The following is a 56866-nucleotide window of genomic DNA, read 5'->3' as shown; positions in this document are numbered from 1 at the left end:
GCTCACGCATGTAGAAGGCCGGCGAGCCCATGTCGTCGAGGTGGATGCGGTCGAGGATCGGCTGCAGTACGTCGGCGGAGCCGCCGTCCGCCGTCGCCATCGGGTCGGTGAAGATGAGGTGGCCGCCGGGGCGCAGCACGCGGGCGATCTCCTCGAGGACCTGGACGCGGTTGCCGCTGTGCAGGAAGGCGTCCTGGGACCAGACGACGTCGACCTGGCCGTCCGGATACGGGATGTCCTCGAAGGACCCGTCCACGACCTCGATCCGGTCGCTGAGCGCGCGGGCCGCGTTCAGCTCCTTGTGGCGCTGGTTCTCTACCTCGCTGAGGTTGAGGGCGATGACCCGGCAGTCGTACGTCCCGGCCAGGCAGCGTGCCGAGCCGCCGTACCCCGAGCCGAGGTCGAGCACCACGGAGTCCCGGGTCAGCTCCAGCTTCGACGCCATCCGCTCTACGGTGCGCCGGCTGGCGTCCGCGATGGGTTCCGCGGGGCTTTCGTAGAGGCCGATGTGGATGTCCTCGCCGCCCCACACCGTGGCGTAGAAGGTGTCGGCGTCGGGTGAGTTGTAGTAGCTGCGGGCGGTGCTGACCGCGCCCTTGTACCGGCCCTCCTTCTCCTGCGGGTCGTCCATCCGGTACTCCTTCTCCGCCACATGCACGAAGAAGTCCGGTTGTTCGCCCCGGTAGGTGTGCTGGAAGTCGCCGTAGGTCTGGACGCGCTGGAAACCCACCTCGGACATCAGGCGGCGGGTGTAGTCCTTGCGCAGCGGGAACATGTTGAGGTGGTACACGGAGTCGTCGGGGAAGTGGTACCGCATGCGGCACAGGCCCTCGTCGACGTACTCCGGCTCGACGGTGACGTCTTCGCCGCAGTAGTAGTACGTGTGCTTGCTGGTGTATCCGTCGTCCAGGATCGCGTCGTAATTGCGCTGGTCGAGGACGAGAATTCCGTCGTGTTTGAGCATCGCGTAGAACTCGGCGAGCGCCTTGCGCCGGTCGCGTTCCGAGAAGAGATGCGTGAAGGAGTTGCCGAGGCAGACGATGGCGTCGTACTCGCCGTGGACGTCTCTGTTGAGCCAGCGCCAGTCGGCCTGGACGACGCGCAGGATGTGTCCGCCCTGCTTGGTGCCGTTCTCGAAGGCCATCGCCAGCATGTCCGCGCTGCCGTCCGCGCTCACGGTGTCGAATCCGGCCGCCAGCAGCCGTACGGAGTGGAATCCGGTGCCCGTCGCGACGTCGAGCACGCTCTTCACTCCCCACTTGCGCAGCAGGTCGATGAAGAAGTTTCCTTCGCTGTCCGCCCGTTTTTCCCAGTCGATGAGCGAGTCCCATTTCTCGACAAAGCTGGGAACGTATTCCTCTGTGTAGTGACCGGTTTCGCGTACTTCGACAGGGTTGTCGCCGAACTCTTGAGCCGGTTGCACGATGATGGGAACTCCTTCAGTCATCGGGAGTCATGCTCTGCAGATCGCTATCCGATGTCGTGGAGCTCATGCCTCCAAAGTTCGTATACAGCCGCGTAGTTGATGCTGAAAGCGGCTTTGGCCAGCATCTTTGTCACTTCAAGATTCTTTGGGCGGCAGGGGTCGCGGATACGCCTCGTTGTACGCGCCTGCAACCCGTGGTGAACGTGAATCCAACCGTCCCCTTCAGGGGGTTTGCCCCAGCCCTGAGGTCCACCGATCGGTGGACGGCAAGTTCCACCGAGTACCTCTGTCTGCCAACTGCCCTGCTCAGCAACGCTTCTGGGCATGAACTCATTAACTGTGCGCATGGCTCGCTGGAGTGCCCTGCACCCATGGCGGGCGATCATCGGTTGGCTGGTGTTCGTGGTGTTGTGTCTGGGCATCGGCAGTGCTGTCGGGCTCAACAGCGCGAAGACCGCGGATTATCGGGTGGGTGAGGCCGGCCGGGCCGAAGCGATTGCGGCCGAGGGGCAGTTGGAGCGCAGGTCCACCGAGCAGGTGATGATCTCCGACCGGTCCGGCGCCGGTCTCGACGAGGGCGCCGCCGAAGCCTCTGCGAAGGCCGCCGCTGCGGATCTCACCGCCCGGATGGAGCGGCTGCCCGAGGTCGAGAGCGTGGCCGATCCGCTGCTGTCGAAGGACGGCCGGATCCTCATGGTCGAAGTGGCCGTGAAGGGCGAGGAGCGCGATGCGAAGGACAAGGTCGACGCGCTGGTCGCGCAGACCGAGGCCGTACAGAAGGTCAACCCGGCGCTGCTCCTGGAGGAGACCGGAAGTCCCTCCATCAGCAAGGGAGTCGACAAGCAGCGCGGCGAGGATCTGGCGCTCTCTGAGGCGATCACGCTGCCGGTCACGCTGATCACGCTGCTGATCGTGTTCGGTTCGGTGACGATGGCCGGGGTGCCGCTGCTGCTCGCGCTGTCGTCGATCGCGGCGGCCGTCGGCCTGTCGATGGTGGTCTCGCACCTCTCCCCCGACACCGGCGTCGGGACCAACATCATCCTGATGATCGGGCTCGCGGTCGGCGTCGACTACACGCTCTTCTACCTCAAGCGCGAGCGGGAGGAACGGGCCCGGTCCGGCGGGCGGTTGAGTTCCGAGGCGCTGGTGGAGCTGGCCGCGGCGACCTCGGGCCGGGCGGTCGTGGTGTCGGGGCTGGCGGTGGTGGTGTCCACGGCGACGCTGTTCCTGGCCGCCGACGTGATCTTCACCTCGTTGGCCACCGGCACCATCGTGGTCGTTCTGGTGGCGGTGCTCAGCTCCCTGACCGTACTCCCGGCGCTGCTGGTCAAACTCGGCAAGCGGGCCGAGCGCAGGGCGCTGCGCCGTGCCGAACGCGGCAAGCCCGCGCGGCGGATGCGGGGCGAGGGCGGCGGCCGGGTGTGGGCCGCGCTGCTGCGGCCCGCGACCCGGCATCCGGTGGCCACCCTGTGCGTCTCGGTGTTCGCCATGCTCGCGCTCGCCGCACCGCTGGGCGGGCTGAAGATCACCGAGATGAGCCGGGACACCCACTCGCGGGAGATCCCCGCCATGCAGGTGTACGACCGCCTCAACGAGGCCTTCCCCGAGCAGCGTGTGACCCACGACATCGTCGTACGCGCCGATGCCGCACGCTCCGGCGAGGTCACCGCGGCCCTGGAGAAACTGGCCCAACTCGCCGACGGGGACCCGCTGTTCACCGGCGAGTCCCGGGTACGTACCTCTGAGGACCGGCGGATCAGTGTGCTGGAGCTGAACGTTCCGCATCTCGGCAACTCGGACGAGGCGTACGACTCCCTCGACCATCTGCGGGACGAGTACGTGCCCACGACGGTCGGCCGGATCGCGGGCGCCGAGTACGGTGTGAGCGGCGACGTCGCCCGTTACGCCGACTATCCCGCGCATCAGAACAGCAAACTGCCCCTGGTTCTCGGCGCGTTGCTCCTGGTGACCTTCGCGATGACCTTGTACGCGTTCCGTTCGGTGGTGCTCGGCGTGCTCGGAGTCGTACTCAACCTGCTGTCCGCGGCGGCGGCGCTCGGGCTGCTCGTCCTGGTCTTCCAGGGCAGTTGGGCCGAGGGGCTGCTGAACTTCGACTCCACCGGGTCGATCGGCTCGCGCGTGCCGCTGTTCCTGTTCGTGATCCTCTTCGGGCTGTCCATGGACTACCAGGTGTTCGTGGTGAGCCGGATCAGGGAGGCCGTGCTGGCCGGCGTACCGACGCGGCAGGCGGTCCTCGACGGGATCCGCAGCTCGGCGGGGGTCGTGACCAGTGCGGCGGCGGTCATGATGACGGTCTTCGTGAGCTTCGTCTTCCTGCACATCATCGAGATGAAGCAGATCGGCTTCGTCCTCGCGGCGGCCGTACTGCTGGACGCTTTCATCATCCGGATCCTGATCCTGCCGGCGGCGATGCTGCTGCTCGGCGAGGCGAGCTGGTGGCCTTCGCGCGGGGTGCGGCGGCAGGCGGTGTCCGAGCGGCAAGAGGCCGCCAAGTCGGCGGTGGCAGACTTACGTTGACTGTTATGACCACCCCAGCTTCTCCCGCCGGGAGTCCCGCCGAGCAGGTCACCGACCCGTTCTGGGCCGCCACGCTGCGCCGCTGGAACGCGGTGTCCTGGCTGCTGTTCGTGGCCCTGGCAATCGGGCTCGCCGCCCTCGACCAGCCCGGCGGGAGCAAGTACTGGGCGCTCGGGCTGCTCGGGTTCCTGATGCTCTGCTACGCGGTGGTCGACCGGTTCCCGGGCAATCCCGTACTGCGCCCGCACACCTATCTCCTGGTGCTGGTCGCCACGCTGGGTGTGTTCGCGTATCTGCGCGGCTCCTTCGGGTCGCTGTTCATGGTGACGCTGCCGCACTACTGGATGTTCGGGCGTACGCCGCGGGCCTCGGTCGGGTTTCTGGGGCTGGCCACCGGGGCGACCCTGGTGGGCAGTTGGTTCCGGCTCGGCCCGTCGGCGAAGTTCTTCGGCGAGACGCTCGTACCCGTCGTGATCGTGGTGGCCGTCGGGATGCTGGTCGGGCTGTGGGTGCACTCGGTGGTCGCCCAGAGTCATGAACGGGCCCGGCTGATCACGGAGTTGGAACAGGCACAGTCCGAGCTGTCCGAGGCGCATCAGCGTCAGGGGGCGGCCGATGAGAGGGAACGGATGGCACGCGACATCCATGACACGCTCGCCCAGGGCTTCGCCTCGATCATCGCGCTCGCGGAGGCGGCGCGAGCCGGGCTCGACAGCGATCCGGCGCGCAGCGCACAGCAGTTGCGGTCGATCGAGTCCACCGCGCGCGAGAACCTCGCCGAGGCGCGGGAGCTGGTCGGCTCCGCGCAGCGCGGCGGGCAGGTGGCGGCGGGTTCGGTGGCCCACACGCTGCGCCGGACACTGGACCGTTTCGCGGAGGACACCGGGCTCACGGTGGACGCGGAGCTGGCGGACATCGACTGCGACCAGCCGACCCGGATCGCGCTGTTGCGCTGTACGCAGGAGTCACTGGCCAATGTGCGCAAGCATGCGCGGGCGTCCACGGTCGGGGTCGTACTGGCTCGGCAGCCGTATGGGGTGGAGCTGGAGATCACGGATGACGGGGCGGGTTTCGTGGTGGGGGAATCGTCGGGGTTCGGGCTCGACGGGATGCGTAAACGGCTCGCGGAGCTGGGCGGGGAGCTCAGGGTGACGAGTTCGGTGGGGGACGGTACGCGCGTACTGGCGACGATTCCGATGGACGGCGAGCCCGGTCCCGGGGAAGACGAGGAGATGGCATGACGGCGGGCGGTGGAAAGCTGCGGATCATCGTTGTGGACGATCACACGGTGATGCGGGCCGGTGTGGTGGCCCTGCTGGCCGCCGAGCCCAGTATCGAGATCGTCGGCGAGGCGGGCGACGGCCGGGCGGCGCTCGAACTCGTCGCCGCGTACGAGCCCGATGTGGCCCTGGTGGATCTGCGGATGCCCGTACTGGACGGGGTCGCGACGACCACGGAGATCGTGGCCGCGCATCCCCGCACCCGGGTGCTGATCCTCACCACCTATGACACCGACGCGGAGATCGAGCGCGGTGTCGAGGCGGGAGCCATCGGCTACCTCCTGAAGGACGCCACCCGCGAGCAGCTCGTCGACGCCATCCACGCGGCGTCGCGCGGCGAAACGGTCCTCGCCCCTCGGGTCGCGGAAAAACTGGTCGCCCGTATGCGCCGCCCCGCCCACGCTCCGCTCACCGCCCGCGAGCGAGACGTCCTCAACGCCGTCGCCGACGGCCTCACCAACGCCGAGATCGGCTCGCGCCTTGTCATCGGCGAGGCCACGGTCAAGACCCATCTCCTGCGCCTGTTCGCGAAGCTGGACGTGAACGACCGGACTCGGGCGGTGGTGGTGGCGATGGAGAGGGGTCTGTTGCGGCGGCCGTCGTAAAACGAACGCTGGATACGGGCGACCCCCGCGAGGACGTGACTCGCGGGGGTCGCCCTAGTGAGCGCTCCGAGGTTGCCTCAGAGGTTGCTGAAGTCCGGCCCCTTGGTGCGCGTGCGCTTGATCTCGTAGAAGCCGGGGACCGAGGCGACGGCAAGGGTGCCGTCCCAGAGGCGGGCGGCCTCCTCGCCCTTGGGGGCGGGGGTGACGACCGGGCCGAAGAAGGCGATCTGCTCGCCGTCGGCGCCGGGGACGGCGATGACCGGGGTGCCGACCTCCTGGCCGACCTTGTCGATGCCCTCCTTGTGGGAGGCGCGCAGCTCGGCGTCGAACTCGAAGTCCTCCTGGTCGGCGTAGTCGATGAGGTGGGCGGGCAGACCGACGTCGGCGAGAGCGCCGGCGATCGCCTCGACGGTCGGGCCCTCGTCGTTGTTGTGGATGCGGGTGCCGAGGGCGGTGTAGAGGGGGCCGAGGATGTCGGCGCCGTGCTTCTGCCAGGCCGCGGTCACCACGCGCACCGGCTTCCACGCCTTGGTCGCGAGCATCTCCCGGTACTCCTCGGGCAGCTCGTCGATCTTGTCCTCGTTCAGCACCGCGAGGCTCATGATGTGCCAGCGGACCTCGATGTCGCGGACTTTCTCCACCTCAAGGACCCAGCGCGAGGTCATCCACGCCCAGGGACACAGTGGGTCGAACCAGAAGTCGACGGGGGTCTTGGCGGAGCGCGTTGCGGCCTCGGACATGGCTCTCCTCGAAAACGCGGTCATGACGGGTGACAAGTACAGGGGACGGCTGAGCCTGTTCTTGAACCTGCAACCACCCCCTTCCCCGTCCTATTCCCTGATGCCCGTTGTCAGTGCCCCATGCGAGGATCAATGCAGTTCGAAGGAGTCATGCCGCCAGTCATGCAGTGACAAGGGAGTGCCGCCTGTGCCCGGTGAGAATCTGTCCCGCGACGAGGCCCGCGAGCGGGCCGCCCTGCTGTCCGTCGACGGGTACGAGGTGTCGCTCGACCTGCGCTCCGCCGTGGGCGGCACGGACGCCGGGCCGCGGACGTTCCGTTCGGTGACGACCATCCGGTTCCGCTGCGCCGAGCCGGGCGCCACGAGCTTCGCGGACCTGATCGCGCCGAGCGTCACCGCGGTTTCCCTCAACGGCAAGGATCTCGACCCGGGCGCCGTCTTCGACGGCTCCCGCATCCTCCTGGAAGACCTCGGCGACGACAACGAACTCGTGGTCGACGCCCAGTGCGCCTACAGCCGCACAGGTGAGGGCCTGCACCGCTTCGTCGACCCCGAGGACGGCGAGGTCTACCTCTACACGCAGTACGAACCGGCCGACTCCCGCCGCGTCTTCGCCAACTTCGAGCAGCCGGACCTCAAGGCCCCCTTCCGGTTCGAGGTCCGGGCCCCCGAGGACTGGGTCGCGTGGAGCAACGGCGTGGGTGAACTGCACGACGGGGTATGGCGGTTCGCCGAGACGAGGCCCATCTCGACGTACATCACGGCGATCGTCGCGGGCCCGTACCACTATGTGACGGACCACTACTCCCGCACCTTCGACGACGGTACGACGCTGGAGATCCCCCTCGGCGCCCTGTGCCGCAAGGGCCTCGCCCGGTACTTCGACACCGACGACGTGTTCCTGGTGACCAAGCAGGGCCTTGACTTCTTCCACGACCACTTCGACTACCCGTACCCGTTCGGGAAGTACGACCAGGCGTTCGTGCCGGAGTACAACCTGGGCGCGATGGAGAACCCGGGCTGTGTGACGTTCCGCGAGGAGTTCATCTTCCGCGGCAAGGTGACACAGGCGTCGTACGAGCGGCGGGCGAACGTCATCCTGCACGAGATGGCGCACATGTGGTTCGGCGACCTCGTCACCATGGAGTGGTGGGACGACCTGTGGCTCAAGGAGTCCTTCGCGGACTTCATGGGCTCCTTCTCCATGGTCGAGGCGACCCGCTTCACCAACGGCTGGATCACCTTCGCCAACAACCGCAAGTCCTGGGCGTACCGCGCCGACCAACTGCCCTCCACGCATCCGATCACGGCCGACATCCGTGACCTGGAGGACGCGAAGCTGAACTTCGACGGGATCACGTACGCCAAGGGGGCGTCGGTTCTCAAGCAGTTGGTGGCGTACGTCGGGCGGGACGCCTTCCTGGAGGGCGCGCGCCGCTACTTCAAGCGGAACGCGTACGGGAACACGCGGCTCGGGGATCTGTTGTCGGTCCTGGAGGAGACGAGCGGGCGTGACATGGCCGCCTGGTCGCGGGCCTGGCTGCAAACCGCCGGGGTCAACTCCCTTACACCGCAGGTGCTGTTGAGCTCCGAGGGGCGGATCGACGAGCTCTCGATCCTCCAGGAGGCCGCCGAGTCGCACCCTGAACTGCGGCCGCACCGGGTGGCGGTGGGCCTGTACCGGCGGACTTCCGAGGGTGCGCTGGAGCGGTACGCGCGCGCGGAGGTGGACGTCGACGGGCCGCGTACGGTCGTGGCGGAACTGGCCGGGGCCGAGGCTCCCGAGCTGGTGCTGGTGAACGACGACGACCTGACGTACTGCAAGATCCGTTTCGACGAGGGCTCGCTGGCGACGCTGCGGGAGCGGCTCGGTGAGATCAGCGACCCGCTGGCCCGGGCGCTGTGCTGGTCGGCGTTGTGGAACCTGACGCGGGACGCCCTGATGCCGGCCCGGGACTTCATCGACCTCGTACTGCGTTTCGCGGGCCGCGAGTCCGACATCGGCGTGCTCCAGATGCTGCACGCGTGGGCGAACTCCGCGCTCACGCACTACGCGGCGCCCGAGTGGCGGGACACCGGCGGGAAGTTGCTCGCGGAGGGTGCGCTGCGGGAGCTGCGGGCGGCCGAACCGGGGAGCCAGCATCAGCTGACCTGGGCGCGGTTCTTCGCGGCGGTCGCCTCTAGTGAGGCTGAACTGGGGCTGTTGCGGGACCTGTTGGAGGGGACGGCCAAGATCGACGGGCTGGAGGTGGACCAGGAGCTGCGCTGGGCGTTCCTGGAGCCGCTGGCCTCGCATGGGGTCGCCGACGAGGGTGTGCTTGCCGCCGAGCTCGCCCGTGACGACACGGCTTCGGGGAAGCGGCATCAGGTTCGGTGCCTTGCGGCTCGGCCCTCCGCCGCGGTGAAGGCCCAGGCTTGGGCGGCCGTTGTCGAGTCGGACAAGCTGTCCAACGCGCTGGTGGAGGCGACGATCGCGGGGTTTGCGCAGCCGTCGCAGCGGGGGCTTGGGGCGCCTTATGTCGCCAAGTACTTCGATGCGATTGAGCGCGTCTGGGAAGAGCGGTCCATCCAGATCGCGATGGATGTGGTGAAGGGGTTGTTCCCGTCCTTGCAGGACTCGGAGGCAACGCTGGCCGCGACGGATACGTGGCTCTCCGAGCATGGGGCGGCGGCTCCGGCGCTGCGGCGGCTTGTGCTTGAGGCTCGGGATGACTTGGCGCGGGCGTTGCGTGCGCAGGCTTGTGACTTGGCCGCCGCCGGGTAGGGGTTCACCTTCGGGGCGCCGGGAGCCGTCAACAGGTGTTGACGGGCATAACAGTTACGGAATGCTGGTATTCGGGGCCGTAACCCCCATACGGACCAGGGGGTTTCGGTCGTCGAACGCTTGCACTTTAGGGCTGGGGTGTCCGGGTTATTCGACGGGGATGTAACAGCGGTTAATGGGCCGGGCGGGTGCGGGAGATTCGGGGGCATGAACCACAACACCCCTCTTTCCCCCCGTCCCTTGAGCCACCTGTCCGACGCCCGGCGGCGCGTACTGACCAACGCACAGCTGCGGGCGCACGGCGTGACCAACGCCGAGATCAACGAGCAGTGCCGGCCGGGTGGCGCCTGGCAGCAGTTCCTCCCCGGTGTGTGCCTGCTGCACCCCGGCCCGCCCACCGGCGAGGAGCGGCTGCACGCGGTCCTGATGTACGCGACCCGCTCAGCGTTCCGCGAGCCGCCCCTGAGAGCACAGGGCATCCCGACTCAACCGGCCGCCGCCGGGCCCGGCACGCAAGAACCGCCCGCACCGCAGCGTTACCCCGACGCGATGATCACCGGCCTCGCGGCCCTCACGCTGTACGGCTTCTCCTCCGCACCCTCGCTGCTGTCGCTGGACCGCATCGACGTCCTCGTACCGCGTCTGCGCCGGCTCCGCTCGACGGGCTGCGCGCGCATCGTTCGGGCGCCCGCGCTGCCGAAGCCCGAGGAGGTCACCGGTCTCCCGGTGGCGCCTGTTCCGCGCGCGCTGGCCGACGCCGTCGCCGAGCTCTCGGAGGCGGCCACCGTACGGCGTCTGCTGACCGAGGCAGTACGCGGCGGACACTGCGAACCGGGCGCCGTCGTACGGGAGTTGAGCCAGGCCCGGCTGCTGAACCGGCCGCACGTCGTGGACGCCGTCGACACCCTGCTCGCCGAGGGCCGGGCCATCGCCGAGGACCACCTGTATCGCATGGTCCGCGAACACGGCCTGCCCGACCCCGTCTGGAACGTGGACCTGTGCCTGCCCGGCGGCCCTCACCTGGGCGGCCTCGACGCGTACTGGCCCGAACAGGCCGTGGCCCTCGAACTGGACACCCGGGCTCCCCGCCAGGACGACGACGCGCTGTGGTCGGAGTACGCCCGTAAACGCGAACACCTGGAACGGCTCGGGATCACCGTCGTCCACGTCACCCCGCGGAAGCTGCGCGACGCGATGGATCAGCAGGCGGCCGTCGTACGGACCGCGCTGATGGCGGCGTGCGATCGTGAGCCGTCGGCGTATGTGGTGGTGCTGCCCCGGTGAGCTGTGGGGGCCACCGGCCACAGCCACTGGCCACGGCCATCGGCCACCCACTGGGCATCTGGTGGCCCCCACGTCACGGTCGGCCGGTCACTCAGTCAACTGCCGGCCGGTCACTCGGTCATCATCACCGCCGACCGGTCACACTCAGTCCGGTCGCCCAGCCCCATCACTGAGTCCGCTCGCTCAGGCCCATCACTCAGTCCGCCCGCTCAGTCGACGATGGCCCCGCAGGAGATGTTCACGTCCGTCGCGGTGAGCGTGCGCGCCCGGTCGGAGGCGACGAAGGCGGCCACGTCGCCCACGTCCGTGAGAGTCGCGGCACGGCCGAGCTGGGTCTCCTTGACGAGGCTCTCGGTGATCTCCTCCTTGCCGGGGAACCCGTCGGGGATGCTCTCCGGCACACCGCCCGACTTCAGCGTGACCACACGAATACCGTGCGGACCCAGCTCGATGGCCCACTGACGGCGCAGCCCCTCGAGCGCGTCCAGGGCGATCTTGAAGCCGCCGAGGCCGGGCAGCGTCTGCGTCCCGCCGCCACCGAAGGCGAGGATGACCCCTGAGCCGCGGGCGGTCATGTGCCGGGCCGCCGCCCGGGTCGTCAGGAACTGCGAGCGCATCGCGTACGTGATCGGCTGCAGAAAGTCCGCCACCGAGATCTCCATCAGCGGTTGCTGGACATCCCCGACACCGATGGTGTTGAACGAGACATCGATCCGCCCGGCCCGCGCGGCCACGCCGTCGACGAAGTCGTCCACGGCCGCCTCGTCCAGGGCATCGACCACAGCGGTCTCCGCAGTACCGCCGGCACCGCGGATGTCCCCGGCGACCGCCTCGAGCGACGCCGCCGTACGCCCGGCGAGGAAAACCCGTGCCCCCTCCCGGGCAAAGGCCCTGGCAGCCGCCCCACCGATGGACCCGCCGGCCCCGTACACCACGGCGACCTTCTCCTCCAGCAACATGATCCAACTCCGTCCCTCTCCTGATCGACTACCGGCTGCCGACCGAAGCCGACAGCTCCAGCCCACACCGGGTACGTCGGAGCCGCTCGCCGGATCTCGACACGTACAGGCAAGGCGGTTTTCGGTCACCGGTCCGCGTCGGAGCGGAGCTGGGGAAGCCTCCGGTGGCGGGAGCGCGGGGCGCGCCCTGTGGGATCGGCGGCTGGGCGAGACGTCGGCGGTGGGCGGTGGCAGCATGCGGAGGCGACGGAGCAGGGGCGGGGGTGGGTGCGCCGTGAAGCGGGTGTTCGTGGGGCGGGGCGAGGAGCTCGCCGTGCTGGAGGGGGCGAGGGAGCGGGCCCGCGCCGGGCAGCCGCAGCGGGTGCTGGTGGAGGGGCCGGAGGGCATCGGCAAGACCGCGCTCGTACGGCGTTCTCTCGCGGGAGTGCCGCATGTCCTGTACGCGGAGGGCGAGGACGCCGGGACCTGGCCGGCCTTCGGTGTGCTGGAGCAGCTCATCGGGCCCGGGCGGTGGACGGATCCGGGTTCCGCCGGTGCCGCGCTGGTGGAGGCGCTCCAGACGACGCTCCGGAAGGGTGGGGGTGTTGGCGAGGACGCGGTGACCGTCGTGGTGGACGACGCCCAGTGGGCCGGGTCCGCCTCGCTGCGTGCGCTCGGTTTCGCAGTGCGCAGACTGCGTGCCGTACGGGTCCTGGTCGTCGTAGTGACCAGGGACATCGCCGACCCTCGGATCCCGGAGGGCCTGGGCCGTCTCTTCACGGCGGACGCCGCCGTCCGGATCCGGCTCGAAGGGCTGGAACCCGCCGCGCTTCGCGCTCTCGGCGACACCCTGGGCCCCGTCCGACTCACCGTCCGCGCCGCTGGCAGGCTGTACGAGCACACCGGCGGCAACCCGCTGTACGCGCGGGCCCTGCTGGAGCAGGAGGGGCCAGGTCTGGTCGAGGCCCTGGAACGTACCGACATCACCCCGCCCGCCCCCAAGTCGTGCGTCGAACTCGCCCTGGCCCGGCTCGCCTCCTGCACCGCTCAGGCGGAGGCGCTGGTGGCCGCGGCAAGCGCCCTCGGCCGGAGCTGCACTCTCGCCGAAGCGGCTCTCCTGGCCGACCTCGCCGATCCGCTGCCCGCGCTCGAACAGGCCGTACGTACCGGGCTGTTGACCGAGCGGCAGGGCGACCCGGTGGTCCGCTTCCCGCACCCGATCGTGCAGGCCGCCGTCTACCACGGGCTCGGCCCCGCACGCCGCCGCGCCCTGCACCGCCGGGCCGCCTCACTCACCGATGACGAGGAGACCGCCCTGCACCACCGGGCCTGCGCCGCGACCGGCCCCGCCCCGCAGCTCGCCGCCGAACTCGCGGCGCACGGACGCCGGTCGGCCGCCGGGGAGCGGTGGGAGAAGGCCGCGCGTCAGCTGTCCACGGCGGCCAGGCTGGCGCCCGACCGGGCGGCGTACGAGCAGTACACGCTGGAGGCGGTCGAGTGTCGGCTGCTCGCGGGGGACGTACCGGACCGCGCCGAACTCACCGCGCGCATCGGGGAGTTCGCCGAGAGCGGCTGGCGCAGCTATCTGCTGGGGCGGCTCAGTCCGGCCGACCCGGACCGTGCCGAGGTGCTGCTGCGGGACGCCTGGCGGCGCTGCGATCCGGATGCCGACCGGGGCGACCGGGTGCTGGCCGCCCGGATCGCGGGCCGGTTCGCGGCCCTGTACGAAAGCGTCGCGCGCGGCACGGAAGCCGCCAACTGGGCGCGCCTGGCCCTCCGCCTCGCACCGGAGGCGACCGCCACCGACACCGTCCGCTACCTGGCGCTCGCCGGTATGGCGACGAGCGGCGGAGCGGCCCGCGCCCTCGGCGAACTGGGCCCGCTGCCCGACCCCGCCGTGGCGTCACCCGCACAGCTCCAGGAACTCATGGGCCGCGGCACCCTGCGGGTGTTCACCGGCGATCTCACCGGTGCCCTGCGGGACCTGACCGGCGTGCTCGCGGCGACGCACGAACGGAAGCCGGTGCAGGCGTCGGCCGCCCCGACGACACCGGCGAGGATGCCGCCCGGCGACGGCCGGACGTACTCGGCGTCCTTCCGTATCACCGCCGCGGGCGCACTTGCCGCCGCCGAGTACCTGGCGGGCCACTGGGACGACGCGCTCACCCATTGCGAACTGGCCCTCTCGCTCGCCGATGACAGCGGCCGTCCCCATTCCGCGCCGTACTGCCGGATGCTCGCGGCCCTCACCCACGCCGCCCGTGGCTCCTTCGCCGAGGCACACGCCCAGGTGCGCGGGATGCGCGAGGACATCGGCCCGGGCGGTGCCGGCCCGTTCGTGTGGACGGCGCTCGCCGAGGCTCACCTGGCGCGGACGCTCGGCCGCCCCGAGGACGTCGTCACTGCCCTGGCCCCGCTGCTCCCGCCGAGCGAACAGGACACCTCCGGCTCCTTCGACGAACCGGGCGCCGTGCCCTGGCCGGACCTCCTCGCCGACGCGTGGACCGAACTCGGGGACCAACGGCGGGCGGCTCAACTCCTCGGCCAGTACGAGGCTTTGGCCGTACGACGCGACCACCCGGCCGCGCTGATGCGGGCGGCCCGGAGCCGGGGCACCCTGGCGGCGGCCCGCGGAGATCCGGCCGCCGCCGAGAGCGCCTTCCGCTCGGCGCTGCGGCACGCCCACCGCGCCCAGGAGCCGTTCGGTCGTGCGCTGGTGCACCTCGCGTACGGGCAGTTCCTGCGCCGGGTGGCCAAGCGAACTCCGGCCGCGGAGCAGTTGCGTACGGCCCGGGGCCTGCTCGTACGCCTCGACGCCCGGCCCGATCTGGAGCGCTGCGAACGGGAGTTGGCGGCCTGCGGCCTGGACACCCCCGCGCGCGGCACGGACGTCGCTCCCGGCAAGGCGGCTGTCGCACCGCTCACCGCCCAGGAGCTGGTGGTCGCCCGCAGGGTGGCGGCCGGACTGACCAATCGCCAGGTGGCCCGGGAACTGGTGATCAGCCCCAAGACCGTCGAGTTCCATCTGGGCCGCATCTACGCCAAGCTCGGCGTCGCCTCACGCACCCGGCTGGCCGTGCTGCTGGCGGCGGGGAACGAGGCGGGGCTGCCGGGGCGTAACTGAGGTTGACCTGGGCGGAACTGACGCTTCCGCGGGAGGACTGGGGATTCTCCCGGGTCCTTCCCCAGGTCCGCTCCCCGGCACCGGCGGCCTAGCGTCTGGCCTCGTGGCCATCACAGACCATCGAAGGCCATACCGGACCGGTCCCATCGGGGCCGGCCGGCCACATGGGGGAAGGAATCTCATGGCCGAAAACAAGGAACTGGTCGTCACCGACATACCCAGCGCCAAGGTCAAAGCCATCGCCGAACGCGTCGCGCTGGAATTCCAGCTCGCCGCCGACAAGGTGGCCGCGCACCACGCGGAGCCCGGCAAGTACCCGATGCCGTCCGACGCCAAGAGCACCGAGCAGATACTGGCCCGCCGTTTCCGTACGCTGCCCGAAGCCCAGCAGAAGCAGGCGGCGGACCGGATCGCTGTGGAGCTGCGGGGCGGAGCGGCGCGTACCAAGCGGCTCGGCGAGCTCGCCAAGGTCGACCTCAAGTCGTCGGCCGGCGTCGATGAGCAGGTCCGTAAGACTCCGCTCCCGGCGCGGATGAAGTTCCCGGTCGAGGAACTGCAGCGGATGTCCGACGCACTGGTCGGCCCGATGACAGCCCAGGAGGTGGCGTCCGCGGCGGCCTTCCCGGCACTGCGCAACCTGGAGCTGCGCATCCACCGGGTGAAGTGCGTGGACGAGACGAGCGAGATCGGCAAGGACGAGATCGACCTGGGCGGCACGTCCGTGGACGAGGACGGCGACACCAAGAAGGTTTCGGCGTTCCGGGTACGAAGCTTCAGCACCGGGACCGTGCAGACGTACTCTCCGCCGAGGCGCTTCACCCACTTCAGCCTCACCGAGCAGAGCAAGGTCACGTTCCCCAAGACGTACTTCGTCACGCTGGTCCCCGCGGAGGTCGACTGGGGCGGCCTCGCCGACTTCCTCGACGAACTCCTCGACAAGGTGAAGGCCAAGGTCGCCGCGGCCCTCGCGGCCGCCATCGGAGGAGCGATCGGCGCCCCCGGCGGGCCTCTCGGCATCGCCATCGGCGTCGCGGTGGGCTTCGTGGTCGGCCTGGTCTTCGACTACCTCAAGGGCCTGTGGGGCGACGAGGTCTTCAAGCCCATCACGGTCAGCGCCACCATCTCGTCGCTGACCAGCCGCTTCCCCGGCGGCCAGGACAACAGCACGGACCGCACCCTCGACTTCAAGGGCCACGGCGGTCACTACCAGCTGACGTACGACTGGCGAAAGTACAACTGACCACCCGAGGACGGGGGCAGAAAGAGGGCCGTCACCCGGCTTGTCCCGCCGGGTGACGGCCCTCCGCGAGTTGCATCAGCCCCGCTCGGTGAGCGACGTCAGCCCCACTCGGTGAGCAACATCAGACCGGCTCGGTGAGCGACATCAGACCCGCTCTGAGCGACGTCAGACCCGCTCCAGGGGCCGGTGCGGTCCGCTGGGAAGCTCCGCCGCGATCGTGTCCCCCGGGCGCACCACGCCGCCCACCTTCACGATGCTCATGATCCCCGACTTGCGCACGACGTTCCCGGCCTCATCACGGCCGACGACCTGCTTCAGCAGCCCGCCCTGAAAGTTGTCGATCTGCAGACAGGGATTGCGCAGCCCGGTCACCTCCAGCACCGCGTCATCCCCGATACGCAGCAACGTGCCGACCGGCAGCCCTAGCAGATCAATGCCGCGGGTGGTGATGTTCTCACCGAGCTCACCGGGCGCCACGTTGAATCCCTCCGCACCAACCTCGGCGAAGAGCTCTTCATGAATGAGATGAACCTGCCGCAGATTCGGCTGAGTCGGATCCTGCGCCACCCGCGAACGATGCTTGACCGTCACCCCAGCATGCACATCACCCTCCACCCCAAGCCCGGCAAGCAACGTGATGCTGTCCCGATTCGGCTTGGTGAACGAGTACTCCCCATTGCTACTGACCGCCGTAACCATCCCGCTCAACATCCCTGGAGCCCCCATTCTTCAGCGACTTGATCAGCTACGACCCTAACTCTTACGTCCCCTTACCTCGCGCCGGGTCATTCACTGAGCCCTACCCGCCAGCAGCCAGCGCCGCACGGGAACTTCGAGCAGTACGCGGTCCACGCCCGGTGTGTACGGGGCGGAGACATCCCAACCTCCGTACTTCACCGTGAAGGCATCCCTGATCTCCGCCGGGAACAGTCCACGATGCAGCACCGCCTCTCCCTCGGCGACGACGGGAAGCCGGCCGTCCTCCAACGCCAGGGAGACCCGCGAGAACCTCTCGATATTGCGGACCTTGACCGCACCCGCATCCGTACCGATCCACCAACTGCCCCGCAAGAAGACGAACCAGACCGGCGTCACATGGGGAGACCCGTCCGCCCGCACGGTACACAGCCAGACGTTCTTCTCCTGAACCAGGCGATCGCGAACACCCACAGGCAAAGCCTCGGAATCACTCATCCACCCATCTCACCCGCACGCCCGCGAGAACGCCTCGGTCCGACGGCCCAGACGCCTCGGACTTCCGCCCTACTCCCCCGGGGTCAGGCCATGTCCGGTCGACATGAGCGAGTCGGATCCGATACCTCCGTAGCTCATGGAGCCACGGGAGCCCGGAATCGCCCGGACGGCCACGCCGCCGGGTGCCACGCACGCCGCGAGCACGGCAGTGGCAGTGGCAGTGGCACGGAAATGTCTCGCCCTCCGGATGCAGCGGACCGTACCGTCGTCCCCATGAAGCTGCTCTCCGTCAATGTCGGCAGGCCCCGCCCCAACCCTTGGAAGGGTCTCAGCGCGACAGGCATCGACAAGCGGCCCGTCGACGGCCCGGTCGCCGTCATCGCCCCCGGCCCCAAGGGCACCGGCGAGGTCGGTCTAGTGGGCGACCGGGTCTACGACGTGAAGCACCACGGCGGTTCCGACCAGGCCGTCTACGCCTATGCCCGCGAGGACCTCGACGGATGGGAGGCTGAGTTGGGCAGGCCGCTTGCGAACGGCGCCTTCGGGGAGAACCTCACGACCGCTGGCCTCGACGTCAACGGAGCCCTGATCGGTGAGCGTTGGCGTATCGGGCCGGACGTCGTCCTGGAGGTGTCGTGCGCGCGGATCCCGTGCGCGACGTTCCAGGGCTGGCTGGAGCGTGACGGGTGGATCAAGCGGTTCACGCAGGCCGCACGGCCGGGCGCGTACCTTCGCGTGATCGAGCCGGGGGACATCCGCGCTGCCGATCCGGTCGAGATCGTGCACCGCCCTGACCACGACGTGACCGTCGAGCTCGTCTTCCGCGCGATGACACGTGAACCGGAACTGCTGCCCCGGCTGCTGGTCGCCGACGCACTGCCGGAGGAGGGCAAGGATCTGGCCCGCAGGCGTACGACTGCATAGGTGACAGATTTCAGGGGGATCGTCGGCTGCCCCGGGCGGCTGCGTGCTTCCGGCCCGGGACCAGCACTGACGCCGACGGCGGCGGAGACAACGGGCAGGCGACCGAACTCGCCTCAGAGCAAGCTTGGTTCAAGTCCTCTCACAGTGACGAGAGCCAGAACTGCATCGAGGTCGCCCAATTTGTCCCTGAGGACGCTGGTTCAAGTCGTCCCACAGCGACGGCACAGGAACCAACTGCGTCGCGGTCGCCCGCCTCACCCCCGCCATAGGAGTGCGCGACTCCAAGAACCCGACGGGCCCCGCCCTCCTCGTACCCCCCACGGCCTGGACAGCCTTCGTCACTCACCTCCACGACACAGCCTCAGGCAACTGACGAGTGACCGCCCGACTGCGGTTCGCCGTCTCCGCCCCCGTCGTGGGCGGTAAAGAGAAACGCCGACGTGTCGCCGTCCAGATCGATGGTCATCGCGGCATCCAACGCCTTGGCCAGGCGAGTGAGCAGAGGCAGGGTAGGGACGGAGTCGCCACCCTCGATGTTGGAGATCTGCGGCTGGGTCATGCCCGCCCGGCGCGCCAGCTCGGTCTGGGATAGACCGAGCTCGGTACGCCGGTCATGGACCGCCTGCCCCAGGGCGAATGCGTACCCGGCCTCCACGTAGGCCGGAGATTCCTCGACGGACTCCCCCAACAGCTTCCTGGTCCGCCGGGTCTTCCACTGGGAGTGGTTCACGGCCGCTCCTCCTCGATCCGCTCATAGCTGTGCTCCGCAGGACCGTGATCCGCCTCGCACACCTTCTGGGCCTGCCGGGCACGCTCGACCTCGGCCGTCTCGCGCTGCCTGGTCTTTCGGAACACCGTCAGCAACACGATGCGTCTGTCCGGAGCGAGCCAGTACGTGATGCGTACGGCGTTGCCCTCCATGATGAAGCGAAGCTCGCGCACTTTACCGCCGAGGTGACGGGAGTACGGCTCCCCAAGCGTGGTCGGCTGGGCCGCGAGCATGTCGGCGGCCCGTTCGGCCTTGCCGTACTGGGCGTCCGAGAGGAGCTCCAGCCACTGTCGGACTTCGGGCTCGATCTCGATCTGCCATGGGTCGCTCACAGACGCCACTATACAGAAATCCATATAGCGAGGCTGCCGCTCCGGCACGTCACAGAAGCAGTCGAGGTTGAAGTGGCTCCGCGGAGTAAGACGTTGGTCTGGCTCCACTTGGCTGTCGGCGACCACTTCACATTCCTCAGGTACGGCTCAGATACGTGATCACAGTCGCTGATCGATGAGGGCTGGGTCACAGCGGGCCTCCAAGAGCGCCTGGTAAGCACGGCGTATGGAGGAACTTGCACGGCGCAGCGATATCGAGCAGGCCGCGGCCGGCGACGGACTTCCGGTCTGGGCCGCCCAGGGACAAGGCGGTGACGGCCTGGGGCCGGGGGTACGGGCCTGGTGCCACGGCGCGGCGCTGGCGGTGGCGAGCCCGAACCCTCAGCAGGACAGGCTTGCGGTCAAGGGCGACGGCGCCGACGTGGCCGTGTTGGTGCGGCGGATCCTGGAGGAGATCGGCCCGTCCTACCGAGTCTTGGGGGAAGCTGCCTTGATCGATGCGCTGGTGCGGCAGCTGCCCAACCTGGAGCCGGTCCACAACTTCTTCTGGATGGAGACCACGTCCCCATCCGGTGCCGCCGCCGCAGGCGTGCGGTGGCTGAACGCCCGCGAGGAGAAGGAGGCGACCTCGCTGTTCGACCGCTTCTTCCCTGACTCCTACGCGCAGCCGGGACGCGCGGGCATGCGCCGCTGGGCCGGGGTCGTCGGCGAGGTGGACGGCAGCGTCGGGACGAAGCCGCTAGCGGTGGCTGCGGACGCGTGGTCCGCAGCCGGGTGCGGGTTCATGGGCGGGGCGGTCACCCACCCCGCCGCCCGCGGACGCGGTCTTGCGCGGGCCGTGTGCGGCTTCGTCGTGGACGCCCTCGTCAATCAGCACGGCCGCGCCGCGCTCATGGTGCTCACCGGCAACGCGCCGGCCATCGCCACGTATGAACGTCTCGGCATGGCCAAGCGCCTGTTCGGGGCGGCGCACATCGCGGCCCGGTGAGGCCAGGGCTCCACCGTGGCAAGCCGACGCGGGCGCGCTCACGCGGAGTGATCACTGACGGCCAGGCAAAGAAGTGCTGAGAGACAAGCTGCCGCCTTCGGGCTGAGGACGTTGCGAGCAACGCTTGGGCGTAGACAGAGTCCGACCTCGGCAGGCGTTGGCGGTAGGGGACGGGGGCCACGTTCGGTGCGGCGGAACGCCATTTCATGGACCGCCCGCCCCGCGCGCTACTTGCCGCAGAACTCCGCCTCGATCACCGCCCCGCTGTCCCCCGCCCAGTCGCCGTTGAAGTTGAAGGCGAGGGAGTGGCGGCCGTCCGCCGTCGTGACCGCATCCGTGAGCGAACCGATGATTTGGCCGCCGTGGCCCCAGACCGTGACGCCACAGCTCAGCTTGCGTTCGATGAGGCCGAGGCCGTAGCCGGCACCGGGGACCTCGTCAACCTTGACGGTCGTCTTCATCGCGGTGAGCTGGGCCTTCGGCAGCAGCTTGCCGCGCAGCAGGGCCGAGTAGAAACGGTTCAGGTCGCCGGAGTCGGAGATCATGTCACCCGAGCCACCGGAGAGCGTGGGATTCAGTTCCGTGACGTCATATGTCGGGCCGGTCGTGGACGCGGCGAGCTTCGAGTACGCCCGGCTGCTGGGCTGCGGCACCTTCGGGTACGTACCGGGCACGGAGGTGGCGTGCAGGCCCAGCGGTTCGATGATGCGGTGGCGTATCTCGTCCCCGTACGAGTTGCCCGTGGCGCTCTCGATCACCATCGCCGCCAGGGAGTAGTTGGTGTTCGAGTAGTTCCAGGACGCGCCGGGCGCGGACTCCGGCTTGTGGGACATGGCGTACTTCACGAGTTGCCCGAGGGTCGCCGTGTCGTAGCGGTTCTTGAAGAAGCCGTCCTTGGTGCCGTACTTCCGGCCGAACTCCTCGGCCGCCAAGTAGTCGAAGATGCCGCTCGTGTGGTTGAGGAGCTGACGGAGGGTGATGCGCCTGCCGTCGTGACCGTTCCCGCGGACAACGCCGGGCAGCCACTTGTCGACCTTGTCATCGAGCGAGAGCCTCCCCTCCGCCTCCAGCTGCAGCAGCACCGTGGACACGAAGGTCTTGGTGAGGCTGCCGACGCGATACCGGTCGTGCGCGGAACGCGCCTGCCCCGTCCTGAGGTTTCCGACGCCCGAAGTGCCCTTCCAGACCCCGTACTTGTCCTTCACCTGTCCGGCAACACCGGGAACCCCGTCCTGCACGGCGGCGTCCATCGCTTCCTGGGTCGCGCTGTGGTCTCTGGTGGTCGGGGTGGGGGCGGCCACGGCGGATGCGGTGAGCGACGCCGCGGTGAGTGCGACAGCCCCCACCAGTCCGATACGCAGCGTGCGGGATGCGGTCATGTGTGGGTACGTCCCTTCCGTCGAAGGTGGTCGACGGAAGGGACACCATGGCGGGCCGGAAGGTTGCCTGCCCTTGTACCGGTTAGGCGCTTTTGAGCCTTTCCGGTGAACTAGCCCTTTTTCAGGACGAGTTCCGTGTTCCGGTCCCCCGGGTCGCCCGTGAGGGTCGAGCGGGAGCCCGGGGCGTTGAAGGACAACTCGCGGTACAGGGCCGCGAGGCCGGTCTGGGTGAGGTCGGCGAAGTCCGTGCGGTGCGGGGCCGCGGATTCGATGAGGGTGGTGAAGAGGGAGATCGTGCCGTCGTGGTTGTCGACTACCTCGATGACGCGGGCCAGTTGGGGGAAGTCGATGTGGGAGGCCGTGGAGATCTCCCAGAAGGAACGGTTGCCGGGGGCCGGGTGCGGGGTGATGTTGTTCTTGTGGCTGTGGCCGTTCACCCAGGCCAGGGTGGAGCTGTAGCTGCCGAGGAGGGCGAGGACCTCGTCGCCGCCGTGCCGGCGCTCGCCGGGGTGGTTCGGGTCCTCGCGGAGGTTGCGCATCGTCTTGCTGGTGTGGTGGCTGAAGACGATGACGTGTTCCTTGTTCTGCTCGGCCGTCTTCAACGTCCGCTCCAGCCAACGCAGTTGGGCCGTGCCGAGCGAGCCCTCGTAGTGGCCGCCGGGGTCGGTGCTGTCGAGGCTGATACCGAGCAGGTCGTCCGCGATGCGGAAGGTGTAGTACTGCGTCTTCGCCGCGAGGTTCGCCTGCGAGTAGCCGTGCCCGATGGGGCCGGGGCCCGTGTGCGCCGGGTCGAGGTGCGCCTGGAGGTACTCGGCGGCCGTGAAGGGCGCCCGCCCCTCGTCCGGAGTGACCGAACGCATCTTCCGCGCCTGCGACTTGAGCATCTCCTTGAAGGCCGTGCCCTTGGGGTCGCCGCCCTTCTTGACGTTCTTCCAGATTGCGGCGCCCACCGTCTCGTCCAGCGACATCAGCTTCTTGCCGCCGACGGCGTACTCGGCGAAGAAGGGGTCGCCGGGCGCGTAGCAACCGCCGGGCAGGGAGTCGTGGTTGCCCACCGTGGAGTACCAGGGCAGGTTGAGGCCAGGGCTCTGCAGTTCGCGTACGGCGGCGGCGAGGAAGCCGTCGATCTTCGGGAAGCCGAGCTGCTTGTCCCCATCGCGAACATCCGCGTCGGGCTGCCAGTACAGCTTGAGTCCGCTGTTCTGGACGCCCTCGTAGCCCTTCGGGTCACCGGAGTTGGGGGTGATACGGCCACCGCTCATCGTCTTCAGGAACCAGTCGAGTTCCGTCTTGGCGTTGTTGTCGGTGTTGTCGCCGGTGGTCATCACGAAGTGCAGCGGGGAACCGGTGACCGGGGCGCCGCGCAGCGCGTTCACCCGCTCGACGAGCGAGACCGCGCCGGCCACCGACAGCGACTCCTGCGGACGCCAGGCGCTGGCGGTCTGGGCGCGCAGGTACTCGTACCGCAGCGGGTGCTGCACGTCGACGATGTGCAGGTCGGTGAACTGCACGAACGCGGCCAGCGCGGTGCGGCGTTCGCCGCGGCCCGCCTTGGGTGCGGCCAGGTCGCCGCGGACGACGCGCTGCCAGGCGGGGCCGTCGCCGAGCCGCCGGAAGCCGGAGGAGCCCCGCGGCGCCGCGACCGAGCCGAGTGTGGTGCCGCGGGTGTACGGCATGAGGGGCGCGGCGGGTGCCTGCCGGGACGACAGGGCGACGGCCTGCCCCTGGTCGGCGGCGGGGACGGTGCTCCCGCCGCGGTCCGGGCGGAGCGCGAGGCCGATACCCGCGGAGAGTGACACCGCCCCGGTGGCGGCCAGGAAGGCGCGGCGGTCACGAACGGATGTGGCGACAGAGCGTATGCGCGACATGGCGCGATCTCCCCGAGTGCGAACGCGTCAGCAGTGGTCGCGGGCGGTTCGCTGACGCGAACTACCCGCTCACAATGGATCGTTGGCACCGGGAGTGACCTGTGCGTTAACTGAACGGCAACGGGCAACGCCGATCACCGTACGTGGATCTTGGTTACCCTCCGCGTCCACCGACCCCTCGTCGAGCGGAGGGGAGGCGGTCACTCCATGTTCACTTTCCTGGGTACGGAACCTATTTCTCGGGCACCGGCAGCCCGGCCGTACGCTTCGTCTCCGGTGACGCGGGGCCTCGTAGACGATCCGCACCGTCCGTGGAAGTCGGCGGCCGTTCCGAGCCGGTGCGGACCGAGTCGAATGCGGACACGTCCGCTTATGACGCTCTATCAACTCCATGGCGTATGGCGAGATTGCGCCACCTTACTCTCGAGTACCAGCCACCCCTCCCCAAACATGCATTTCTTACGTAAAGCTGAGCGGTCATCCGGGTTCACATACCGGACTCATGCTCGTCCTTTACCTAACAGGGATGCTGATGACCCCCACTCCCGAGCCTCAGCGCACTCCGATCAGAGGCGCGAGACACGTGGCCCGAATTGCCGTGGCCGCAGGCCTGGTAGCTGCCCTCTCCGCGGCAGGGCCGATACCCATGGCCTTCTCCGCGGACGACCCGGCCGCCCGTGCGACCACCGACCCGGCCCTCAAGTCCGCAGAGGACAAGCTCGGTTCGGCCGATGCCGACCTGCTCGCCGAGGCCAAGGCCGACGGCGAGAAGAACGTCACGATGATGATCGCCACCGCGCCCGGTGAGACCGAGAAGGTCGCCGACCAGCTGGACGCGGTCAAGGGCGGCTCCGTTGGCCGCACTTACGACAAGCTCGGCTACGTCCGCGCCACCGTGCCCACGGCCAGGGCCGAGGCCGCCGTCGACGCCGCCGCGAAGCTCCGCTCCGTGCACGGCATCGACCTGCGGCACGAGATCGCCCTCGAGGACCCGACTCCGGGCGTCTCGGGCGCCAAGGCCGAGGCCTCGGCGAAGCGTTACCCGGCGCCGGACAAGAACACCCCGGCGGAGAACCCGTACAACCCGTCCTTCGAGACGGGCGCCGTCGACTTCGTGAAGAAGAACCCGAAGGCTGACGGGCGCGGCGTCACCATCGGTGTCCTCGACACCGGTGTCGACCTCGGCCACCCGGCGCTGCAGAAGACCACCACCGGCGAGCGCAAGATCGTCGACTGGGTGACCGCGACCGACCCGCTCGTGGACGGCGACGCGACCTGGCGCCCGATGGTGAACGCGGTCACGGGCCCGGTCTTCACCTGGGGTGGCGAGACCTGGCAGGCCCCGGCCGGCGAGTACAAGGTCAGCCGCTTCAGCGAGTCGGCCACCGCCGGCGGCGACGCGAACGGCGACGTCAACCGCGACGGCGACAAGACGGACAGCTGGGGCGTGCTGTACGACGCCGCGTCCGGCACCGCGCGCGTCGACCTGAACGACAACAACGACTTCTCCGACGACGACGCCATGAAGCCGTACAAGGACGGTTTCCAGATCGGCTACTTCGGCAAGGACGACCCGGCGACCCCGGTCGCCGAGCGTCAACCGTTCGTCGTGGAGATCCGCAAGGACGTCCCGATGGACCCGCTGGGCGGTGACTGGGTCGGCAAGAAGGCCGACTTCGTCAACATCGGCATCATCGAGTCCGAGCACGGCACGCACGTCGCGGGCATCACCGCCGCCCACAAGATGTTCGGCGGCAAGATGAACGGTGCGGCGCCCGGCGCCAAGGTCGTCTCCTCGCGTGCCTGCATCTTCGGGGCCGGTTGCACGAACGTCGCGCTCACCGAGGGCATGATCGACCTCGTGACGAAGCGCGGCGTCGACATCGTCAACATGTCGATCGGCGGCCTGCCCGCCCTCAACGACGGCAACAACGCCCGCGCCGAGCTCTACACGCGTCTCATCGACGAGTACGGCGTCCAGCTGGTGATCTCCGCGGGCAACTCAGGCCCCGGCGCCAACACCATCGGCGACCCCGGCCTCGCGAACAAGGTCATCTCGGTCGGTGCGGCCATCTCCAAGGAGACCTGGGCGTCCAACTACGGCTCGGCCGTGGAGAAGAAGTACGCCATGTTCCCCTTCTCCTCGCGCGGCCCGCGTGAGGACGGCGGCTTCACCCCGACCCTGGTCGCGCCCGGCGCCGCGGTGAACACCGCGCAGACCTGGCTGCCGGGCGTCATAGCCCCCGAGGCGGGCTACACCCTGCCTCCCGGCTACCAGATGCTCAACGGCACCTCGATGTCCTCCCCGCAGGCCGCGGGCGCGTCCGCGCTGCTGCTGTCCGCCGCGAAGCAGAAAGGCGTCGACCTGACGCCCGCGAAGCTGCGCACCGCGCTGACGTCGACCGCCGACCACATCAAGGGTGTCCAGGCGTACACCGAGGGCGTGGGCCGGATCAACATCGTCGACGCGTGGAAGTCGATCCAGAAGGGCGCCACGGCGCACGAGTACGCGGTCAAGGCCCCGGTCGACACCGCCCTCGACCAGGCGCTCAAGACCCCGGGCTTCGGCACCGGCCTCTACGACCGTGAGGGCGGGCTCAAGTCCGGCCAGAAGAAGACGTACGACATCACCATCACCCGTACGTCCGGCCCGGACCGCGCGCTGCGGCACGAGCTGCACCTGGAGAACAACAGCGGCAAGACGTTCCGCATCGAGAGCTCCGACGAGGTCTCGCTGGAGCTGAACAAGCCGGTCACGGTGAAGGTCTCCGCGAAGCCGTCCTCGGCCGGCATCCAGAGCGCGATCCTCGAGGTCGACGACCCGCGCACCGAGGGCATCGACCACCAGGTCATGTCGACGGTCGTGGTCTCGGCCCCGCTGAAGTACGACTACTCCGCGTCGGGTTCGGTGCAGCGCAACAGCAACGACTCGTACTTCGTGACCGTCCCCGAGGGCGCCAAGACCCTCGAGGTCCGGATGAGCGGGATCAAGGACAAGAGCCAGACCCGGTTCCTGTCCATCCACCCGTACGGCGTGCAGATCGAGTCGTCGTCCTCGCTGGACTGCTACAGCAACTTCACCAGCCCGGACAGCAAGCCCTGCCGCCCCGACCTGCGCTCGTACACCGACCCGCAGCCGGGCGTCTGGGAGATCGAGGTCGAGTCGCGCCGTACGTCGCCGCTGCTCGACAACCCGTACAAGCTGGACGTCGCCGTCCTGGGCGCGACCTTCGACCCGGAGCTCGTGACCATCCCCGAGGCCAAGGTCGGCACCCCGGCCGACGTCTCCTGGAAGGTGACGAACAAGCTGGAGCCGGTCGAGGGCAAGCTCGCGGGCGGCCCGCTCGGCTCCTCCAAGAGCGAGCGTCCGACGATCGCCGAGGGCGCCAAGCAGACCAGCACGGTCGAGGTGCCCGCGGGCGCCGAGTCGCTGGACGTGTCCATCGGCAACGTGTCGGCCGCGAACGCCGACCTCGACCTGTACGTGTACGACGCGGAGGGCAACGAGGTGGGCAGCTCGGCCGACGGCGACTCGGAGGAGTCGGTCTCCGTCGCCAAGCCCGCCGCCGGTAAGTACACCGTGGAGGTCCTGGGCTATGCGGTTCCGGGCGGTTCCACGGAGTACGACTACCGTGACGTGTTCTTCTCGGCCGCACTCGGCACCATCGAGGCCGACGACACGCAGGTGTCGCTCGGTACGGGCGAGTCGGCGACGTTCTCCGGCAAGGTCACCGCGGCCGCCGCGGCGCCCGAGGGCCGCGAGTTCTTCGGCCAGGCACAGCTCGTGAACGCCCGCGGCACGGTCGCGGGTACGGGCAGCGTGGTGATCGAGAAGGTCACGCCGTAATAGTTCGGCGTACTGGCTGCGGTTTCTGACTGCGGTTTCTGTACGACTGTGGGCGGGCGTCCGGTGTGTACCGGGCGCCCGCCTCTTTTGGTCTCCCTCGGTCACTCCTCCGGGGGTGGGCACTTCAGGCCGTGCGCCCCGGGCAGTGCGTCGATGAGCCGTTCGCTGAATTCGGCGGCCTCGGGGCCGACCTTCCACTCCTGCGGTTCCTGCGTGTGGACCGGCACCCGTACCAGGGCGTCGATGCCCACCTTCAGGTCCGCGCGCGCACTGTCATACAGGTTCACGGCGACGGTCGGGTGTTCGGCCGCCGTCTGCTCGGGCCGGAGGTAGCGCTTCGCCTCCAGTACGACCCGTACGTCTCCGTCGTCACGACGCGTGACGCTCAGTACGGTCCCTTGGACGAGGACCTTCGAGCAGGCGATGTACAGCTCGGGTGAGAACGGCTTCTCGGCCGCGTCGGGGGCGGCACCGTCGGCGGTATCGCTTTCGGCGCGGCTGGAGGTGGCGTCGGAGCCGGCCTCGTCCCCGCCGCTGTTCTGTGCGCCGAGCCATACGAGCCCGCCGAGCAGCGTGGTGCCCATGGCGATCACGAGGGCGCCCACGGCGAGGCCCGCATAGCGCCGGGGCTGCCATGATCGCGCGGGCTTGGCGGGCTTCGGCGTCCTGGCGGGCTTCGCCGTCCTGACCGGCACGGGTTCCGCCTGCGACGGCTCGCTCTCCGCAGCCAAGGCGTCCCCCATGAACATCAGCTGCTCGCGGAGTGCCTCCACGTCCGCCTTCGCCGACCGGTGTTCCGCCATGAACTCCGGGTCGTCCAGGGCCTCTTGGGGCAGCGGTTCGTCGGTGATCGCGGCCAGCAGCGCGTCGGTTCGCGCATCGCCTTCGGCCTCGTATCCGGCCACGTCACACCACCTCGTCCTCGTGCAGGCGGGCGCGCAGCGCGCGGACCGCCGTGTGCAGCCTGCTCTTGACCGTGCCCTCCGGGATGCCGAGCTCCTCGGCGATGCCGCGGACCGGCAGATCGGCGTAGAAGCGCAGGACGAGGATCTGCCGCTGGGCGTCGGGCAGCTCGTCCAGGCCCTGGGCGACGGCGAGCGAGAGCACCTTCGTGTCGTCGCCCGAGGCGTCCACATGGTCCAACTGCCGCAGGGCGGCGAGGCGTTCCCCGATACGTTCCTGGCGGCGCCTGGCCCGGTGCCAGTCCATCGCCAGGTTCGACGCCACGACCGCCGCCCACGCGGACACGTCGCGCGGCGCCTCCGCCCCGCTCGCGGCCCGCTCCAGGAGCCGCAGCCGGACCTGCTGCACCCCGTCCGGCAGGTCCGACTGCGGTACGCCGCCGAGCGCGAGCACCGCACGCACCCGGCGTTCCTGGGCCGCGTCCAGCGGATCGTCCGCCGGAGCGTGGCCCATCTGGCTGCCGCTCCCCTGGCCGCGGCGGCTTTTTCTGCGCAGCACAGCCACCCCTCCCCTTCGCCCTGCCTCTACGACGCCGGTGCGGGCCAAAACGTTCGACCGAGATGTACGTCACGTCGTGCGGGCGCACACCGTCCCACTCCTCGGGCAGGAGCACAAAGGATTGGACAGCCGGGCCGGGGTGGGACGCATGATGGAATGCCGCCCATTTCGCGCAGCCATGCACAGGTAGAGGGAGTCGCCGTGAAGGTAGGAATCGTCGGAGCCACCGGTCAGGTCGGCACGGTCATGCGCAGGATCCTCGTGGAACGGGACTTCCCGGTCTCCGAGCTGCGCCTGTTCGCCTCGGCCCGCTCGGCCGGGTCGGTACTCGACGGTGTGACGGTGGAAGACGCTTCCACGGCGGACTACTCCGGCCTGGACATCGTGCTGTTCTCGGCGGGCGGCGCCACGTCACGGGCGCTGGCCGAGAAGGTCGCCTCGCAGGGCCCGGTCGTGATCGACAACTCCTCCGCCTGGCGCAAGGACCCGGACGTACCCCTGGTGGTGTCCGAGGTGAACCCGCACGCGATCGTGAACCGCCCCAAGGGGATCATCGCGAACCCGAACTGCACGACGATGGCCGCGATGCCCGTACTGAAGCCGCTGCACGAGGAGGCAGGCCTCGAGGCGCTGGTGGTGGCCACCTACCAGGCGGTGTCGGGCTCCGGCCTCGCGGGCGTGGCCGAGCTGCACGGCCAGGCGCAGAAGGTGATCGCGGACGCGGACAAGCTGACCCACGACGGTTCGGCGGTCGACTTCCCCGAGCCGCAGGTCTACAAGCGCCCCATCGCCTTCAACGTCCTCCCCCTGGCGGGCTCGATCGTCGACGACGGCCTGAACGAGACGGACGAGGAGCAGAAGCTCCGCAACGAGTCCCGCAAGATCCTCGAGATCCCGGCGCTGAAGGTCTCCGGCACGTGTGTCCGCGTCCCGGTCTTCTCCGGCCACTCCCTCCAGGTAAACGCCCGCTTCGCGCGTCCGCTGTCGGTGGAGCGCGCAACGGAGCTGTTGGCCGGCGCCCCGGGGGTCGCCCTCTCGGACATCCCGACCCCCCTCCAAGCCGCAGGCCAGGACCCGTCCTACGTAGGCCGCATCCGCACCGACGAAACGGTGGAGAACGGCCTGGCCCTGTTCGTCTCAAGCGACAACCTCCGCAAGGGCGCAGCGCTGAACGCGGTACAGATCGCGGAACTGGTGGCAGCGGAGCTGCGGGGCTGATTCTCGCCCCCGCCGCCCTTACCCGTCCCATCCCGGGGCCGGCCCCGGACCCCGCTGGGGGCTACGCCCCCAGACCCCCTTCGGGGCTCCGCCCCGGACCCCGTTACGGGGGCCAGCCCCCGGACCCCCGCTCCTCAAACTCCCCCAGCTACCGCTGGGGGGACCCCCAAGGGGCTAATTTTGCCTGGCTGCACTTTGCAGCCAAGGCCAGCATCAATCAGCCCGTCTGGGGGCACCTCTGGGGGCACCCCCAGCGGTAGCTGGGGGAGGTAGCTGGGGGAGCTTGAGGACGAGGCCGTTCAGGCCGATCGGGGCCTGGGGCGGCAGCCCCAGCGGGGGTGCAGGGGGCGGAGCCCCTTGCCTTCGGGAAGGGGCGGGCTTGGGGAAAGAACCCCACCTACCCCCGGCGCACCTCGTACAGAAAGCACCCGTACTCCACCGCCCTGACATGCACCAGCGCCACCTCCGAGTCGACGAACGCCTCCGCGAACGCCGACTCGAAGGACTCCGGCGGCTCCACAAGGCAGCCGCCGAGGATGCGACCGTCTGCGGAATAGCGGCGCACCGTGCGGTGGGCGCCCGTGAACGGGTAGCCGTTCAGCTCTGGACCGCCGCACTCCTCCGCGTGGATGAAGACCGGGCCCTGTTCGTCGTACGCCCCCGGGTCGACGCCCGTCTCCGCCGCCCAACGGCGCAGCGGCGCGTACGAGACGAGGGCGATCGGCTCGCCGGGCTCGCTGCGGCGGAGGCAGCAGCGGAGGGGGGCTCCGCCCTCGGGGTCCGCGTAGGGGGACGGCGGGCGGCCCGCGTCGTCTGTGGAGCGGAGTTCCTTCAGGGTGGCCGGTTCGATGGGGCGTGCGTGATGGCTGGTCATGCACGACAGACTGCCCCCTGCCCGGCCTGGGCTCCGGCGGGAATCCGACATCGCCTTACGTGCAGCTCCCGTGGAAGGATGGCCGAACCCACACATACTCAGGTGTACCGAGGAGATGACCGCGTGCCTGGCACAAACCTGACCCGTGAAGAGGCGCAGCAGCGGGCGAAGCTGCTCACCGTTGACTCGTACGAGATCGATCTCGACCTCTCCGGCGCGCAGGAGGGAGGCACCTACCGGTCCGTGACGACGGTGCGCTTCGACGTCGAGGAGACCGGTGCGGAGTCCTTCATCGACCTGGTGGCTCCGACCGTCCACGAGGTGACCCTCAACGGGGACCCGCTGGACCCCGACGACGTGTTCAAGGACTCCCGGATCGCCCTGCCGGGCCTGCTCGAGGGCCGCAACATCCTGCGGGTCGTCGCGGACTGCGCGTACACCAACACCGGTGAGGGCCTGCACCGGTTCGTCGACCCCGTCGACCAACAGGCCTACCTCTACACCCAGTTCGAGGTCCCGGACGCCCGCCGCGTGTTCGCGTCCTTCGAGCAGCCCGATCTGAAGGCCACCTTCCAGTTCACCGTGAAGGCCCCCACCGGCTGGACCGTCATCTCCAACTCGCCGACGCCCGAGCCCAAGGACGACACCTGGGTCTTCGAGCCGACGCCGAGGATGTCCACGTACATCACGGCGCTCATCGTCGGCCCGTACCACAGCGTCCACAGCGTGTACGAGAAGGACGGGCAGTCCGTCCCGCTCGGCATCTACTGCCGGCCCTCCCTCGCCGAGTACCTCGACTCGGACGCGATCTTCGAGGTGACGCGGCAGGGCTTCGAGTGGTTCCAGGAGAAGTTCGACTACGCGTACCCGTTCAAGAAGTACGACCAGCTGTTCGTGCCGGAGTTCAACGCGGGCGCGATGGAGAACGCGGGCGCGGTGACGATCCGCGACCAGTACGTGTTCCGCTCGAAGGTGACCGACGCCGCCTACGAGATGCGGGCCTCCACGATCCTGCACGAGCTGGCCCATATGTGGTTCGGCGACCTGGTCACCATGGAGTGGTGGAACGACCTGTGGCTGAACGAGTCGTTCGCCACCTACGCCGAGGCCGCCTGCCAGGCCTACGCCCCGCAGTCGCGCTGGCCGCACTCCTGGACGACGTTCGCCAACCAGATGAAGACCTGGGCCTACCGTCAGGACCAGCTTCCCTCCACGCACCCGATCATGGCGGAGATCCGCGACCTGGACGACGTGCTCGTCAACTTCGACGGGATCACCTACGCCAAGGGCGCCAGCGTGCTGAAGCAGCTCGTCGCGTACGTCGGCGAGGACGAGTTCTTCCGGGGCGTGCAGGCGTACTTCAAGCGCCACGCCTACGGCAACACGCGCCTGTCCGACCTGCTCGGCGCCCTGGAGGAGACCTCCGGCCGCGACCTGAAGACCTGGTCGCAGAAGTGGCTGGAGACCGCGGGCATCAACATCCTGCGCCCGGAGATCGAGACGGACGCCGCCGGCGTGATCACGTCCTTCGTGATCCGCCAGGAGGCCCCGGCACTGCCGGCCGGCGCGAAGGGCGAGCCGACCCTGCGCCCGCACCGCATCGCGGTGGGCCTGTACGACCTGGACGACGACAGCGGCAAGCTGCTGCGCGACGAGCGCATCGAGCTGGACGTGGACGGTGAACTGACCGCCGTCCCGCAGCTGGTGGGCAAGCGCCGCCCGGCCGTAGTACTCCTCAACGACGACGACCTCTCGTACGCGAAGGTCCGCCTCGACGAGCAGTCGCTCGCCGCCGTCACACAGCACCTCGGCGACTTCGAGGCGTCCCTCCCCCGCGCCCTGTCTTGGGCGTCGTCCTGGGACATGACGCGCGACGCCGAGCTCGCCACGCGCGACTACCTCTCCCTGGTCCTGTCGGGCATCGGCAAGGAGTCCGACATCGGCGTCGTGCAGTCGCTGCACCGCCAGGTGAAGCTGGCCCTCGACCTGTACGCGGCCCCGGCCTGGCGCGACACCGGCCTGACCCGCTGGACCGTGGCCGCGCTCGAGCACCTGCGCGCGGCCGAGCCCGGCAGCGACCACCAGCTGGCCTGGGCGCGCGCCTTCGCGGCGACGGCCCGTACGGCGGAGCAGCTGGACCTCCTGGAGGGGCTGCTCAGCGGCAGCGAGACCATCGAGGGGCTGGCCGTGGACACCGAGCTGCGCTGGACCTTCGTGCAGCGGCTCGCGGCGACGGGCCGGTTCGACGAGGCGGAGATCACCGCCGAGTACGAGCGGGACAAGACGGCCGCCGGTGAGCGCCACGCGGCGACCGCGCGGGCCGCCCGCCCCACCGAGGAGGCGAAGGCGGAGGCCTGGGCCTCGGTCGTCGAGTCCGACAAGCTCCCGAACGCCGTGCAGGAAGCGGTGATCGGCGGCTTCGTCCAGACCGACCAGCGCGAACTGCTCGCCCCGTACACGGAGAAGTTCTTCGCGGCGGTCAAGGACGTCTGGGACTCCCGCTCCCACGAGATGGCCCAGCAGATCGCGGTCGGCCTCTACCCGTCCGTACAGGTCTCCCAGGACACCCTGGACCGTACGGACGCCTGGCTCGCCTCCGCCGAACCCAGCGCGGCGCTGCGCCGGCTGATCTCGGAGTCCCGCTCGGGCGTGGAGCGCGCGCTGAGGGCGCAGGCTGCGGACGCGGCCTCCGAGCAGGAGTAGTCCGTACCAGTCCGTACGCGAATGGGGGCGCCCGGTGTCGTATCGGGCGCCCCCTTTCACGTATCCACGCGGGTCCTTTCACGTGCCCAGGAGCTGCTGGGCCAGCCTGCGCATGGTGCGGGTGTGCAGCGCGGTCTGGCGGTGGACCGGCACCCAGCGAGCTTCGAAGGTGGCGGCCAGCTCGCGGCTCCAGTCGCTGACCAGGGCATCGAGGGCCTCGATGGCGGGCGTACCGGTCGCCGCCTCGCTGAAGGCGCCGCGCATCATCGCTGCCGCGCGCAGCGGGATGCGGCGGGCCGCGATGCCGAGGGAGACGGAGTTGCCGACGGTGGTGGCGAGTTCGGCGTCGCCGAGGCCGCGGGCGTCGTGTGTGGTCCAGGTGGCGACCACGCCGGGGCCTATGTCCATGAGTTCGCGGGCGGCCGTGTAGAACGGCAGCCGGGCGGTGTCACGGGGTGGCCGGTCGGCCAACGGGCCGAGTACTTCCTCCAGTTGCTTGGAACGGCTGAGCAGGATCTCCGAGGCGCGGTCGATCTCCCGCCCGGGATCGGCGACGCGGCTCGGGTCGCTCACGGCCGCCACGCTCCACAGGGGCGCCTCGACGACGGCCGACACGGTGCCGTGCCGCAGCGGGTACGTCCAGGTGGAGCGGGAGGTGTAGCCGGACGGGTCGCGTTCGTCGGCCGGGCTGCCGTCGGGTCGTACGAGCACGCCGGGACTGTCCACGAACCAGCCCGATCCGTCGAACGGCCGGTATTCCAGGGGGATTTCGAGCTCGGCCGCCACCGCACGGAAGGCGTCGGGCGCGCCGGGCACGGGACGGGTGAGTTGCAGGAACGATCCGCCTGCTTCGACGCCGTGCAGCGAGAACTGCACGACGGGACACAGCTCGTCGAGGAGCCGGATGAGCGCTCGGGACTCCGGCAGGGGCGGACGCGGATCGGCCTCGATGGGCGGGAACTCCGGCTGACCGGCGAAGGAGGGCCGGTAGAAGCCCCGGTAGTACGCCTCCAGGGTGGGCCGCTCGGCGAACCGGCACTGGGCGAGGGCGGCGCCGTCCGGATCCAGGCACAGCAGGAAATGCCAGGTGCAGCCCCACACTTCGAGGACACCCGGGTCCCGTACGAGTTCCTCGGCCATGGCGAGCGCGGACACCCCGCCGACGGGTTCATTGGCATGCGCCCCGGCCACGGCGAGCACCTGCCGCTCGCCGCGCCCGACCGACAGCACCCAGAGCTGGCGCCCGGCCCGCGACTCCCCGGCGCTCCACAACCGCACCACCCCGGGCCGGGCCACCACCATCGCCCGCGCCGCACGTGTCAGCTCGTCGACAGCGAGGATCACGCCCCCAACTCCTCACTTCCGCACGGATGTCGAGCGTTCATGACGGCCGATGGGGTCCGGTGGACCACCGCCTCGTCAAGGCTCAATGTGCCGCGTCAGGGAGTCAAGGGCGCGGTCTTGGGGAGCGGAGGGGGCTTTGGGGTGGCTGGGGCGCTGGTGCCGGGGTTCGGGGCGGGGCCGGGGCGGCGGGCGGCGTCGACTGTCCGGGCTGCTTCGTACGCGGTCCGAGTCGGCCCCCGACCGTCCGCGGGCCGAGCTGCCCCGCCACCGTCGCCGCGAACGCCAGTGCCATGCCTGCCAGTTGCAGGGGTCCGAGCGACTGGCCCAGCGCCACCCAGCCGACGGCGGCCGCGGTCAGGGGGGAGAGTGGGCCGAGGAAGGTGACCTGGGTGGCGGCTAGGCGGCCTATGCCGCGGAACCAGAGCCAGTACGCCAACGCTGTGTTGGCCAGCGCGAGGTAGAGGTAGCCGCCGATCGCCCGGCCGTCGAGCGCGGGCGGGGCACCCTCGACGAGCAGCGCGAGCGGAGCGATCAGCAGGCCGCCCGCGGTCAACTGCCAACCGGTGAGCGCCAACGGGCCCACACCCTCCGGCCGCCCCCACCTCTTGGTAAGCACCGTCCCGGCGGACATCGACGCGGTTGCGGCGAGGGCCGCCGCGATCCCGATGACGTCCAGCGCCCCCGTCGCCTTCAGCACGACGAGGCTGACGCCGAGGGCCGCCGCGATGCCGGTGAGGATCGTACGGACCGTCGGGCGCTCGCCGAGCAGCAGCGCCGCGAGGCCCGCGACGAACAGCGGGCCGACGGAGCCGAAGACCGCCGCAAGGCCGCCGGGCAGGCGGTACGCGGAGAGGAAGAGCAGCGGGAAGAAGGCACCGATGTTCAGCGCGCCGAGGGCCGCCGCCTTCCACCACCAGACGCCGCTGGGCAGCTTGCGGGCGACGGCGAGCAGGACGAGTCCGGCGGGCAGAGCCCGGATCAGGCCGGTGAACAGGGGGCGGTCAGCCGGCAGGAACTCCGTGGTGACGGCGTAGGTGGTGCCCCAAGAGATGGGCGCCAGGGCGGTGAGGGCGATGGTGAGGAGGGGGGCGGCGGCGAGGGTGGTGGGGCTGGCGATGGGGCGGTTCATGACCGGCTCCAGGGGCGGCAGCGGGGCGGTGGAATGCGGGGGTGGCAGCAAGGCGGGTGGCATGGCGGGCGGCGATTCGACTTGGCCTGCGGCCCGCCCTCCCCCCGTCGGAGGGCGGGCCGCAAGTAAATAGCTTAGCGCTAAGCTACTTTCCGTCAAGCTACTTTCTTGCGAGTGACCGACCCGACACGGGATACTCGCCCCATGAGCAGCACGCCCAAGCCCTCCCGGGACGCCGTCGACGCGATCATCGACCAGTGGGCCGTCGTACGGCCCGACCTGGACACCGCCGCGATGGAGGTGTTCGGCCGCGTCTGGCGGCTCGCCCGGACCGTGGGCGACCGGATGGAGAAGGCGTACGCCCGGTTCGGGATCTCGCGCGGCGAGTTCGACGTACTGGCCACGCTCCGGCGGTCCGGCGCCCCGTACACGCTCTCGCCCCGCCGGCTCTCGGAGTCGCTGATGCTGACCACCGGGGGCATGACAGGGCGGCTCGACAAGCTGGAACGGGCCGGTCTGCTACGCCGGTCCCCCGACCCCCACGACCGCCGCGCCCTCCAGGTCACGCTCACGAACAAGGGCCTTGCGATGATCGACGACGCGGTCGAGGCCGGGCTCGCCCTCCAGACGGAGGCGCTGTCGGCGCTCGACGAAGAACAGTCCGGCCAACTGGCCGACCTGTTGCGTCAGTTGCTCGCCGGATCGGTCAACCCACAGCCGTAGCCAGCGCCTTCTCGATCTCCTCCGCAGTCGCCGACTCCGCCGCCCAGGCCGCGTATCCGTCGGGGCGCACCAGCAGCGTCGTACGCCGGTCGCTCGCCCAACTGGCCACCGTGAGCCGGACCTTGCGGGCGTCGGTGTCGACACCGGCGGGTGCACCGGCGGTGTCGGCCGAGGTGATGAGTACGAACCTGCCGCCGCGCAGAGCTTCGTAGAGCCGGCCGTTCTGCAGTGCCACGTCCGGGACGCGTCGGCCGGTCATCGGGTGGGCGCCACGCGGTGCCGGGTAGGCGAAGCCGATTCCGGTGACCTGACCGAGCATCCGCTCGCGCGCCGGACGGACCTTGTTCAGGAAGGAGGTGAGCAGCGCGCGGGCCGCGAGCGTCCAGGGCCGCTTGGCCATCGCAAGCCGCACGATCCCTCCGCTGCTGCGGAGCACCGCCTTGCCGACGGGGTGGCGTTCGGCCTGGTAGGTGTCCAACAGGTCGGCGGGACCGTACCCCTTGAGCGTGGCCGCCAGCTTCCAGCTCAGGTTCGCGGCGTCCTGGAGGCCGGTGTTCATACCCATGCCACCGGCGGGGGTGTGCACGTGCGCGGCGTCCCCGGCGAGGAACACGCGGCCCACGCGATAGGCGGGCGCCTGCCGCTCGTCGCTGTGGAAGCGGGACATCCAGCGGGCGTCGTGCATGCCGTAGTCACGGCCGAGGGCGAGCCGGGTGATCTCCTTGACCTCGTCGAGGTCGAGGGGCTCGCTGTCGGGGACGTTACGGCCGCGGTGCCAGCCGATCACTCGGTAGTAGCCGTCACCGAAGGGCGCGAGGAAGGCGAACGCGTCGCCGACGGCGTTGACGGTGAGCAGCGTCGGGGGTTCCTCGGCGAGCTTGACGTCGGCGAGGACCACGGAACGGATCACCGAACGCCCGGGGAACGGCAGCCCGATCGACTCGCGCACGGCGCTGCGCATCCCGTCCGCCCCGACGACGTACGCGGCACGCAGCTCCTCCGCCTCCCCGCCGGGCCCGCGCACCCGGAGCGTGACCTCGTCCTCGTCCTGGACCAGGCCGGTCACCTCGGTCTCGTACGCGAACCGCACCCCCGCCTCGACCGCCCGCCGCCGCAACGCCGTCTCGATCTCGTACTGCGGGAGGACGAGCAGGTGCTTGAAGCGCGAGGGCAGCGTGTCGAGCGCGATGTCGAGGCGCCCGAAGAGGCGGAGGCGATCGACGGGCTGGCCCTTGGCCTCGAGCTCGTCGGCCAGGCCTCGGGAGTCGAACTGCTCCAGGGTGCGGGCGTGGACGGCGAAGGCGCGGGAGAGGTTGCTGATCTTCTGCGGTCGCTTCTCGACGAGGGTGACCGGGATGCCGGCGGTGGCGAGGTCGCCGGCCAGCAGCAGGCCGGTGGGGCCGGAGCCGACGACGATGACGGAGTTCGTGGTGCTGGTGGTGCCAGTGGTGCCGCTCATTGAGGCCTCCTGGGATGCCAACGCCGAATGATCAACGCCTATTTGGTCAACGCTTGTTGGTCAACGCTTGTTGGCAATGTAGGACGGGATATCCGTCGACGTCAACACTTGTTGGCCTACAGATGTTGGCCTACGCTCGTTGGCATGGCTGACAACACCGCTTCTCCGCAGGCGCGGCGCTCTGATGCGACCCGTGGCGCCATCCTTGCCGCGGCTCGCGAACGCTTCGCGGCCGACGGTTACGAGCGGGCCACCATCCGCGCGATCGCCCGGGACGCGGGCATCGATCCATCGATGGTGATGCGCTACTACGGCAACAAGGAGGGCCTGTTCGCGGCGGCGATCGACGTCGACCTGCGGATGCCGGTGCCGGACAAGGTGCCGAAGGAGGAGGCCGGCCGGATGTTCGCCCAGCACTTCCTGGACATGTGGGAGAGGAACGAGGTTCTCACCGCGCTGCTGAGGGTCGGCGTCTCCAACGAGGCTGGGGCCGAGCGCATGCAGAACATTTTCAAGGAGCAGCTGCTGCCGGTGGTCATGCGCGTCTGCCCCGACCCCGAGCAGGCCCCGGCCCGGGCCGCGCTCTGCGCGTCACAGGTGCTCGGGATGGCCCTGACCCGGTACGTCCTGAAATTCCCGCCCGCCGCCGCCCTGCATCGCGAGGAGATCCTGGCCTGGCTGGGACCGACCCTCCAGCGCTACCTCACCGCGCCCCACCCGGAAGTGCCCCTCCGGTGAGAACACGTCGAGGGCGCCGTCCTCGCCCACGTACCGCGAAACCTGCGTACGTATGCGAGGACGGCGCCCTCGACAGAAAACTCGGAGAGGACCGAGGTCAGGAGGAGGCCTGCACCTGGTCCTCGCCCTGCATCCTGCCCTGCGCCTTGCCGCCGGGCTTCGGCTTTGGCTGGCGGTCCGTCGACCTGTCCAGGACCATGACCAGGCCGGCGATTACCGCGAACAGCGCGATCGGCGCCACGACGTACAGGCCCAGCGTCTCGACGACGCTCAGGCCCTGGCCGGGGTCGTCACCGTCGTCGGGGATCAGGGCGAGGGCGGGGGACGACATGAGCAGCAGCATCAGCGTCGTGCCGGCTGCCAGGGTGCCGGCTCGCAGGGCGTTCTTCTTGTCCACGGGACCACGGTAGCTAACGGGGCGCTGGGGCGCTTGGCCGGGGTGGGTTTCTTTCCCCAGCCCCGCCCCTTCCCGAAACTGTGGGCTGCCGCCCCCAGGCCCCTGCCTCCGGCGGGTGGGTGGGTTCGGGGTTGGGTGGTGCGCCCACCGCCGCGGGTGGGTGGGGCGCCTACCGGGGCGGGGTGACACTTCGTGTCGCGGCTGCGGGTGCGTTGTGGCTGGTCGCGCAGTTCCCCGCGCCCCTGACGGGGCGCCTACCGGGGTGAGGTGACACGTTGTGTCGCGGCTGCGGGTGCGTCGTGGCTGGTCGCGCCCACGCGGCGGAGCCGCAAATGGATACAGCCCCGCGCCCCTAAAGGGGCTCCCTCCCCCTCACCACGTCAAGCAGCGCATGCAGCCTCGGCGAAGCCGCCAGTTCCTCCAGCGTCACCGGCTGGCCCTCCGCGTCCGCGATCGGTAGGCGCCAGTTCGGGTACTGGTTCCAGGTTCCGGGGACGTTCTGGGGGCGGCGGTCGCCCACCGTGTCGGGGAGCCAGATGCCGATCATGCGGGCGGGGGTGCGGAGCAGGAAGCGGTGGATGGCCTGGATTTCGGACTCCTCCGAGGCTGCGTCTGTGCCGCCCAGGCCGTCCAGGAGGCCTAGGCGGGCCAGCAGGGTCAGCCACTCCCCCGCGTCCGCGGCGGCCTCGGCTCGCTCCTCCTCCAGGGGGCGGGTCAACAGACCCAGGTTGTCGCGGAGTTCGACGTGGTCGCCGGTGAGGCGGGCCGCAGTGGGGGGCAGGTCGTGGGTGGTGGCGGTGGCGAGGCAGTCGGCGCGCCAACGTTCGGGGGGCAGGGGCTGACCGTCCCCGGTCCAGTCGCGCTCGAACCACAGCACGGACGTGCCTAGGACCCCTCGCTCGTGCAGGGTGTCGCGGACGCCCGGTTCGACGGTGCCGAGGTCCTCGCCGATGACCAGCGCTCCGGCCCGCCAGGCCTCCAGTACGAGAATCGCGAGCATGGCTTCGGCGTCGTAACGGACGTACGTCCCCTCCGTCGGCGCCTCGCCCTGCGGGATCCACCAGAGCCGGAACAGGCCCATGACGTGGTCGATGCGCAGCGCGCCCGCGTACCGGAACAGGGCGCGCAGGAGGTAGCGGTAGGGGGCGTAGCCGGAGTCGGCGAGGCGGTCGGGGCGCCAGGGGGGCAGGCTCCAGTCCTGGCCGCGGGCGTTGAAGGCGTCGGGGGGCGCGCCGACGGTCATGCCCGCCGCGAAGTACTCCTGTTGCGCCCAGGCGTCGGCGCCGCCGGGATGCACGCCGACCGCGAGATCGTGCACGAGTCCGACGGGCATGCCCGCGTCGCGCGCGCTGCGCTGGGCGGTGGCGAGCTGGCTGTCGGTGAGCCAGACGAGTCGGCTGTGGAAGTCGACGCGGTCCATCAACTCGGCCCGGGCGCGGGCGGTTTCGGGCGAGCGGGGATCGCGCAGGCCGGTCGGCCAGTTGTGCCAGTCGGAGCCGTATCGCTCCGCGAGCGCGCACCAGGTGGCGTGGTCCTCGAGGGCCTCGCCCTCCTCGGCGAGGAAGTCGCAGTAGGCGGCGCGCCGTCCGGGCCCGAGCGGCACCTCGCGTACGAGCTCCAGGGCTTCGCGCTTGAGTTCCCATACGGCGTCGCGGTCGATCAACGCGCCTTTGTGGAGCACCGATTCACGCAGCCGGTCGGCCCGCTCCAGCAACGTACGAACGCGGTCGCGGTCCTCGACGTACGCGAATTCCGGGATGTCCTCGACGCGCAGATGCACCGGGTCCGGGAAGCGGCGCGAGGAGGGACGGTACGGGGAGGGGTCGGTGGGGTCGCCGGGCACGGCCACATGCAGGGGGTTGACCTGCACGAATCCGGCGCCGAGCGCCCGCCCGGCCCAGGCCGTCAGCTCGGCGAGGTCCCCGAGGTCGCCCATGCCCCAGGAGCGGCGGGAGAGGAGGGAGTAGAGCTGGACGAGCAGTCCGTACGTACGTCCCGGCGGCGTCGGCAGCCGGGACGGGGCGACCACCAGGTGGGCCTGAGCGGTGCGGCCGTCGGGGGCGGTGGCCTCCAACTCGTGGACGCCGGACGGGAGTTGCTCGGCGGAGGAGCGGGTCTCGCCCTGCTCGGTGCGGATGCGCAGGCGGGTGCCCGCGGGGAGTTCGGTGAGCGCGGCGGGCAGCGGGCCACGCGTCGGGCGCCCGGCCCGGGCGGTGGGCGCGGGGTCGTCCGCCGCGGGTTCCCGCTCGCCGCTCGTGGCCGGGGCTCCGCCCCAGCACACCACCGTCGGCGGCAGCAGCCGCTCCCGAAGCTCCCTCTCGCGCGCCGCGAGCGACCTCTCGACGGCCTCCGGTGTCTGGGCGTCCACGCCCAGCGCGCCGAGCGCGGCGATCAGCGCGGCTTCCGAAGCCGGGACCGTACGGTCCGGGGACGGGCTGTAGGAAGTGGCGACGCCGTGCAGCTCGGCGAGCCGGGAAAGCGGCATCAGACCCCCGGGAAGTCCAGGCCGGCGGCGGCACCCGTGGAGGTGGGCTCGCTCGTCAGAGGGGCGGCATCGGCGAGGGGCGGCTCGCTGGTGAGGGGGGCGGCGTCGGGCAGCGGCGGCTCACTGGTCAGCGGGGCCTCAGCACAGGAGCTCTCGGCGCTGAAGACGCAAAGGTGCAGGTCGGGGTCGGCGGGCAGGCCCGCCAGGCGTTTGGAGGGGTCCTCGAGGCGGTCTTCCGGGTGTTTGGAAAGGGCCGAGAGCAGAAGCGGTGCCGGTGCGGCCATGCTGGCCTCCTTGAAGAAGTCGGAACGGCGGGTCAGGGGCCCCATACCCAGCGGGCGCGACGACAGACGTATACGAGTGGTGAACGTGTTGGTGTTCACATTCTCTCCCGGATCCGGTGCACAACCGAGGAACTTTCTGCCGGGCCGCATCCCGGACGGATTTCCTGATGCCGGACAGATGTCACGCCCTGGACTTCACGACCGACTATTCACTCAGTACATATATCCAGTGCATACTGGTCCGCATGAGCACCCGCCACATCCTGCTGGGGCTGCTCGCCGGTGGGCCGAGCCATGGCTACGACCTCAAGCGACGGCACGACGAACGTTTCCCGCAGGCCCGTCCGCTGGCCTACGGGCAGGTCTACACGACCCTGCAACGCCTGGTCCGCGACGGCCTCGCCGAGGTCGACGGCACCGATTCCGCCGGCGGCCCGGAGCGGACGCGGTACCGGTCGACCGCCGAAGGAGCGCGTGAACTGGCCAAGTGGGCGGGCGAGATCACACCGCCCGCGCCCTTCGTGGCGAACGAGATCTTCGCCAAGGTCGTCTGCGCGATCCTCGCCTCGACGGACCCGGCCGGCTACCTGCGCGCCCAGCGCGCCGCGCACATGGAGCGGATGCGGCAGCTCACGGCGGTCAAGACCGCCACGGGCGCCGATCTCGCGACGGTCCTGTCAGCCGACTACGCCCTGTCCCATCTCGACGCCGATCTGCGCTGGATGACCACCACCGCCGCCCGGCTCACCACCCTGACCGCGGAGGTCGACGCAGCATGAGCAACGAAGTGCCGCTCCTGGCAGCCCGCGCCCTCGCCAAGGCGCACGGCAAAACGCAGGCGCTGCGCGGCGCCACGATCGAACTGCGCGCCGGCGAGATCCTCGCCGTCACCGGCACCAGCGGCAGCGGAAAGTCCACGCTCCTGCACTGCCTGGCCGGGATCGTCCGCCCCGACGAGGGCTCGGTCGTCTACGCGGGGCAGCGCCTCGACCAGCTGCCGGACAAGCGACTCAGCGAGCTGCGGCGTACGGAGTTCGGGGTGGTCTTCCAGTTCGGCCAGCTCATCCCGGAACTGACCGCGATCGACAACGTGGCACTGCCGCTGATGCTCGCGGGAGCGGGGCGGGCCGAGGCGCACCAGCGGGCGGGCGAGTGGATGGAACGGTTCGGCGTACGCGGCCAGGAGGAGCAGCGGCCGGGTGAGATGAGCGGCGGGCAGGCCCAACGGGTGTCGATGGCACGGGCGTTGGTGACCGGCCCGAAGATCGTCTTCGCCGACGAGCCGACCGGCGCGCTCGACTCCCTCGCGAGCGAGCAGGTGATGACGGCGATGGTGCACACCGCGCAGGAGACGGGCACGACGGTGCTGCTCATCACGCACGACCACCAGGTCGCGGCGTACGCGGACCGTGAGATCCGGCTGCGAGACGGCGTCATCGAGGACTCGTCTGCGGATCTGGAGGTGGCCCAGTGAGCGCCCCGGTGAGAGCCTCAGAGAAGGCTCGGGTCATGGACGATCTCCGGCTCGCCTGGCAGCTCACGCGCGGGTCCGATCGGCGCGAGTGGTTGCGGGTGCTGCTGACCGCGGTGGGAGCCGCGCTCGCCACCGCCTTCGGGCTCGCGGCGCTCGGGATCGGCGCGGTGCGCGGAAACGTGGAGTTCCCGTATCTCAACGGGCTGCTGGATGAGCCGGGAGTACGTCACGGAGTGGTCGCCGCGCTGCTGCTCCTGCTGGTGCCGGTGCTCGGGTTCCTCGCGCAGTGTGCGCGGATCGGTGCCGTGCACCGGGACCGGCGGCTGGCCTCGCTGCGCCTGGTCGGGGCGACGGCCCCGCAGGTGCGGCGTATCGCGGCCCTGGAGGCGGGCCTTGCCTGTCTGCTGGGCTCGGTTGTCGCCGCGGCGGTCTGCATACCTTCGGTGCTGCTCCTGTGGGACCGGCCTCCGCTGTGGCTGTGGGCCGCCTTCGCCGGGGCGACGCTGGTCGTACCCGTCGTCGCCGCGCTGGTGAGCGTTCTCGCGCTGCGCCGGGTGGTGGCCTCGCCGCTGGGGTGGGTACGCCGGGTGCGGCCGGAGCGCGGCGCGAGTGCCCTGCTCACGTTGGGCGTACCCACGCTGTTGGTGGGCGCCGGGGCCACTCTGGTCCTGAAGGGGGGCCGAGACTTGAGTTACGCCGCGTTCCCGCTGGCGGCGCTCGGCGCGGTGACGCTGACCGCGGTGGGCTCGGTCGCCATTTCCGGGGGCACGGCCAAGCTCATGGGCCGGTGGCTCGCCGCGCGGACCGACAATCCGGCGGTGCTGATCGCGGCCGAGCGCCTGCGCACCGACCCCTGGGCCGCCGCACGCACCCACGCCGCCGTACTCCTGGTGACCATCGTGGGCGTGAGCTTCCTGGGCATACGGCAGCTGCTGCTCGACGACCTGAACGCGGACCGCCACGTCGAGAACATGGCCTTCTACACCACCGGCATCAACCTCACGGCCGCCGCCGTCCTGCTCGCCCTGACCATCACCCTGAGCGGCCTCGCCGTAGGCGCCGCCGAGTCACTGGCCACCCGCCGCCACGGCCTCGCCGCCCAGGCCGCCGCCGGGGTCCCGCAAGCGGTACTCGGCCGCGCCCTGCTCCTGGAGACGGCACTGCCACTGGCCCCGGCGATGCTCCTCGCGGGCCTCGGCGGCACGGCGGTGTACCTCGCGTACGGGATCGTGGCGAAAGCCTCCGTCCCACTCCTGCTGCCGCTGCTGTTCCCAGCGATGGTGTACGCGTCCTGCCTCCTCGCGGCGGCGACGGCACTGCCGCTGCTGAGGCGGGTGGTGCAGCCGGGGGAGCTGCGGTACGCGTAGGCGCTCCGCTCGGGTTGCAGTTCGACTGCGGGTCCGTCGTGGCTGGTCGCGCAGTTCCCCGCGCCCCTGAAGGGGTGCGGGGCAGTGACTCGGCTCTCCGGGAGGCACGAGGGGACTTCCCGGAGAGCCGTAACGCCGCAGTTCAGAGCCGTACAGCCGTACAGCTCTGAACGGGCCGGTCGGCTGGCCGAGGCCCGTATCGACGCACCGCGCCACGCCAATACGAAGGCCCGGATCGTCAGGCAGAAATGCCATCGATCCGGGCCATGGCGTCATCCGCGCCGTACGGTTGCAAGTACGGCAGCCAGCGCGGATCCCTATGCCCGGTCCCGATGATGCGCCAGGCCAGCCCAGACGGCGGAGCCGGTTTGTGTCGCAGGCGCCAGCCGATCTCGAAGAGATGGCGGTCGGCCTTCACATGGTTGCAGCGGCGGCAGGACGCCACCACGTTGTCCCAGACGTGCTGACCCCCGCGGGAGCGCGGGATGACGTGGTCGACGCTGGTTGCGACGCCACCGCAGTACATGCACCGGCCCCCGTCGCGGGCGAACAACGCGCGACGGGTCAGCGGAACGGGCCCCCGGTAAGGGACCCGTACGAACCTCTTCAGCCGGACCACGCTGGGTGCGGGGACAGTAACGGTTGCACTATGCATAAAGGCGCCGGATTCCTCGAGGCAGACAGCCTTGTTCTCGAGGACGAGGACGAGCGCGCGGCGGAGCGGTACGACGCCGAGTGGCTCGTACGACGCGTTGAGGACCAGGACATGCGGCACGGATGCCTCCTTGTACGCCGGCGGCGCGTGGCTCGCGCCGGGACGATCTGCAGCCAGTCTCCCCTCATGCCTGGTGGAAGCGCCACCATGTCCCGGTAACGGGCTGGGAGTGTTTTCGACCACACCGTTTTCACTTCTTCGCGTTCATCCCCAGGTGAGCACAGTCTCTCCCTCGAACTTTGCGGCGATCCACACATGGTGCCCCGATAGTGTGTTGAGTCTGCCCGTCCGGTGACCCTCTTGTGACCCCCATGCCGCGGGCGGACCGCTACGCCTGGAGGTTCCTGCCGTGTTCTTGTCCGTCCTGTCGATCGCCGAGCCCTCGGACGAACCCTCGGCTCCATCGCTCCAGGACGCCCAGGAAAGCGCGACCGAGGCCGCGAGCTGGGTGGAGCAGAACTGGTCGACGTGGCTCAGCATCGGGCTTCGTATCCTGCTGATCATCGTGATCGCGGGCGTCCTGAGAGTGATGATCCGGCGGGCCATCACCAAGCTGATAGACCGCATGAACCGCACCGCCCAGGCCGTCGACGGCACCGCCCTTGGCGGTCTCCTCGTCAACGTCGAGCGCCGCCGTCAGCGTTCCCAGGCGATCGGTTCGGTACTGCGCTCGGTGGCGTCCTTCCTGATCCTGGGCACGGCCGGGCTGATGATCCTCGGCACGTTCCAGATCAACCTGGCCCCGCTGCTGGCCTCGGCCGGTGTGGCGGGTGTGGCGATCGGTTTCGGCGCGCGCAACCTCGTGACCGACTTCCTCTCCGGCGTCTTCATGATTCTGGAGGACCAGTACGGCGTAGGTGACACGGTCGACGCGGGCGTCGCCTCCGGCGAGGTCATCGAGGTAGGCCTGCGCGTGACGAAGCTCCGCGGCGACAACGGCGAGATCTGGTACGTCCGCAACGGCGAGGTCAAGCGCATCGGCAACCTCTCCCAGGGCTGGTCCACAGCCGGCGTCGACGTCACCGTCCGCCCCGACGAGGACCTGGAGAAGGTCCGGCGCACCCTGCTCGCGGTGGGCGAGGAGATGAGCAAGGACGAGCCCTGGAACGAGCGCCTCTGGGGCCCGGTCGAGGTCCTGGGCCTGGACAGCGTCCTCCTCGACCAGATGGTCGTCCGAGTCTCGGCCAAGACGATGCCCGGCAAGGCCCTCTCCGTAGAACGCGAACTCCGCTGGCGCATCAAGAACGCCTTCGACGCGGCCGGCATCCAGATCGTGGGCGGCCTCCCCCTCCAGCCGGACACCGATTCCTCGTCCACCGACCCGACGGCAGGCATGGCCCCTCCCTCGGCGTACGCGAACACGTCCTCACCACAGGCCCAGGCGGCTACGCCACTCACACCGGCACAGGCGGCTTCGGCATCGCCCGCGGGTTCGGCTTCACCGAACGTCTCGAAGTAGCGGCTTGGACTTGCCTTTTACGAGGACGGCGGCGCCCGGAGGATTCCGGGCGCCGCGTCGTTGGCGGGCTACGGCTCCAGCGCCTTGGTGTCCCACACCAGCCGGAAGCGGGGGCACGCCTCGGTGCCGCCGTCCCAGTCGGCGGCGATCACGACAGTGTCCAGGTCACCGTCCGAGGAGTAGTCGGTGGGGATCACGTACGCCCGCTGCCCCTGGAAGGTACCGGCGTCGGCCTCCCGCCCGTTGACGGTGATCTGCCACCGGATCGCGCGGTCCGAGCAGCCCGCCGGGACGTAAGCGGTCAGCGCGCCCGACACGTCGTCGACGCGGCGGAGGTGGGGCACGGAGACCGTCCCCCGGACGCTCAGGGTGCTTTCGAGGCTGTCGCGCACCCGCCAGCTGAAGGTGTAGCGCTTGTTGTCGGTGAGACCGGCGCCCACGTGACGGAAGCTGAACTCGGTCTCCGGGGCAGGGCCTCCTGTGTGGACAAGTTTGGCGTTCGCCGTGGCCAGGATCTGGAGGATCGCCCCGACAACCATCACCAGGGCGACCAGCACCAGGCACGGCACAACGACGCACCCCCACCAGACTGGCAGCAGCTCCGATTCCTCCGGCTTCGTCGGCTTCTTGTCAGCCCTCGCATCCTCATCCATGCCACAAGCCTTGCCCCGATGCGTCGGGACCCCTCCCGTACCACCGCCAGGGCTCGCAGGACGTCGGCTTGCGTGGATGACGATCCGCTCTCCACGCACATGGGTGAGGTAGGTGAGCATCAGCAGCCCCCGGCTCTCGGCCCGCATGCCGGGTCCCGGTCCGGGCGGCCCTCTCTAGGAAGACCATGGACGCATGTACGGCGATCTCGTTGGCCAGCCGCAGACCTCCCGGTCGCTGGCTGTCAGCGACGACGTCTGGGAGGACCCGGACGAGATCGAGCGCATCGTCGAGGTCCGCATGCGACGCCAGGAACGCCTGCACGGCGAGCGTCCGCTTCAGGTGTACGCCGTCATCTGGGAGGCGGCGCTACGCCAACTGGTCGGCGGCCCTGACGTGATGCGAGCACAGCTCGAACACCTGCTGAACGTGGCCAAGTTGCCGAACATCAGGTTGCAAGTACTCCCCTACCGCACGGGTGGACACCCCTGCGTCGGTGGCGCGTTCAATATCATCTCGTTCGCCGAAACCGAGGCCGTGGACGTGGTCCACGTGGACGCCATCACGTCTACCGTGTGGGTGGAGAACGAGGACGACAGCGCCAAGTACAGCCAGTACTTCGACCGTACGGCCCGCCTGAGCCTCGCTCAGCACGACGCCGTCCAGCTGATCGACAGCATCCGTCAGGAGATGGATGTAGGCCTTGCCCGAGTTCGACTTCGTGAAGTCCAGCTACAGCACGTCCGGCGGGGAGTGCGTCGAAGTTGCCCGCAACATCCCCCACACCATCGCCGTCCGCGACTCAAAAGACCCCGACGGCCCGATACTTCGCCTCACCCCGGAGGCCTGGGCTCACTTCACGACATCGTGCCCTCGTATGACCCGTTGCTCGGCCTAAGTCGGCTCGCCGGGAATCCGGCCATGGCGCGCACTCCGGCAACTCAGGGGGCTGCGCAGTGGCTGACGCTCCGCTTCAGGCCCCCGCCGCCACTGAGCCGTCAAGTGCTGGCTAGCAGGGCGAGAGCGAACACGGCAACCGTGATCAGCCATGCGGTCGTGCTTCCAGCCGGGTATAGGGGCAGCGCCCACCAGGTGTGCGTGGCGGAGCTGCCGGGCTGGTAGGTGCGGCCGGCGATCAGAGTACCGATGAGGAGCGCCATGCCGGAAGCTGCCGCCGCCGCTTCGTTGGCCACACGCCGTACGAGGAGAGCAACAGCGAGGAGGAGCGTGATGTTGCGGGCGACGTCCATCCCGACCAGCACTCCAGCCGCGTGTGCGAGACCTACGGTGAGGACGACGGCGCCATTGTCGAGGCGGCGGATGGGTACGACCGCTGTCCGTTCCGCCTCCTGGAGCCGGCGTTCCATGCAGTACATGACGGCGACGACGGCCAGGATCGGGGTGAAGTACTCCAGGCGTGCACCGTCCATCCCGCCGACCAGGCTCGGAATGGGAACCTCGCTGGTGCCCACCGCCCAGCACACGACCACGATCACGGCGAGGGTGGGAGGGACGGCCCACCAGCGGCGTACCGTCAGCGCGTATCGGTTCACGCGCCCACCCGGATGCAGTGGTCCTGGCTGGTGGCCTGCTGCTTGAACCAGTCGGCCTGGTCCGCGGCGGGCATCTGGCGGACCTTCTGGAGTTCTGTCCATTCGGCGGGGACCATCGCCTGCTGGACGGATTGCGTGTCGAGGCCGATGACGAGTGCTGCCCAGGCGGCTGCGGGAGAGCCGGGCTGCCAGCAGTCGCGCACACCAGCGGTGGCGGCCACACCGGCTACGGCTGATTCAGCGAGATCAGCCTCGTACCGCTCCTGGGAGGCTTGCTCATGGAGAGCGGGAAGCGACCAGTACAGCGGCCAAGTGCCTGGCTTGAGCGGTGTAGTGGCAGAGGTGATGCGCAGCTCCTGAGGGGCGGGAACGCCGGCGGCCTTCAGATCGTCGATCGGTCCTATGGCGTCTCGGCGCAGCTGCTCGGCATACGGCTGGTACTCCGGCGGCACACACACTCTGGGGGCCTGTCCGGTGCAGGACATGGTGACCGTACGGGCATGAGTGAGGGCCTCGTATGTCCAGTCGGACACGGCAAGGTAGCCGGTGATGAGGGTCGCTGCTGCGGTCACGGCGCCGATCGTGGCCTTGAGACCGCGCCGGTGTGGGCTGGTCAAAAGCCACGCGGCGACGGCCAGACCGGCGACGACACCCCAGGGGACGAGGTAGACGGCGGGGTCGAGGATGTCGGTGACGGTGGAACCGCCGTGGATGAAACCTCCCAGGTGCCGTAGGGAGGGGTTGGTGAAGGAGTGCGGCATGGCGAGCCAGGCCCAGCAGCCGATGGCCACGAGCGGGGCGGCGATGCTGCCGGGAAGCGCGCGTCCGGCGCACCAGCCGATGACCGTCCAGCCGAGGGGGAGAACAATCAGGTGGGCCACGGCGAGCCATCCGGCACCACCGGGCCATACGCCTGTCGCGTTGCGGGCGAGCACGAGCGCGGCGACAACGAGAACGAGGTAGAGGATCAGGGCGGGCGTGACGGCTCGCAGCAGCTGCACGACAGGGTTGCGGGGGCTGGTAGTGCCGAGGGCGCCCAGGAGGCGGTGTCGGCCTGCTTCCCACGCGGTGGCGCCGGCGGCGGCCGGAGCGATGACTGCCATGGCGAAGGCGGCTGTCTCGCCGGATTCCACACCGTAGTGGGAGGGAGCGGTGTAGGTGACGTCGCCGATGTACAGGCCGATGTAGATCAGGGCGGGCAGGACCAGCCACGGTGCGGCCGAGGCGCGGAGGCTTGCCCAGGTGATGGTCATTCAGTTGCCTCCAGGAGCGCCGCGTAGGCACTTTCAAACTGGCGTCCTGGCACGCAGTCCGATGCGTGGTGGCCGGCGAATTCCTTGACCGTCCCCTTGAAGCGGGAACGGCCCGCTTCAAGGACGACGACTTCGTCGAAAGCCTGGTCCAGGTCGCCGATGTCGTGCGTGGAAACGATGACGTGGACCGTGCCGCGCAGGGAGATCAGCAGGTCGAGAAAGCGGCGTCGCTGGTGGGGGTCGAGCCCGACGGTGGGTTCGTCGAGAAGGAGTACTTCGGCGTCATGGACGAGGGCTTGCGCGATGGCGAGGCGCTGCTGCTGTCCGCCGGAGAGTGTCTTGATCTTGTTGTTGAGCTTGTCGGTCAGGCCGACGCGCTCGATGGCCTCGGGTGCGGCATTCCAGGCGTCGCGCTCCCGCATGCCCTTGAGCCAGCCCACGTATGCCACATGTTCTCTGCACGTCATCCCGGGGAGGAATCCTGGGCGCTGCGGCAGCCAGGAAACCTTGTGGCGGTAGGTCCGCACATGCCTGCGGTTGCCAAGGTCGAGGTCCCCGTAGCGGATTCGGCCTGCCTGCGGCGTGGAGGCGCTGGCGCCGAGGGTGAGCAGGGTGCTTTTCCCTGCGCCGTTCGGGCCGAGGAGGACGGTGTGGCCGGGTGAGAAGTTCAGGTTGAGCTGGTTGAGCACGAGGCGTGACCTGGCGGTGTAGCGGAAGGTGCAGGACTGATAGTTCAGGGGCATGGAGGGTTTCCTCGTGGCACGGCCGACCGTCCGGCCGCACCCACGGGTCGGGGCGGGACCGACCCGGTCCTTGCGGAGGGTGACGTTGACGAGTCTGTCCGAGCCGTCGTCGGAGCGGCCGGTGAACTTGATGTTGGTTGAGCCACCGTTGTCGAACCAGCGACGGGAACGCGTGGCTGATGCCTTTCGGTGAGGGGTGGCATGAACGTCCGGAAGTGTATGGACATGTCAGACACAAGATCACCACCTGATGGATTTCAGTCAACTTGTTGACCAAATCTCGTATATGAACGGTCAGTTCAGGGATGTGTCGCGCATGCAGTGGCGCCGGACGCGGTAGCTGCGGGTTGGGGCAGCTACGCCACTCCGGGTTTGCCGGGACCCGGAACCAGGCGGCTCCTCGGCCGCACGTCACCGCTTGGGAGTCGCTATGTCAGTGCCTGCCTCTACGGTTTGGGCATGACTCCTGAGATGTGGGAACGGTTAAGTGCCTTTCGTGGCAAGGCGGTTGCTCGGGGTATACCGGGCGAGGACGTGGAGCGGTGGTTGGCCGTCGCCCGGCCCTGCGCGACGCTGGGGCGGGACGGGGACGGGCCGGTTGTGGGGCGGTTCGGTGGGCCGTTGCTGCTGCCGGCCGAGGTGCCGGACCCCGAGCATCCCTTCGTTGCCTCCGTCGATCTCGCGGCGTTGCCCGACGGTGCGACGGATCTGGGCCTGCCTCGCGACGGGCAGCTGCTGCTGTTCGCCTTTCCTGAGAGCGCTGACGATGCCGAGAGCATGGGCAGTGTGGTGTACGTCCCGGTCGGCTCGGCCGTGGTGGAGCGGGATCGGCATGCTTGGAACGCGTACGACTTCGAGGATGAGGAGGCGATGTTCGAGGCGTTTCCGGAGGGGCCGTTGCGGGCGACGGTCAATGTGTCGCTGCCTCACCATCAGGCGGTCGAAGTCCTCGGCGAGGCGAGGAGCGTGCCAATTCCCGGGCATCCCCGGGCCGAGGAACTCGTCGCGGTCTGGGAGAGCGTCCGTGGCGACATCGCGCCCGAGGGGCCGTTGCAGATCGGGGGGTACGCCGATGAGGAGGCCGTTTACATCGATCCGGTCGCCGTTGCCGTGTCCAGGGCTGTGAGAGCGGCGGAAGCGGGCGGGTGGGACGGGCCGGTTTCGGGTGATGTCGCGGACTGGGTGCTACTGGCCGACTGGCAGGCCGGTATGGATGTGGAGGGCTGGGAGAGTGCCACCGTTCACTGGGTGATCCAGCGCGAGGATCTGGCCGCGCAGCGCTTCGACCGGGCGTTCACCAGCGTGTTCTGGAACCCCTGACCTGCGCCTGGGACGGGACGGGTCAGGGCGGGGCGGGCGCGAGCCCGTGCGGCATCCGGGCCGGCATCGCCTGACCCACGTCGCGCATGTGGGCCCGGACACCGTCGTTGTGGCGGCCGGACGCGGCGGCGGTCCGCCGCCCGCGCTGCCGGTCCGCCCCCGTCACCCCCGCTGCAGGTCCGTCCCCGTCAGCCCCGCTCCCCCACCGGTTCCGCCACGCCCACGATGAAGCTCCGGCCGCCCACCAGCCGTACATCGGCCGACCATCCCAGCGCCGCGAGGTCACCCGTCAGGGTCTCCGGCTCGTGGAATACCTTCACGACCCGGTGCCGGCTGCCGTCGTCCAGGCGGCGCAGCACCACCGAGCCGGGCTGGCCGTCGGCGGCGGCCTCCTCGCGCCAGGCCTCCCCCGGACCCTCGTCGATGAAGATCGCCTTGCCGTGCGGGGCCAGCGCCTCACGGACCGTGTTCCAGAAAGCGGGCAGTCGCGACGGCGGGACGTGGGAGAGCCAGAAGGCGAAGAAGACCGTGTCGTAGCGGCGCGACGGGTGCCAGGTGAAGACGTCGGCCTGGGTGAACAGGACGTTGGGGGATGTGACGCGGGCGCACGCGATGTCCAGCGTCTCGGCCGCCGCGTCGAGCGCGGTCACCGAGTGGGCGCGTTCGGCGAGGGCGCCGGTCCACTGGCCCGTTCCGCAGGCCAGCTCCAACACGTCGCCGGTGATGGGGAGTTCGTCGATGGCGGCCAGGAGGTTCCGTAGGTCCTCGCGTTCGGCATAGACCCGGTCGTACTCCTGCGCTCTGGCCCGGTAGTAGGCCCGCTGTTCCGCCAGCAGGGCTTCGTCCGGAAGGCCTTGGTCCACAAGCGCTTCGTCCTCGCCAGCCATGGGTCGACCCTAGCCGTTCAGCGTCACGTAAAGACTTTGTTACCTGCCAGCGGCCGGTATTGACGCCTCCGTGGCCGAAGGCCTACCTTCCACAACCAATAGGAAAGTTTCCTAACAGTGCTCGAGAGCAGGATCCAGCATGGATGGACGCCCGCTCGAGATCGCTGAGATGCTGGCCACGGAAGGGCAGGTGACGACAGCGATGGCAGGTTCAGCCGGTACCCCGGGCACCCCGCGCGTCCTGCGCGCCATGAACGACCGGGCCGCTCTCGATCTGCTGCTGGAGCACGGGCCGCTGTCGCGGACCAGGATCGGCAACCTCACCGGCCTGTCCAAGCCGACCGCCTCGCAGCTCCTCGCCCGGCTGGAGGCCGCAGGACTCGTCGTCGTGACCGGCACCAGTGAGGGGCGGCCCGGACCCAACGCCCAGTTGTACGCGGTGAACCCCGCCGCCGCCCGGGTCGCGGGCCTCGACGTCACCCCCACGGGAATCCGTGCCGCGATCGCCGACATCACCGGCGAGACCGTGGGTCGGTTCGAACTGCCAACTCCCGGCCGCAGTGCGGAGGGCGCCGTCGACCGCGTACTGGTGGCCCTGGACGGCGCGATCAAGGACGCCGGGCTGCACCGGGCCGACGTGCACCGGATCGTGATCGGTACGCAGGGCGCCTTCGACCCCGCCACCGGCAACCTGCGTTACGCCAGCCACCTCCACGGCTGGCACTCGCCCCGGCTGCTGGAGGACATGGCCGCCGCGCTCGGCCCCATCCCCTTCGAAGTGGAGAACGACGTCAACCTCGCCGCCATCGCCGAACAGCGCATCGGCGAAGCGCGCGGCTGCGAGAACTTCACCCTGCTCTGGGGAGAACGGGGCTTCGGCGCCGCGGTCGTCATCGGCGGCCGACTGCACCGGGGCGCCACCGGAGGCGCCGGCGAAGTCGCCTTCCTCCCGTTGCCGGGAGCCCCGCTCGTACGCAATGTCGCGCGCAGCAACTCCGGGGGTTTCGAGGAACTGGCCGGTCGCCGGACCGTGTTGCGCCTGGCGCGCGAGCACGGACTGACGCCTCCGCCGGGCACCAGTGGCGGCACCCTCACCGAGAGAGCCGCCGCGGTGGTCGCCGAAGCGGCCCGTACGGCCGAAAGCCACGGACCGGGGCAGGCCGTACTCGCCGAGTTCGCCACCCGCCTCGCCACCGGACTCGCCGCGGTCGTCGCGGTGATCGACCCCGAACTGATCATCCTGGCCGGCGGCGTGATCACCGCCGGCGGCGAACCCCTGCGCGCCCTCATCCAGTCCGAGCTCGCCGAACTGGCCGTCCCCCGCCCCGCCATCCGCCTCAGTACGACACCCGACAGCCCCGTACTGACCGGCGCCCTGCAATCCGCCCTCGCGGCCACCCGCGCCGAGGTCTTCGACACCACGGGTCGCACCCCCTGACCCGTACCGCCTGATCCACCACTGCCTGGTCCGTACGACCTGACCGGTACGGCAGACCCGTACCGCCCGATTCGTATCGCCTGACCGATGGCCGAGCCCGTACGACCGGACCGGCACCCCCAGCTCGTACGGCCGGACCGATACCGCCCGCCCGCACCACCTGATCCGTCCCCACTTGATCCGCGGCCCCCGACCCGCCCCGTCCCTACCCCCGCACGCCCAATTCCCCCTCGCCCAACCCCCTTCGCACGCCCCAAAGTTCCCCGCGCACGCCCCAAGGAGTTCCGCCATGCCCAGAATCAGTCCCGTACGCCCCGTACGACTCGTCATCGCGGCCACCGCGCTAGCCCTGACCGCCACCGCCTGCACAGGTTCCAGCACGTCCGGCGCGACCGACGACGCCAGCAAGCCGTCCACCATCACCTTCTGGCACCCGTGGAGCGCGCCCAACGAGGTCAAGGCGATCGAAGCGAACGTCGCGGCCTTCGAGAAGGCGCACCCCAACATCGACGTCAAGGTCGTCGGGAACGTCGACGCCGACAAGGTGAACCAGGCGCTGCGCGCGGGCGGTTCGAACGCACCGGACGTGGTGGCGTCCCCGGAGACGAGCAACGTCGGCAAGTTCTGTTCGTCGGGTGTCTTCGCCGACCTCGATCCCTTCCTGGAGAAGTCGAAGATCGACACCGCGAAGACGTTCCCCAAGCCGATGCTCGACTACACGCAGTTCGAGGGGACGCGCTGCGCACTGCCGCTGTTGGGCGACGCGTACGGGCTCTACTACAACAAGACGATGTTCGAGGAGGCGGGCATCACGGCCCCGCCCAAGACGCTCTCCGAGTTCAAGGCCGCAGCGGTCAAGCTGACGAAGAGCAAGGGCGGCAGTTACTCGCAGCTCGGCTTCATGCCGACCTTCCACGGCTACGAGGTCACCGTCCCGCACCTCGCGGCGCAGTGGAGCCCGGAGTACTTCACCGCCGACGGCAAGTCGAACGTCGCCAAGGACCCGGCGTTCAAGGAGCTGTTGACCTGGCAGCAGGACATGGTCAAGTCGCTCGGCGGCTTCCAGAAGCTGGAGAAGTACCGCTCCACCTTCGGTGACGAATGGTCGGCCCAGAACCCGCTGCACACCGGGCAGATCGCCATGAACATCGACGGCGAGTGGCGCGGCGGCATGATGAAGGACGCGGGCGTCGACTTCGAGGTGGGAGTCGCGCCGTTCCCGGTCCCGGACGACCAGGCGGACACGTACGGCAAGGGCTTCCTGACCGGCACGATCATCGGCCTCGCCAGCACCAGCAGCAAGCAGAACGCCGCCTGGGAGCTGGTGAAGTACATGACCACGAACACCGACGCGGTCGTCTCCTTCGCCAACGCCATCAACAACGTCCCCTCGACCTTCGAGGCCCTGAAGTCCCCGAAACTCGAGAACGACGCCACGATGCAGGCCTTCGTGAAGATCGCCGAGAACCCGAACAGCAACACCGCGCCCGCCGCGGTCAACGGCAGCGCGTACCAGGAGACCCTGCAGAACTTCGCGTACGACTACGAGTCCGGCAAGGAGAAGGGCCTGGACGCGGGGCTTGCGAAGGTCGCGAAGCAGATCGACACCGACATCGCCAAGGCGAAGTAGCGGCCCGATGACGATCCTTCACGGCCACTCGGCGGCGCTGCGTACCAAGCGCCGCCGGGAGGGGCTGCGCACGCTGGCGTTCCTCTCCCCCTGGCTCATCGGTTTCAGCGTCTTCTTCGTCTATCCGCTGCTGTCGACCGTCTACTTCTCCTTCATGAAGTACGACGGCTTCAAGCCGCCCACCTTCAACGGGCTCACCAACTGGACCTACGTCTTCAGCCAATATCCCTTCTTCTGGGCCGCGATGCGCAACACCCTGTGGCTCGTGGTGATCATGGTGGCGGCCCGGGTGGTGTTCGGGCTCGGCGTCGGGCTGCTGAT

Annotated in this window: 49 protein-coding genes and 1 pseudogene (2 of these 50 only partly in view); 26 read left to right on the top strand and 24 right to left on the bottom strand. The window is 69.7% G+C overall.

Annotated elements, in window-relative coordinates; genetic code table 11:
• A protein-coding gene (locus ACQEVY_RS31175; RefSeq protein WP_432952698.1) for a methyltransferase domain-containing protein crosses the window boundary here: on the bottom strand, nt 1-1423 show its 5' portion. Its footprint begins 242 nt before the window's first position; 1423 of the gene's 1665 nt are visible here — the first part of the coding sequence; its start codon is at nt 1421-1423; its stop codon lies off the left edge, out of view.
• Nucleotides 1424-1750: 327 nt separating this feature from the next.
• Between ACQEVY_RS31175 and ACQEVY_RS31170 the strand changes: the two genes are divergently transcribed.
• From ACQEVY_RS31170 to ACQEVY_RS31160, 3 genes are read left to right on the top strand one after another with little or no spacing between them, the layout of a single operon-like run.
• A complete protein-coding gene (locus tag ACQEVY_RS31170) occupies nt 1751-3964 on the top strand; it encodes an MMPL family transporter (RefSeq protein ID WP_432952697.1) in 2214 nt (737 codons plus the stop codon).
• A gap of 5 nt (nt 3965-3969) precedes the next feature.
• Nucleotides 3970-5205, top strand: coding sequence for a sensor histidine kinase (locus ACQEVY_RS31165; protein WP_432952696.1), 1236 nt, complete (start codon nt 3970-3972; stop codon nt 5203-5205).
• The gene (locus ACQEVY_RS31160; protein WP_432952695.1) at nt 5202-5849 is read left to right on the top strand and encodes a response regulator; all 648 of its coding nucleotides are present in this window, start codon (nt 5202-5204) and stop codon (nt 5847-5849) included. Before ACQEVY_RS31165 ends, ACQEVY_RS31160 begins: the two co-directional genes overlap by 4 nt.
• A gap of 77 nt (nt 5850-5926) precedes the next feature.
• Here the strand turns inward: ACQEVY_RS31160 and ACQEVY_RS31155 are convergent, their stop codons facing one another.
• Nucleotides 5927-6589, bottom strand: a complete 663-nt coding sequence (locus tag ACQEVY_RS31155) for a mycothiol-dependent nitroreductase Rv2466c family protein (RefSeq protein ID WP_432952694.1) — start codon at nt 6587-6589, stop codon at nt 5927-5929.
• Nucleotides 6590-6776: 187 nt separating this feature from the next.
• Between ACQEVY_RS31155 and pepN (ACQEVY_RS31150) the strand changes: the two genes are divergently transcribed.
• A complete protein-coding gene (pepN, locus tag ACQEVY_RS31150; RefSeq protein ID WP_432952693.1) occupies nt 6777-9353 on the top strand; it encodes an aminopeptidase N in 2577 nt (858 codons plus the stop codon).
• Nucleotides 9354-9560: 207 nt separating this feature from the next.
• Nucleotides 9561-10637, top strand: a complete 1077-nt coding sequence (locus ACQEVY_RS31145) for a hypothetical protein (RefSeq protein ID WP_432952692.1) — start codon at nt 9561-9563, stop codon at nt 10635-10637.
• 209 nt (nt 10638-10846) lie between these two features.
• Here the strand turns inward: ACQEVY_RS31145 and ACQEVY_RS31140 are convergent, their stop codons facing one another.
• Complete coding sequence (locus tag ACQEVY_RS31140) at nt 10847-11596, bottom strand: SDR family NAD(P)-dependent oxidoreductase (protein WP_432952691.1); 750 nt, start codon at nt 11594-11596, stop codon at nt 10847-10849.
• 274 nt (nt 11597-11870) lie between these two features.
• Between ACQEVY_RS31140 and ACQEVY_RS31135 the strand changes: the two genes are divergently transcribed.
• A complete protein-coding gene (locus ACQEVY_RS31135) occupies nt 11871-14699 on the top strand; it encodes a helix-turn-helix transcriptional regulator (protein WP_432952690.1) in 2829 nt (942 codons plus the stop codon).
• Nucleotides 14700-14880: 181 nt separating this feature from the next.
• The gene (locus tag ACQEVY_RS31130) at nt 14881-15939 is read left to right on the top strand and encodes a hypothetical protein (RefSeq protein ID WP_432952689.1); all 1059 of its coding nucleotides are present in this window, start codon (nt 14881-14883) and stop codon (nt 15937-15939) included.
• Nucleotides 15940-16104: 165 nt separating this feature from the next.
• On the opposite strand, the gene ACQEVY_RS31125 is transcribed toward ACQEVY_RS31130, so the two are convergent.
• Nucleotides 16105-16650, bottom strand: a complete 546-nt coding sequence (locus tag ACQEVY_RS31125; RefSeq protein ID WP_432952688.1) for an MOSC domain-containing protein — start codon at nt 16648-16650, stop codon at nt 16105-16107.
• Nucleotides 16651-16728: 78 nt separating this feature from the next.
• Complete coding sequence (locus ACQEVY_RS31120; protein WP_432952687.1) at nt 16729-17109, bottom strand: pyridoxamine 5'-phosphate oxidase family protein; 381 nt, start codon at nt 17107-17109, stop codon at nt 16729-16731.
• Nucleotides 17110-17406: 297 nt separating this feature from the next.
• Here ACQEVY_RS31120 and ACQEVY_RS31115 point away from each other — a divergent pair, with 297 nt between their 5' ends.
• Genes ACQEVY_RS31115 through ACQEVY_RS31105 form a run of 3 tightly spaced genes read left to right on the top strand, consistent with a single transcriptional unit; the run spans nt 17407 to nt 18430 of the window.
• Complete coding sequence (locus ACQEVY_RS31115; RefSeq protein ID WP_432952686.1) at nt 17407-18057, top strand: MOSC domain-containing protein; 651 nt, start codon at nt 17407-17409, stop codon at nt 18055-18057.
• Nucleotides 18054-18326, top strand: a complete 273-nt coding sequence (locus ACQEVY_RS31110) for a DUF397 domain-containing protein (protein ID WP_432955492.1) — start codon at nt 18054-18056, stop codon at nt 18324-18326. Before ACQEVY_RS31115 ends, ACQEVY_RS31110 begins: the two co-directional genes overlap by 4 nt.
• Before the next feature lie 2 nt (nt 18327-18328).
• Nucleotides 18329-18430, top strand: a complete 102-nt coding sequence (locus ACQEVY_RS31105; protein ID WP_432952685.1) for a DUF397 domain-containing protein — start codon at nt 18329-18331, stop codon at nt 18428-18430.
• On the opposite strand, the gene ACQEVY_RS31100 is transcribed toward ACQEVY_RS31105, so the two are convergent.
• On the bottom strand, nt 18419-18787 hold the full coding sequence (locus tag ACQEVY_RS31100) for a helix-turn-helix domain-containing protein (protein WP_432952684.1): 369 nt from the start codon (nt 18785-18787) through the stop codon (nt 18419-18421). The two genes, ACQEVY_RS31105 and ACQEVY_RS31100, sit on opposite strands and share 12 nt — an antisense overlap.
• Nucleotides 18784-19182 carry a type II toxin-antitoxin system RelE/ParE family toxin gene (locus ACQEVY_RS31095; protein ID WP_432952683.1) on the bottom strand — a complete coding sequence of 133 codons (399 nt, stop codon included), beginning with the start codon at nt 19180-19182 and terminating at the stop codon, nt 18784-18786. The genes ACQEVY_RS31100 and ACQEVY_RS31095 overlap by 4 nt, the downstream gene beginning before the upstream one ends.
• A gap of 202 nt (nt 19183-19384) precedes the next feature.
• On the opposite strand from ACQEVY_RS31095, the gene ACQEVY_RS31090 reads away from it, so the two are divergent.
• Entirely contained in the window at nt 19385-20146 is a 762-nt protein-coding gene (locus tag ACQEVY_RS31090; protein WP_432952682.1) for a GNAT family N-acetyltransferase, read from the top strand.
• Between the two features lie 227 nt (nt 20147-20373).
• Here ACQEVY_RS31090 and ACQEVY_RS31085 read toward each other — a convergent pair whose 3' ends face one another.
• Together ACQEVY_RS31085 and ACQEVY_RS31080 are read right to left on the bottom strand one after the other, a co-directional pair.
• The gene (locus ACQEVY_RS31085; protein WP_432952681.1) at nt 20374-21525 is read right to left on the bottom strand and encodes a serine hydrolase domain-containing protein; all 1152 of its coding nucleotides are present in this window, start codon (nt 21523-21525) and stop codon (nt 20374-20376) included.
• A gap of 110 nt (nt 21526-21635) precedes the next feature.
• The gene (locus ACQEVY_RS31080; RefSeq protein ID WP_432952680.1) at nt 21636-23393 is read right to left on the bottom strand and encodes a TIGR03767 family metallophosphoesterase; all 1758 of its coding nucleotides are present in this window, start codon (nt 23391-23393) and stop codon (nt 21636-21638) included.
• 526 nt (nt 23394-23919) lie between these two features.
• Between ACQEVY_RS31080 and ACQEVY_RS31075 the strand changes: the two genes are divergently transcribed.
• Nucleotides 23920-27240: a S8 family serine peptidase gene (locus ACQEVY_RS31075; protein WP_432952679.1), complete on the top strand. Its 3321-nt coding sequence runs from the start codon at nt 23920-23922 to the stop codon at nt 27238-27240.
• 101 nt (nt 27241-27341) lie between these two features.
• On the opposite strand, the gene ACQEVY_RS31070 is transcribed toward ACQEVY_RS31075, so the two are convergent.
• On the bottom strand, nt 27342-28145 hold the full coding sequence (locus ACQEVY_RS31070; RefSeq protein WP_432952678.1) for a hypothetical protein: 804 nt from the start codon (nt 28143-28145) through the stop codon (nt 27342-27344).
• A 1-nt stretch (nt 28146) separates the two neighbouring features.
• Nucleotides 28147-28707, bottom strand: a complete 561-nt coding sequence (locus ACQEVY_RS31065; protein ID WP_432952677.1) for a sigma-70 family RNA polymerase sigma factor — start codon at nt 28705-28707, stop codon at nt 28147-28149.
• Between the two features lie 195 nt (nt 28708-28902).
• Here ACQEVY_RS31065 and ACQEVY_RS31060 point away from each other — a divergent pair, with 195 nt between their 5' ends.
• A complete protein-coding gene (locus tag ACQEVY_RS31060; protein ID WP_432952675.1) occupies nt 28903-29919 on the top strand; it encodes an aspartate-semialdehyde dehydrogenase in 1017 nt (338 codons plus the stop codon).
• Nucleotides 29920-30316: 397 nt separating this feature from the next.
• On the opposite strand, the gene ACQEVY_RS31055 is transcribed toward ACQEVY_RS31060, so the two are convergent.
• Nucleotides 30317-30793, bottom strand: a complete 477-nt coding sequence (locus ACQEVY_RS31055) for a DUF1203 domain-containing protein (protein WP_432952674.1) — start codon at nt 30791-30793, stop codon at nt 30317-30319.
• Nucleotides 30794-30916: 123 nt separating this feature from the next.
• On the opposite strand from ACQEVY_RS31055, the gene pepN (ACQEVY_RS31050) reads away from it, so the two are divergent.
• Nucleotides 30917-33496, top strand: a complete 2580-nt coding sequence (gene pepN, locus ACQEVY_RS31050) for an aminopeptidase N (RefSeq protein ID WP_432952673.1) — start codon at nt 30917-30919, stop codon at nt 33494-33496.
• A gap of 78 nt (nt 33497-33574) precedes the next feature.
• Here the strand turns inward: pepN (ACQEVY_RS31050) and ACQEVY_RS31045 are convergent, their stop codons facing one another.
• Nucleotides 33575-34840 (bottom strand): M14 family zinc carboxypeptidase, encoded by a 1266-nt coding sequence (locus tag ACQEVY_RS31045; RefSeq protein WP_432952672.1) that lies wholly within the window; start codon nt 34838-34840, stop codon nt 33575-33577.
• Nucleotides 34841-34943: 103 nt separating this feature from the next.
• Nucleotides 34944-35969, bottom strand: a complete 1026-nt coding sequence (locus ACQEVY_RS31040; RefSeq protein WP_432952671.1) for an EamA family transporter — start codon at nt 35967-35969, stop codon at nt 34944-34946.
• Nucleotides 35970-36173: 204 nt separating this feature from the next.
• On the opposite strand from ACQEVY_RS31040, the gene ACQEVY_RS31035 reads away from it, so the two are divergent.
• The gene (locus ACQEVY_RS31035) at nt 36174-36692 is read left to right on the top strand and encodes a MarR family winged helix-turn-helix transcriptional regulator (protein WP_432952670.1); all 519 of its coding nucleotides are present in this window, start codon (nt 36174-36176) and stop codon (nt 36690-36692) included.
• Here the strand turns inward: ACQEVY_RS31035 and ACQEVY_RS31030 are convergent.
• On the bottom strand, nt 36676-38151 hold the full coding sequence (locus tag ACQEVY_RS31030) for an FAD-dependent monooxygenase (protein WP_432952669.1): 1476 nt from the start codon (nt 38149-38151) through the stop codon (nt 36676-36678). The genes ACQEVY_RS31035 and ACQEVY_RS31030 overlap by 17 nt on opposite strands.
• 144 nt (nt 38152-38295) lie before the next feature.
• Here ACQEVY_RS31030 and ACQEVY_RS31025 point away from each other — a divergent pair, with 144 nt between their 5' ends.
• Nucleotides 38296-38889, top strand: coding sequence for a TetR family transcriptional regulator (locus ACQEVY_RS31025; RefSeq protein ID WP_432952668.1), 594 nt, complete (start codon nt 38296-38298; stop codon nt 38887-38889).
• Between the two features lie 97 nt (nt 38890-38986).
• Here the strand turns inward: ACQEVY_RS31025 and ACQEVY_RS31020 are convergent, their stop codons facing one another.
• The 3 genes from ACQEVY_RS31020 to ACQEVY_RS31010 all read right to left on the bottom strand — a co-directional run bounded on the left by ACQEVY_RS31020 (nt 38987) and on the right by ACQEVY_RS31010 (nt 42055).
• Entirely contained in the window at nt 38987-39286 is a 300-nt protein-coding gene (locus ACQEVY_RS31020) for a hypothetical protein (RefSeq protein WP_432952667.1), read from the bottom strand.
• A 352-nt stretch (nt 39287-39638) separates the two neighbouring features.
• The gene (gene malQ / locus ACQEVY_RS31015; protein WP_432952666.1) at nt 39639-41771 is read right to left on the bottom strand and encodes a 4-alpha-glucanotransferase; all 2133 of its coding nucleotides are present in this window, start codon (nt 41769-41771) and stop codon (nt 39639-39641) included.
• On the bottom strand, nt 41771-42055 hold the full coding sequence (locus tag ACQEVY_RS31010) for a hypothetical protein (protein ID WP_432955490.1): 285 nt from the start codon (nt 42053-42055) through the stop codon (nt 41771-41773). The genes malQ and ACQEVY_RS31010 overlap by 1 nt, the downstream gene beginning before the upstream one ends.
• A 245-nt stretch (nt 42056-42300) precedes the next feature.
• Here ACQEVY_RS31010 and ACQEVY_RS31005 point away from each other — a divergent pair, with 245 nt between their 5' ends.
• From ACQEVY_RS31005 to ACQEVY_RS30995, 3 genes are read left to right on the top strand one after another with little or no spacing between them, the layout of a single operon-like run.
• On the top strand, nt 42301-42834 hold the full coding sequence (locus ACQEVY_RS31005) for a PadR family transcriptional regulator (protein WP_432952665.1): 534 nt from the start codon (nt 42301-42303) through the stop codon (nt 42832-42834).
• Complete coding sequence (locus tag ACQEVY_RS31000; RefSeq protein WP_432952664.1) at nt 42831-43529, top strand: ABC transporter ATP-binding protein; 699 nt, start codon at nt 42831-42833, stop codon at nt 43527-43529. The genes ACQEVY_RS31005 and ACQEVY_RS31000 overlap by 4 nt, the downstream gene beginning before the upstream one ends.
• A gap of 35 nt (nt 43530-43564) precedes the next feature.
• Nucleotides 43565-44896 carry an FtsX-like permease family protein gene (locus tag ACQEVY_RS30995; RefSeq protein ID WP_432952663.1) on the top strand — a complete coding sequence of 444 codons (1332 nt, stop codon included), beginning with the start codon at nt 43565-43567 and terminating at the stop codon, nt 44894-44896.
• Between the two features lie 238 nt (nt 44897-45134).
• On the opposite strand, the gene ACQEVY_RS30990 is transcribed toward ACQEVY_RS30995, so the two are convergent.
• The gene (locus tag ACQEVY_RS30990; RefSeq protein ID WP_328771555.1) at nt 45135-45671 is read right to left on the bottom strand and encodes an HNH endonuclease; all 537 of its coding nucleotides are present in this window, start codon (nt 45669-45671) and stop codon (nt 45135-45137) included.
• Nucleotides 45672-45960: 289 nt separating this feature from the next.
• Between ACQEVY_RS30990 and ACQEVY_RS30985 the strand changes: the two genes are divergently transcribed.
• Nucleotides 45961-47070 (top strand): mechanosensitive ion channel family protein, encoded by a 1110-nt coding sequence (locus tag ACQEVY_RS30985; RefSeq protein ID WP_432952661.1) that lies wholly within the window; start codon nt 45961-45963, stop codon nt 47068-47070.
• A 68-nt stretch (nt 47071-47138) separates the two neighbouring features.
• On the opposite strand, the gene ACQEVY_RS30980 is transcribed toward ACQEVY_RS30985, so the two are convergent.
• Nucleotides 47139-47723, bottom strand: a complete 585-nt coding sequence (locus ACQEVY_RS30980) for a hypothetical protein (protein WP_432952660.1) — start codon at nt 47721-47723, stop codon at nt 47139-47141.
• Nucleotides 47724-47916: 193 nt separating this feature from the next.
• Here ACQEVY_RS30980 and ACQEVY_RS30975 point away from each other — a divergent pair.
• Nucleotides 47917-48384: pseudogene (locus tag ACQEVY_RS30975) on the top strand (DUF5753 domain-containing protein); the annotation flags it as partial.
• A 40-nt stretch (nt 48385-48424) separates the two neighbouring features.
• Nucleotides 48425-48619, top strand: coding sequence for a DUF397 domain-containing protein (locus ACQEVY_RS30970; protein WP_432955488.1), 195 nt, complete (start codon nt 48425-48427; stop codon nt 48617-48619).
• A 100-nt stretch (nt 48620-48719) separates the two neighbouring features.
• Here ACQEVY_RS30970 and ACQEVY_RS30965 read toward each other — a convergent pair whose 3' ends face one another.
• The 3 genes from ACQEVY_RS30965 to ACQEVY_RS30955 are packed head-to-tail and all read right to left on the bottom strand — an operon-like array spanning nt 48720 to nt 51270.
• Nucleotides 48720-49274 (bottom strand): hypothetical protein, encoded by a 555-nt coding sequence (locus ACQEVY_RS30965; protein ID WP_432952659.1) that lies wholly within the window; start codon nt 49272-49274, stop codon nt 48720-48722.
• Nucleotides 49271-50527 (bottom strand): DUF7224 domain-containing protein, encoded by a 1257-nt coding sequence (locus tag ACQEVY_RS30960; RefSeq protein ID WP_432952658.1) that lies wholly within the window; start codon nt 50525-50527, stop codon nt 49271-49273. Before ACQEVY_RS30960 ends, ACQEVY_RS30965 begins: the two co-directional genes overlap by 4 nt.
• Complete coding sequence (locus ACQEVY_RS30955; protein WP_432952657.1) at nt 50524-51270, bottom strand: ABC transporter ATP-binding protein; 747 nt, start codon at nt 51268-51270, stop codon at nt 50524-50526. The genes ACQEVY_RS30960 and ACQEVY_RS30955 overlap by 4 nt, the downstream gene beginning before the upstream one ends.
• A gap of 459 nt (nt 51271-51729) precedes the next feature.
• Here ACQEVY_RS30955 and ACQEVY_RS30950 point away from each other — a divergent pair, with 459 nt between their 5' ends.
• Nucleotides 51730-52590: a DUF1963 domain-containing protein gene (locus tag ACQEVY_RS30950; protein WP_432952656.1), complete on the top strand. Its 861-nt coding sequence runs from the start codon at nt 51730-51732 to the stop codon at nt 52588-52590.
• A gap of 188 nt (nt 52591-52778) precedes the next feature.
• On the opposite strand, the gene ACQEVY_RS30945 is transcribed toward ACQEVY_RS30950, so the two are convergent.
• Nucleotides 52779-53477, bottom strand: coding sequence for a class I SAM-dependent methyltransferase (locus tag ACQEVY_RS30945; RefSeq protein WP_432952655.1), 699 nt, complete (start codon nt 53475-53477; stop codon nt 52779-52781).
• Between the two features lie 202 nt (nt 53478-53679).
• Between ACQEVY_RS30945 and ACQEVY_RS30940 the strand changes: the two genes are divergently transcribed.
• The 3 genes from ACQEVY_RS30940 to ACQEVY_RS30930 all read left to right on the top strand — a co-directional run.
• Nucleotides 53680-54915 carry an ROK family transcriptional regulator gene (locus ACQEVY_RS30940; RefSeq protein WP_432955486.1) on the top strand — a complete coding sequence of 412 codons (1236 nt, stop codon included), beginning with the start codon at nt 53680-53682 and terminating at the stop codon, nt 54913-54915.
• A gap of 289 nt (nt 54916-55204) precedes the next feature.
• The gene (locus tag ACQEVY_RS30935; protein ID WP_432952654.1) at nt 55205-56545 is read left to right on the top strand and encodes an ABC transporter substrate-binding protein; all 1341 of its coding nucleotides are present in this window, start codon (nt 55205-55207) and stop codon (nt 56543-56545) included.
• Nucleotides 56546-56552: 7 nt separating this feature from the next.
• On the top strand, nt 56553-56866 hold the 5' portion of the coding sequence (locus ACQEVY_RS30930) for a carbohydrate ABC transporter permease (protein ID WP_432952653.1). The gene runs 646 nt beyond the window's last position; only the first 314 of its 960 coding nucleotides appear in the window; it begins with the start codon at nt 56553-56555; the stop codon falls past the right edge of the window.

Origin of the sequence: Streptomyces sp. CA-288835 (assembly GCF_050936385.1) — a bacterium.
Classification (GTDB): domain Bacteria; phylum Actinomycetota; class Actinomycetes; order Streptomycetales; family Streptomycetaceae; genus Streptomyces.
This window is presented reverse-complemented; position numbering and strand designations above follow the sequence as displayed.

Bases quoted from the DNA above. Each gene is read 5' to 3' on its own strand.
- ACQEVY_RS31170 (WP_432952697.1), top strand. From the start codon at position 1,751: ATGAACTCATTAACTGTGCGCATGGCTCGCTGGAGTGCCCTGCACCCA.
- ACQEVY_RS31165 (WP_432952696.1), top strand. From the start codon at position 3,970: ATGACCACCCCAGCTTCTCCCGCCGGGAGTCCCGCCGAGCAGGTCACC.
- ACQEVY_RS31160 (WP_432952695.1), top strand. From the start codon at position 5,202: ATGACGGCGGGCGGTGGAAAGCTGCGGATCATCGTTGTGGACGATCAC.
- ACQEVY_RS31155 (WP_432952694.1), bottom strand. From the start codon at position 6,589: ATGTCCGAGGCCGCAACGCGCTCCGCCAAGACCCCCGTCGACTTCTGG.
- ACQEVY_RS31145 (WP_432952692.1), top strand. From the start codon at position 9,561: ATGAACCACAACACCCCTCTTTCCCCCCGTCCCTTGAGCCACCTGTCC.
- ACQEVY_RS31140 (WP_432952691.1), bottom strand. From the start codon at position 11,596: ATGTTGCTGGAGGAGAAGGTCGCCGTGGTGTACGGGGCCGGCGGGTCC.
- ACQEVY_RS31130 (WP_432952689.1), top strand. From the start codon at position 14,881: ATGGCCGAAAACAAGGAACTGGTCGTCACCGACATACCCAGCGCCAAG.
- ACQEVY_RS31125 (WP_432952688.1), bottom strand. From the start codon at position 16,650: ATGTTGAGCGGGATGGTTACGGCGGTCAGTAGCAATGGGGAGTACTCG.
- ACQEVY_RS31115 (WP_432952686.1), top strand. From the start codon at position 17,407: ATGAAGCTGCTCTCCGTCAATGTCGGCAGGCCCCGCCCCAACCCTTGG.
- ACQEVY_RS31095 (WP_432952683.1), bottom strand. From the start codon at position 19,182: ATGGATTTCTGTATAGTGGCGTCTGTGAGCGACCCATGGCAGATCGAG.
- ACQEVY_RS31090 (WP_432952682.1), top strand. From the start codon at position 19,385: ATGGAGGAACTTGCACGGCGCAGCGATATCGAGCAGGCCGCGGCCGGC.
- ACQEVY_RS31085 (WP_432952681.1), bottom strand. From the start codon at position 21,525: ATGACCGCATCCCGCACGCTGCGTATCGGACTGGTGGGGGCTGTCGCA.
- ACQEVY_RS31080 (WP_432952680.1), bottom strand. From the start codon at position 23,393: ATGTCGCGCATACGCTCTGTCGCCACATCCGTTCGTGACCGCCGCGCC.
- ACQEVY_RS31075 (WP_432952679.1), top strand. From the start codon at position 23,920: ATGCTGATGACCCCCACTCCCGAGCCTCAGCGCACTCCGATCAGAGGC.
- ACQEVY_RS31055 (WP_432952674.1), bottom strand. From the start codon at position 30,793: ATGACCAGCCATCACGCACGCCCCATCGAACCGGCCACCCTGAAGGAA.
- ACQEVY_RS31040 (WP_432952671.1), bottom strand. From the start codon at position 35,969: ATGAACCGCCCCATCGCCAGCCCCACCACCCTCGCCGCCGCCCCCCTC.
- ACQEVY_RS31035 (WP_432952670.1), top strand. From the start codon at position 36,174: ATGAGCAGCACGCCCAAGCCCTCCCGGGACGCCGTCGACGCGATCATC.
- ACQEVY_RS31030 (WP_432952669.1), bottom strand. From the start codon at position 38,151: ATGAGCGGCACCACTGGCACCACCAGCACCACGAACTCCGTCATCGTC.
- ACQEVY_RS31025 (WP_432952668.1), top strand. From the start codon at position 38,296: ATGGCTGACAACACCGCTTCTCCGCAGGCGCGGCGCTCTGATGCGACC.
- malQ (WP_432952666.1), bottom strand. From the start codon at position 41,771: ATGCCGCTTTCCCGGCTCGCCGAGCTGCACGGCGTCGCCACTTCCTAC.
- ACQEVY_RS31010 (WP_432955490.1), bottom strand. From the start codon at position 42,055: ATGGCCGCACCGGCACCGCTTCTGCTCTCGGCCCTTTCCAAACACCCG.
- ACQEVY_RS31005 (WP_432952665.1), top strand. From the start codon at position 42,301: ATGAGCACCCGCCACATCCTGCTGGGGCTGCTCGCCGGTGGGCCGAGC.
- ACQEVY_RS31000 (WP_432952664.1), top strand. From the start codon at position 42,831: ATGAGCAACGAAGTGCCGCTCCTGGCAGCCCGCGCCCTCGCCAAGGCG.
- ACQEVY_RS30995 (WP_432952663.1), top strand. From the start codon at position 43,565: ATGGACGATCTCCGGCTCGCCTGGCAGCTCACGCGCGGGTCCGATCGG.
- ACQEVY_RS30980 (WP_432952660.1), bottom strand. From the start codon at position 47,723: ATGGATGAGGATGCGAGGGCTGACAAGAAGCCGACGAAGCCGGAGGAA.
- ACQEVY_RS30960 (WP_432952658.1), bottom strand. From the start codon at position 50,527: ATGACCATCACCTGGGCAAGCCTCCGCGCCTCGGCCGCACCGTGGCTG.
- ACQEVY_RS30955 (WP_432952657.1), bottom strand. From the start codon at position 51,270: ATGCCCCTGAACTATCAGTCCTGCACCTTCCGCTACACCGCCAGGTCA.
- ACQEVY_RS30950 (WP_432952656.1), top strand. From the start codon at position 51,730: ATGACTCCTGAGATGTGGGAACGGTTAAGTGCCTTTCGTGGCAAGGCG.
- ACQEVY_RS30945 (WP_432952655.1), bottom strand. From the start codon at position 53,477: ATGGCTGGCGAGGACGAAGCGCTTGTGGACCAAGGCCTTCCGGACGAA.
- ACQEVY_RS30940 (WP_432955486.1), top strand. From the start codon at position 53,680: ATGGCAGGTTCAGCCGGTACCCCGGGCACCCCGCGCGTCCTGCGCGCC.
- ACQEVY_RS30935 (WP_432952654.1), top strand. From the start codon at position 55,205: ATGCCCAGAATCAGTCCCGTACGCCCCGTACGACTCGTCATCGCGGCC.